Here is a 44,875-nt window from a genome sequence, read left to right as displayed (position 1 = left end):
CTTGTTCCGTATATGCCATATATTTTCCTCCATTGCATCATCTTTGGTCCAAGAAATTGTCCGCACCTCCGACTGGCAAATAAACTAAGACAAAATACTGAAAATAAAAATGAAAGTGAGGAAAACAGACATGAGTAATATGTCAGAATTAAAATGCACTCTTAACGATTTAGTTACTGCACCTCAGAATATGCTTAATGCAGCGAATAAATTAAAAGATTTGATTTTAAAGAAAGAAACATCTGCTTCTAACTCTAATAAAGAAATTAAAGAACCAGCAGTAAAGGAAGTCCCTCTTACTGTTAAACCATATAGCTTCCAAGAAGTTCGTGGCATTATGGCAACACTTGCTGCAAGTGGCAAAAAGATGGAAGCCAAACAATTACTTAGTGACCTTGGAGCCTCTTGTTTAAGCGTGGTCAATGAAGCTGAGGCGCTTATTAATGGTTAAACATGCATTTCTTTCAGCCTCTTCCTCTGATTGTTGGATTAATTGTTCACCTTCAGCAAAACTCTGTGAAGGGATAGTAGATGAACCTTCCTCCTTTGCACAAGAAGGTACAGATTGCCACGAACTCTGTGCTTATTTAGTAGAAAAAGGATTAGGTAGAAATGTGAAAGACCCTACAATTACACTTAGCTATTACAATGGAGAAATGCAAAACTGTGCTGAGGAATATTGCAACTACGTCTTAGAGCAATACGAAAAAGCTAAAGAGTATTATGATGATGCTCTGATATTCATTGAACAGCGCTTAGACTTCACAAAGTGGGTAAAAGATGGATTTGGTGCTGATGACTGTGTCATCGTCGCTGATCAAGTACTTCATATTATTGACTATAAACATGCTCTTGGAGTTCTAGTTAACAGCAAAGAGAACACACAGGTGTTGTGCTACGCTTTAGGTGCATTAGAAGCCTTTGATAATTTATATAATATCGAGCAGATTGAAATGACAATCTTCCAACCATGTCGTGAAAACATCCCTACAAGCTATGTCACTAAAGATGATTTATTTGATTGGGCTAAAAATGTATTAAAACCAAAAACTCAACTAGCCTATGAAGGTAAAGGTGAATTTAAGGCTGGTAATCATTATAAGTTCTGTAAAGCAAAAGCTACTTGTAGAAAACGTGCTGAAATGAATCTGGAATTAGCTAAGTACGATTTCAAAATACCAGATACACTAGATGATTTTGAAATCAGTGCAATCCTTCCACGCATCGATGAACTCATTAAATGGGGTAAAGATATTAAAAACTATGCCCTTTCAAAAGCTTCATTTGGTACACACTTTGATGGATTCAGATTTGTTTTGATTGAACATGATTAATTTGCTATTTCTTATCCATATTCATCCGAATCACATTAAAAAGGTTTGACAGCAATATACACACTACTGCGATTGCCAATGGTGTCGTGGTCTCATTTCCGTCAAAAAAGTTGACGCATAGAAAGATTGCACCCGCTACGATCAAACCTAAACTTGCTATGATGAAAAGTTTATTCAGTATTTTTTTCATTTCATTTTCTCCTCTTTCAAAAAATCTTCTCATGACTGCTTAGGCATGTCCCGGTTCATCAGATCAGCTTGAAGAAGGCCAGGAAGGTACACAGCTTGCAGAAGACGAACTTCTCATAGACCCGGATGGCGCGGAGATTGTCGCTTCGGACCTCCAGATTGATCTGCTCAAAGCCTTTTTCCACAGCAAACGCAAGAACGGCTTCCATGAGCGCGGAGGCACCCCCGCAGCCCCAATAGGCTTTTCGCACGCTGATTACGAACTCGCCCCGATGGCTCATGCGCCTCGGCTTGCGGTTCAGGCTGGCATCTCCGATGATTTGACCGTCCGCCCAGGCAAGATACTGCACATTGTCCTTTGAACGACCTGCGCGGCCAGATACTGCGTTTCCGCCTCTACATCCAGCGGTACGCCCTACGGGTCGAAGCTGAGATTGTCCGTCTCTCCACCGACGCATTTCAAATAGTCCAGCAGGGCGGCGGCGTCCTCCGGCCGCACCTGCGTAATCATAAACGGTGCCTTTTTCTCCATACTCACTTATATACCTCCATGAGGGTATATAAGAAGCCGAGCCAAACATCCACGGCATGGTAAAGTACCCAGCCACAGACCGCAGATGATTCCCAAAAAGAAAATTTCCTCCGCTATACCGATACCAAGCGTCAAAAACAAGTTTGCTAAAATCAATGCCGCACCACCGTTAAAGTTTATTCCCACCGTAAGAGGGGAAAGGTCAATGAGCAAAAGCGGCGAAAAATAGAGCATTCTCTTTGCCGCCCCTTTTTCCGAACTGCGAAATCCCAGCTTTGAGATTCCTTTGTATCGGATGATGGAATTTCGCCAATGTGATAATTACAAGCCTCCAGATCACAGCACCCTTGATCAGCGCGGAGGGAATGCCCTCTATTCCCGTGATCCCCACGATTGCTCCTTATGCGAAAAAGAACGGCAGCACAAGCATTGCCCTAGCGGTTTTCAGTACGATTCTGTCTTTCCTTTTCATTTTGAGCCTCCTGTCCCATTCCCCAGCAATGTGCCAAAAGAAATTCTGTCAATGCGAGCTGTCTTCAACAAAACAGGAAACCGTTTCTTTGATTTCCTCTACGTGTCCCGTCAGCAAATGCCCACCGCTTTCGAAGGAAATGAACGTGCAATTTGGGAATCTTGATACCGCCTTCCCCGTTTCGATGTAGCTTGCCAGCTTATCATCCTTTGCGTGGAAAATCAACGTGGGAACCTGTAAATCCTCAATCGGATACTCCCCAAAGTCCCTCGCCATATCGGGATTGGTAACGGAAGCGTCCAATATCACGCCGACTTTTCTATCGTTTATAGGCAGCATACTGTAAATGGTGGACGGCTCCATCCCCATGATCGGCTCAAACATAGGGCTTAACAGGAACATGATGTAATCGTTGCACAGGAACGGAGGCGGCCCGGCATATTCGGCATATTTCTCCGGCTTCTCCACAGGCGGCATGGCGGAGCAGTATAAAATCAGACCCTTCGCGCGCTGGGGATAATCAAGGGCAAATCGGATCGCGACGCTGCCGCCTGCCGATGTGGCCAGCAGGTAAACCTTGTCAATGCCCAGCTTGTCCAGCAGCTCCACATAGGCCGCCGCCTGCCTGGCGGGCGTTCCGTCGCCGGAAACGTCGCTTCCCAGGTATCCGAACCGTGAGGGAGCGATGATCCGATAGTCGGAGCAAAAGTCCTTACAGGTGTCATAAGCCTGGTCATAGCCGCCGAAAATGCCGTGGACGGATAAAATCACCTCGCCCTCACCCGAATCGACATAGGTTATTTCGCCGTAGCTTAATGCCACCGTCTGGGCATTGTAAGCGGCAAGACGGTTTTTGCTTTCTCTCACCGCCGCGCCGCATCGTATCCCCTGAACAAGGAAGTAAATTGCCAGAGCCAGGAATACTCCCCCCACTATGTAACTCCACATTCGCTTTCACCTTCTCTTTTCAGTCACTGATTTCGTAAAATCAAACCTCCAGACACTTCGCCCGCTGAGCCAGCTGTTCGATCAGCTGGTTTACGATTTTCGGCTGGTCGGTGTTGGAATTGTGCCCGGCATCTTTGATCCATTCCAGGGGGATTCCGGTGTCCTCATGCCACGCCTTGTTGTATCGAACACAAGAACCCGCCTTGTCCTGTTCGCCGCAGATGAGCAGGGCGGGACATTTGATTTCATAAGACAAATCCCGCTCCACCGCCTCGGCAAGGATTCGGAAGCCGTGACCGGCAATCTTTGCGTAGCGCTTCTGGTCGCCATCATACACCATCATCATGTCCCACATTAGGTTCCTTCCGTATTCCGTCAGGGCAACGCCCTTTGTCCCAGACTTTAAGAGGGCCTTCCACGGATAGTGGCGATAGACTGGCTCCATTCGTTTCAGCAGCCAAAGCTCCGGCGTTGTCATATACTTTCGTTGAAGCGGTGCGGAGTCGATAGAAACAAAGCCCTTCAGCTTTTCGGGGTAAATTTGCGCATACGCCTGTCCCACATAGCCTCCCATAGACTGCCCCACGATAACTGGTTTTGTGATTCCCTCCTGCTCCAGAATTCCGTCCAGCCACCTCGCCTTGTCCATCAAATCGAAGTCAAAGTCAAAGGGCCAGGAGGCGGCGTGGCCGGGGGCGTCCCACACAAGGACATTGTATTTCCCCTGAAAATACACGATTTGTTTGTCAAACAACCGATGATCCGCTGTTAGACCGGGCAAAAACACCAACGTTATTGCGTCCGGTGAAATCAGATGCACCCAATAATGGATTTTGCCCAATGATGTCGAATATGTTCTCTCATTCATACTTCCTCACTCTCCCGTTTTGCACCAATCCTTCTCTCCCAAGGAGGGGGCATAGGGCTGCGCCCAATCCTCAGTGTCGTAGAAGGTGGTGGTCAATTCTTGCGCCCTGGCAGGCTCGGAAGCCAAGCAGCTTCCACCCATAGCGGCTCGCCAGAAAGACTGCCGCCAAGATAGACGCGGCGACCGCCAGCACGATCACAATTCTTTTCCATGCTTTTAGCAATCTGCTTCCCAATTTCTGTTCTGAAGCGTCCATTTTTTTGTGGTCTCCTTTTCTCGGTTTTGTTCCCATGCTACCGCAACCGTCGCACGTGGATAGTACGTTTCCTCAGACATTTGTGTCTATTGTATAGATCTGAAGAGTATGCCTGGTGCCATAGCCAGAGTGAGAAGCACACCTCTGTGCCTTCGGTGTCCTACACTTTAAAAACACTACGCGCACCGCAAGCCCCGTGTCTAAGCATCAGGCTCTCTTGTCATAAACGCTCTATTGTACCTTGGTAAAACAATTCTCCAAAACAGCAGGCAATGGATTACCAGCATTACTCCAAAAAAGATTCTTACAGCCCATTCAGGAAACAGCAGTGCAATTCCATTCATATCGCCTCCGCTGAAAAAAACGCACAATATGCTCAGATACAATGGATCAATCAGCAGCATGGCGATCGTGATTTAATACAGGCAGGCTTTGAATATTTTGGAATCGGCTTTACAGATCTGAGACGCTGTTAAAGTCAGTACATAGGCCGTAACCATTGTTTCAGCGGCACCGGACAGACAGAAAATCCCCAACTAGAGATTGCTCATCTGCTCCTCATATATTCCAATCTGCACACCAAGCCCCATAAAATTGATATGGCGGAACACTCCGACAGACGGCGCATAAATCAGATGCGCACCTTCGTGTATGATATAGTACATTAACACCGCGGAAAACAGCCCAATATATTGACGTATGCGTTTATTCATATAATGTATCCTCCTGCGGCTTAATTTTTGCTCATTTTACTATTTTGAAAACTTCCAGCAGCAGCCCAATTCGCCCACTGCTGCCAGCAAGCTCCCAAAGACCAACCGCACTGTCAAATCGGAATAATACCGGCTGATATTCATATGGAACAGTACCGCTAAAAGCTCTGCCGCAAACAAGACACTCCAAATAATAGCTCTTTTTCGCATTGTACTACACCATATGCTTCATGGATTAGGAATTCTATCCTCCGGAATTCCTGCCTGCTTGAGGAAACTATTTCCTGCCTGATGTATCATGCTCATGATTTCTCCTTCCGATAAGTGCATCATACCGGTTGCTAAGAAGGATGCAATCCCATGTGTATATATTACAGTGTTTCGAACATACTGCTCTGCGCTTTTCTCTGGTATCTGAAATTCCGCCGCTATCATTTTGATCAGCTCACGGTTATCTTTATCGTCAAGAATCACATCAGAATCTCCCACAGGATAGCAGTCACTTCCATTCAAAAATACAAATTGAAAAAGATTAGGTTCATACAACGCCATTTTTATATAGGCTTGTCCTACCTGCTCAAAAGCATTGACTGACTCACTGGCTGAGGGGCACATTTTGTTGTTGGCGTATTTCAGCGCGTAATCGGCTAACGCCTTACGGAGTCCCTCCATGTTATCAAAGTGCCATACCAGGGGCTGTGTAGAGCAGCCAATTTCCTTTGATAAGGTCTTGATATTGATTGCGGAATAACCATCACGGATCAGCATTTTTAATGCCGCTTCTAAAATTACTTCTTTGGAAATCTGCGTTTTTCTTGCCATTTTAGTTTCCTCCCCCAGATTACATGAATTATTTTATATAAATCAATTTATATAATAGATTCGATTTAGAGCTTTGTCAAGCACCCTAAATGATTTTTTAAATCAACTCCTACCTGAACCCTACTTCTTGAGTAACCGTCAAACCAACCATCGCCTTGCAACCATCTCTCATCTATGCAACAATAGCGGCAAAGGATTGGATACCCGGCACTGTCATAACAAGGTTGAGTTGAGGAAGATACTTCTCCTCAGTTGTCAGAATCAGCGACTCCAGATGGCCTTGCACATTTCAAGGCTGTCCATGTGAGAGCGGATGATGCGGAGTATTTCAGCTTGTTCGGTACACATCTCTCCGTCTACAGCAGCAAGGACGTCCTCGTCCGTAGCTTTCATTACCTTCGTTCGGAAAACAGAAACATCTGTAATTTTCTCGATTGGATTTTCAAGAAGCCGTTTCGTAATTGTAGAAGCGGCCTTTCCAAACACGTCCGAAAATACATCAACCAGCTTAATATCGGAGACGGTCAGGCAGTTCTGTGCTCGGTTTCTCTCGCCGGTAGTGAAGTTGGTGAGCTTCCAACGATAGCGTACCAAATGCCTAAGTTGGCGAATATCTGCCGGAGGGATAAAGCTTCCGGAAACAAGATTGTGCTTAAAGATGTCATACTACTTTTCGGTAAAATAGTTTAATTATTACCATCCTCGTCTCAAAATAGAAAAAACCACATACGCATGAGTTAAACTTCCAGCAAAACATATAATAACCCGGAACCAACCTTTAAAGTCGGCTCCGGGTATCCCCTCATATCCATATTCTGTTTACGCTTCCACTTCCATTTGAAGCCCGGATTTTAGCTCAACACAATCTTTTCATCGTAAATCATAATCTTCTCCACTAGCCTTCTGGTGATGGCATCGTTGTACTCTGTTAACATTGTCGGCATTTCATCCAGGAATCTGATCATATCGTTCATTAGCTCCTGCAGGTCACTGCGGTCTGCCGCTTCTGTGAGGATGCTCTGGCGTTCTGCCCTTAATCCATCAATCTGCTCCCCAAGGGCATCGACCATCGCATCGTCGCCGGACATCGCAATCATCTGCGCCTGCAGGTCAGCAAGTTCTTTATCTGCCATTGCTAATCTCTCTTCCAGGTCTCCGAACACCGTAGACTCAATGTTCTGCTTCAGCAGTCCCATCTAGCTTATCCTTTAATTCTTCCAGTGTTTCTGGCATACGCGTCAGATCGACAAAATGTAGTCTTACCGTTGTGTCATCACCGGATTCAAATTCTATATCAGCACGATCACGCATCTCATCATTCAATGGATAAAGAAGCCAAATCTCTGATGTTTTATATTTCTTTGAGTACGCATACATCTGATACATATCGTTCTGAGAAATACCATAGTTGGCGCTTTCGCTATTGATGAGGCTTTTCCATTTTGTATCCATGATGACTGTTCTATCTCCACGCTTACAAACGATATCTGGCCTTAGCGCAAACTGGCGTCTTGGCTCCATGAACAAATAGTACCCTTTATCCTGGCTTGACACTTCCCAGCCTGCCGGTCCTAACACCTTCTTCATCTGTTGCGCCACGTAGCTTTCATATACACTCTCCATTGGGAATAACAATGCTCTTGATGTATTCTTTCCAGAGAATGTTGTAAAAGATTTATTCAGAAGAAATACCTTAGACCACTGCATAAGCATTTCATAGTCTTTCGTATTTCTATCAATTTTCACCTGTGAAAAATCCTTCGTATAATTCGTAGATGGATCCACCATTTCAAATGCCGTTAACAACTGTCTGATCTCTTTTGAGTTTTCAGCACTCGTTGTCAACTTCTGTAATTTAAGTAATGTCGCTTTTACCAGTTTGTTCTCTGGTCTATTAGGATGGAATTCATCATAGGCTACATAGAATCTCTCCTTATGAGCTATATTAGTCTTAATATGCTGGCTTGTCAGAAGTTTTCCCTTATAGAATTTAAGGTTGTCTTCCTGCCCAACATATGCAGATGTAATTCCACGCTTAATCAGCTGTCGTACTTCCTGCAGATACATGTTTATAAAAATCTCATAGAGATTCATGCAATCTACTTTCAGGCTCGCATCATTAAACACCTTACTCGGAAAGTCCTTCATGCTTTTTAGCATCTTCAGGAATATTCTCTTTGTTTCTTTGTTTCCGGCGTCTTCACCAGAATCAAAGCTAATCTTAGGAAGCACCTGTACCTGATAACCATTATTCATCTGGATCAGGCCGACGTAATTTTTGATAGTTACGACATCACCAACATTACGTTTATAAGAAATGCGCATGAAGTCCAATGCATCAGCATTTTCTTCATCTCCTGAGAATTCATGGATAAATTCCACAAGGTCATGGAAGGCCGCTGCATCAAGATATTTATATTTTTCATCATTTTCAAAGTCGGCATTTCCGGTGATCGTATCAAACTCTCTCACCTCAAGCAATTTATCCATTATCTCACCACGCTTTAAATAATCTGTTTGTAACTTTCAAGGTTATCAAATGCATCAGCATTGATGGTGTATTTCTTATCTGGAAGATCTACAACATCATCTGCATTTCCCTTGAAGATATTTTTAACCTTTACCTCTTCATCAAGAATGAACTTTATTGAAGGGTCTGTCTTTCCATTGTCGCCAAGAACTAACTGAATCTTCTGGTAATCCTCATAGAAATATTCCTGAAGAAGTGGAATGACAGATTTCTCAAAGATTGCCTTTAAGGTTTCAATGGTTGGCTCTTTTGCAAGCTTTGTAAAGAACGCATGACCAATCGTATGCTCTCTATCATAGAGGAAAGTAATACGTTCATTAATCTTTTCAAGCATTGCTGCAACATCAAGATCGTCTACCTTATCTGCACCAATATCCCTAAGAACGTCTGCATCCGGCATCATTTCTAAGAACTGAAATCTTCTGCGAAGGGCTGTATCCATCAGTGCGATAGAACGGTCTGCCGTATTCATGGTTCCAAGGATATACACATTAGCAGGAACGCTGAATGATTCACCTGAATAAGGAAGCACTACTGCTGCCTGCTCATCCATACCTTCACGTTTTGTATCTTCAATCAATGTAATAAGCTCACCGAAGATCTTAGAAATATTACCTCTGTTGATTTCATCAATAACAAATACGTACGGTTTCGCTTTTTTCTTTTCAGTCTTAATCAACTTGTAGAAATTCTGAACTTTATGTTTTAATTTTGCGATGGCAAAATTTGAGAAACATCCACTAACGATACCAATATCAGAGAAAGTGGCTGACAAGCCTGTTACTAACCAATTGACCTTACGTTTCCAATGGAACGGTTCACAATCGATCTCTGATACTTCTTCATCATCAATTACACCCAGTGCTGCGATCTTGTAATCTCTTCCCAGTACAACCCAATCTCCCTTTTTCATTCTTGAAATCATGTTGCACTGACGTCTGTCATATTCATCATTCGTTTCTACCATGATTACGCCATTCTTATAGAGATACTCTTCATAGTCAAAAGGTACATCTGAATCTCCAGCTCTACTTCTAACTGCCCACAAATCGCCAAAGCATTGAATATCATTATTTTCTGGCATGCGTGCATCGACGCAGAAATTTTTAAACACACCATCTTCAATGGTATATCCAATATCTGAGCCACCATCTAAAACAGGTTTGATGCCCTCAATAAACTCTTCATATCCATAAGACTGATGGAAGGTAGTAAACGCTACTCGACCCGCTGCTAACAACTCACGATAACGAATCATCACTTTGTCATACTCCATAGCCTTTACACTATCCAGATCAAGCTGATCACAGATAGCCACAGCGTAAATTGCAGTGCTGTATGTTTTACCTGTTCCAGGAGGGCCATACAGGATCATATTTTTATCGTATGCAATTACTGATTCTTCCTGTGTTGTAAGATCAATATGAGATAAATCCATTTCCTTTAACGCCTCATCTAATTCACTTCTAAATTTCCAAGAGTATCTACGCTTCCCCTTTTCAACCACGTATCTTCCGACAAACGGAATTGTGTAATAACGCTGACGATCACCATCAACGCACAACGGACAATTTGTCTTTCTATGTACTCTTTCACCAAAGATACGACCCCAGTTGTTATATGAACCAGCTGAACCACCATAGATTTCAGCAAGATTAGCACATGTAGACTCTCCTTCTAATTCAAGCATCATCTTAAACATTCTGAGGTTATTTTCATTTGCAACATCCGGATCGTTTAGCAATTCTACCCATTTTTCCTTTGTGATTCCTGGGTCATATTCTTCTAAGCTTGGGCAGTAAGTAATCTCTTCAGCTTTCTTGCCTATAAGCTCTAACCACATCTTTTTCAACTCTGGCAGAACACTTGATTTAATCTCAATACCAGATTCCATTGGGCTCCACTGCTGGTCAGGAAGCTTAATTTTAAGGTTCTCCTGCATCAACATTGGTTCTATATCATAATCTTGAATCCAGTCATATTCTGCATCTATATGATTGGATTTAACTCCTGCTGCAGCCTTTTCAGGATCATAGTGATCTGCTTCATACGCACCCTTCGCTACATATCCATGAGCAAGAATTCCTCTAGGTTTTGAACCAGTCTTAATTAAGAAAATCTCATCACCAACCGCAGGTTGTTTACTTGCACAAGTCCAAGGTTCAACAAACTTATTTCCGAGCTTTGTTTCTTTACACCATGCCTTATAATTAGCCCAATCCCAGTTTGCAGGATTCCATGTTAATAGCCATGCGCGGCCAGTTGAAGGAACTGAAACTGCCTTTCCAATAACGTGTTCGTAGTAAGGAATGATCTTCTTTACGGCAGCCATTACATCCGCATCATACTGCTCATTTGTCTTGCCATCTGTTGATTCAACATAAACACAGAGCTGGACTTTACGAATCTCACCAGAATCGATCTTCGCTTTGATTACATCGACTGTATCTGTGATGACAGATGGATTTCCCCATTCATTGCTGCCTGACACATAGACCATTCCATCTTCCTTCGGTATAACCAAATGAGAATGGTATGTAGCCATCGTTTTCTTATCAGTACCGTCGTTCTTAATTTCCAAACTGATACGGTATCTGGTAACTCCATTATTCTTTTCAACAAATAATGAAACGCTTGTAGGGTTAGTCGCGTAATCCTTGTATTTCAACTGTGCACAGAGATACTTTCTTGTTTTCGTGTTCGATCCATCAAGCCATGCAACTGGCAGACACTCATCAAGGCCATACAATTCGGAACAACGTGCCGCCACCTTTTTTATTTCAGCAACAGCCGCCTGGCCCTTTTCTTTAACTTTCAGTAATCTTTCCTTCTCATCCTGCGCTAATCCAGGTGCTTCAGGATTGGAATAAGGGATTTCCTGATTATTTGCCAAATAGTCCAATACGCCTATATAATTGATATCTACTGTTTGCATTTTATTGATCACCTCTGGGTACTGCTCCTTAACAAAGAAGAACAATTCTTCCATTGTCATTTGGAGTCCATTTATATCAAATTCATCTGACATACTTAATCCTTTAGGATATGTTTTGTCAGGAAATTCATCCATCATTGAAAGTCTTCTCGCTGTAGTATCTTGCAATGAATCTGCACGTAAATAATTTTGAGTATGCTTTTCATTATCAGCATTAACCCACCATGACACTCTTGCAGAATCAACTTTACTTGTTATCAATGATTGAGCTTTTTTTACTATATCCGACTGCTTGAAGAACATGTCTTCACGAGTTGCATTCGGATTCACTGTATACTGTTCCGCTGCTAATAACGCAGCTGCAATCCAAAGCGCATCATTAACACTGTATTTATCCTCAGTATCATCATTGGATACCTGTTCAACTGTATAGCCATATTTCTTAAAGAAATTGACAGTCTCTGTTCCTCCACTAAATCCGCTGAGAGAGAATTCTTCTCCGGTAGCAATTGAATAAGCCATCCCGCGAATATACTTTGACGGAAGTTTCTCACCTTCATATATCAGATAATATGAACGCGGCTCCGGATGCTCCGGTTTTTCTTCTATGAACTTTTTTATCGCCTGATTGACGTGCTCTTTCTTTACTTTAGACCAATCCATGTTCACATCTCCAATGACCCTTTAATACCAGGCCTGCATACCTTTCTTAGGTACTTCACCCTTTACTAAATACTTGCATATCTCTCTTACTGCATGGTCGCCATAATAAATACTATGTTCTGGTTCAACAGCAAGTTCCACATAATCTGTATCGCCGCTTTCTTTTTTCATTTCATTAATTGTTATTGCAAGCTCATTCAACTCTTCCGGTTGAATATCTCTTTCGATAACATTCTCAGAGACTTCAGTAATGTCTATTTCCTCTTTTTCTTTATCCACAACAATAACACCCGGTTTCTGACTTTCATTTCCTTCGGGATAGTACAAGTAAATGATGTATTTTGCAGTTTCTTCTTTTAAACAAAAGGTCACCATAACTAGATCCTCCTTCCCGATTCTAATTGTACCAAAGTGGGTGTCCTTTATTTAGGACTCATTCGAAATTGTCAGCTTGTCTCCATTTTCGAGAATATATGACTGCTCAAAAATAACACCTAGCTCATTAGCAATTAGCATGAGCTCTTCAGTGCTTACCGTTTCTCTTTTTAATTTCTTATTGAAATTCTGTGGTGTCTGTCCGATCCTGCGTGCTAACTCTGCAACACTTATTCCTTTTTCTTTACACAAGTTTTTAATCAAATTTGAAGTGTTCATAATCTCACCTTTTCCAGTTGAAGCTCAGTCACCTGAGGCTACACTAACGCTAAAATATATTATAAACCAAATGGTTGATATTTTCAATATTTACAGTCGGTTCATAATCTCAGCCTTATAAACGACAAAAACAGCAGAGCCTAAACCCTACTGCCGTAATCCGCTATCTTATCTTGCAATTTCTACATCCACACCGGCTTTAAAGAAAACCTGGAATTTGTCATCAAATATTCTGATCTCTTTGATGTATTTTCGAACCAGAGACTCATCATACTCTGTTAACTCATCCCCTGATTCATTGATGAAGTCTTTTAGTTCTTCAATCTTTTTCTTATACCCTGCAATTTCTGCCTTTGTCACCTAGATCCTCTGCTTCTTTTCTCGAATCCTGTCTATCTCATTTGTCAAGGAAGTGTAATCCTTGTTTGCATGCGCCAGCTTCACCAGTTCCTTCTGCTTAGCTGCAAGAACCGCATTGATCTCTTCCAGCTCTCCCGAATTATCATCTGCCATCGCAAGTGTAATGTTCTCTGTCAGTATTTCCTTCATGGAAGATGAACATCTTACCATAAGGTTAATCGCTTTGACCGTTGCTTCCTGAAGTTCTGGTCCTGAACCGTAGGTGCATCACAGGCTTTCGGTCCGTCTTCCACCCTGGTACAGCATCTCCATACATTCGATCTCTTACCTCGATTATTCCAGGCGATTCGTCTGTAGATGTCTCCACACCTTGAGCAGGTGCAAACATTCGAAAGAGTGTACTTACTGGAATAGACTCGCTTCTTCTTTCCTTCGATGCCACTCACCCTATTGGCGCGTCTAACCATTTCTTCCTGAACCTGTGTAAAAATGTCTCTTGGAATAATCGCTTCCTGGCTATCTTTTACATAGTACTGAGGTGCGGAACCATCATTCTTGATTCTGGTCTTCTCAATGAAGTCTGTCGTGATAGTCTTTTGAAGCAATGCATCCCCCATGTATTTTTCATTCTACAGAAAGCCCTGAATTGTACTAAAGTGCCATTTGTATCTCTTGCCACCGGTCTTAATCTTGTCTCGTTCAAGTCCATTTGCAATGTCTCTGAAGCTAGCTCCTTCAAGGTACTCTCTAAAGATGCGTCGAATAATAACCGCTTCGTCTTCATCAATAATAAGGTTTCCTTCTTTATCCTTCGTGTATCCAAGAAAATGGTTATGGTTGACCTGGACCTTTCCATAAACCATTTAGTTGAAAATTGCAATATTTACCTGAAAATATGAACACATTTTAGGGTTCACTTACCTTGTTATCAATCCCCTAGTGTCAACCCTCCATTCCGGATATGTTTCCATGTGAATGATAACATTGATAAAACTAAAGGCTTCTCCGGGTTCCTTTCTACCGTTTAACGATAGGAACCGAAAAAGCCTTGTGCTATAAGGGTTTTACTTACTTGCTAGTGTTCACTCTTGACAGCAGTGCTATTGTCTCAACATGGCTCGTCTGGATATGCAGAATGTCTTTGCTATTTTCCCGTTTAAGGGAACAAGTCCACAGCCTTTTTAGTGTTTGAGCCGTTTACGGGAATATATCAATAAAACTGAAATTTGAGTCTCTGTAAAACTGGAATTAACCCATACAATTATTTTAATTTAGATATTCACAATTTTACTTGCCACAGTATCTCGAAAAACACTGTCATGTTCTACCAGGAGCATGGTCGGGGCAAACTCCGTTATGAGTTGTTCAATCTGCATACGTGAGTACACATCAATAAAGTTGAGCGGTTCATCCCATACATACAAGTGTGCCTTTTCACAAAGGCTTTTCGCAATTAGGACTTTCTTCTTTTGCCCGCCAGAAAAGTCTTTAATATCCTTTTCAAACTGTACACGCTCAAAGTCCATTTTCCTAAGAATTGCCTTGAACAAACTTTCATCAAGGTTGTTTTCTTCTGCAAACTCGGAAAGGGTTCCACATAAATACGATGTATCCTGTGGCACATAAGAAATTACAAGCCCAGAGCCAAGTGTTACTGTACCCGTATAATCTATGGACTGCCCGACTACCAACTTTAACAGGCTACTTTTGCCACTGCCGTTCTTTCCATCAAGCACAATGCGTTCTCCCTGTCTTATTTCAAACGAAACGGGTTCACAAACTGAAATGCCATCATAATAAACTACTACATTCGATAATGATGCAATCAAATCTGTATGGTAATTAAGCGGTTGTATCTTGAGTGCTTCTGCGGTTTCCACATTTTTCAGCAATGCTGATTTTTGTTCGATTGTCTGTTGTTGTCTCGCTTCTATAGATTTTGAACGCTTCATCATTTTGGCGGCTTTATGACCGACATAACCTTTATCTGCTGCCCCAATTTTGGAAGCTTCTACACGTTCAGACCATACTGCAGAGCGTTTTGCCGACTGCTGTAATCGTCTGATGTCCTTTTGCAAACGTTCGTTCTGAGCCAGTTCAAATTCTTGCTGTTGCTCAAAATTTGACATCCATGATGAAAAGTTTCCTCTTTGCACTTCGATATTCGCTCGGTTAATCGATAGAATATGGTCAACACAATCGTCAAGAAAGCGACGATCGTGAGAAACTAAGATGAATCCCTTTTTCTTTTTCAGATATGTCGCCACACTTTTTCTCGCTTTGGCATCCAAATGGTTGGTAGGTTCATCAATCAGTAGGAAATGCCCTTCATTAAGAAAAAGAGCGGCAAGCAAAACCTTTGTCTGCTCTCCGTTGGAAAGTGTTTCAAAAGGTCGCCAAAGCACATCGACATCAACATCAAGATAAGAAAGTTCTCGCATAAGTTCCCATTCTTCCGCAAGTGGGCAAACCTCCTGCAATATATCCTCTGTAATACGATTCTTATCTGAAACGGGATAAGGAAAATAATCAAACTGTACGGATGATAGGATTTTTCCGCTATACTCATATTTCCCAAGCAGAAGATTCAGAAAGGTTGTTTTACCTCGTCCGTTTCTGCCCACAAAACCAAGCTTCCAATCGGTATCAACCTGGAAACTGACATTTTCAAAAACATTATCATAACTTGTCGGATATGAAAACGTAAGGTTTTCAATTTTAATCATTGACATAAATATTATCCTCCTTTGCGTGTCATACGATATAAAGTCGGTTCGGTGAATGTTTACTCCGTATAGATTTCACCAAAAGGAACCGACACTATACGGAGTGAATCATGTGTAACTATCTGTTCTGCACTATTCATAAAGCACCTCCAAAACAAAATAAGAGCCGCAAGAAAGTTTATCCTTGCAGCTCGTCATAGCATAATAACACCACTAAGCAAAAGTGGCAACAGCACTATATTGAGTAAGATAGACATATAACTTTCTTGCAATAGACACAATAATGCCAAAGTATAGCACTACCGCATATTTTGATTTTATTTGCAAGAAAAGTTAATCATCTTTCCACCTCTTTCTAAATTTTAAAACATTATACCATAAATCGCAGGCAAATACAAGTGGTTACAAGAATTTAACAAATCGCTTATAATACAATCATATAACTTTACTCATTCCTTACTGACCGTAAAATTCAAAGTTTCGCCTATTCAACAGGCGGGTCAAAGTCCTCATCCGTACACTTACGGATGATTCTCTTTGTTTTCTCGATAGGCAGTGGCACATTTTCTTCACTGAAGTATTCGATGTTCACTACCTCTACAACAGCCTCATGATTATCCTTTCCAGCCGGAACAAGCACAAAATCACCGACTTCGATGCTGTCATCGTCCGTCAGATAATAATAACTCTTGTATCCATCATCAAAGGTAACGCTGCAGAAAATGTATTCCGATTTGCGGCGTTTTGCCTTGCCGTAAACCGATGGATCGAGAACCTCCCCCAATCCATAAAATCTTATAAACTCAAATACCGTTTCTGCAAAATCCGCAAAATCCTCCGGCAGACCATTTTTATCATAGCTGCCTTCGATAACACGCTGTGGACTCTTTTTGTAATCGATGGTAATTTTATAATCCTTTGTTTCATTCGGAGTATCTATCACATCGTCGGGATTCCCTTCAATGTGTGAAAACAAATCCTCTGCATTGAAATTTTCAAGCAGACTTTCAATTCCTCCTTCAATTTCATACTTACGGGAAACCTTACAGCCAGACCCTATATTTTGGATGTGTTCAAGGGTTTCTGTTTCTCTGTCAATAATTAGATGCTCTGTGTAATCCCATGTAACAAATTCCCAAGTTGCTCCTTCCGGCACTTCCTTAGGTTTAATTTTTGTGACTCTGTGATAGTCCAATGCGATTCTGTTTATCACATCCGGTTTACAATTTCCATCAAAGACATACAAATCATCCATACCAACAGTATCACGTACAAGGTCAGATAAATCGATGCCCTCATAGTCAAAATCAGCACAAAGCGAACCACGGAATTTATACACTGTTCCCTCGGTATTTGTTAGTTCCATCTCCCAATTGCCAATATCTGTAGCAAAAATTTCATCGTATTCGTTCCCAAAATAAGTTGCAATTGCACAGAGTAATCTGTCAGTAGCAACTTTTTCAATTTTAAAATTCTTACTTCGTGCTTTTTCGTATCTTTCTCCACTGTGACCAAAGTTATATCCAGAAAACCAAACGCGACCTTCGTCATTGATGGTAAGGTGTTGTTCCACTTCGTCATCAGGATCCGGCATAGGACCGTAACAGATATTATTTGATACAATACGAATCTTTTTCAGTGTGCCTTGGAAAATAAATGGATTCTCCCCGGAAAGCAGTGCCAATCGGCTTAATGCCAGAATAAACCACGCTCGGTTTTGGGGTTCCAATATTTCTGCTGCGTCATATGCCCAATGGTTGAAATATCTCCATTGAGAATAAATTGCAGATCCAAGCAGGGGGATGTCTGTGACATCATCAATGATTCTGTTCAGAGCCTCATGGTTATTTGCTGCCTGTCCATATCTCTCAGAAAAAGCGTGGCCACAGTCCATCTCAAAACCAAGAGCAGCACAATCATCAGCCATAAAGTGGTCAACCAAATCTATGTAATTAATGTTCTGATCACGAAATTTATCGCACCATTTGACAGCAAAATCATGTATCTGTTTCATGTCTGGCACTGTGGTACACCTCCAATCCTTAATTATCGTTGTATCCGTTTCTGATGGTATCCAAGCATTTTTTCCAGTATTGCTCACGTTCCAGTATTTTTATCGGATCATACGATAAACCAAAATACTCAAGCAATGTAAAACAACTGTTTGCTCCAATTACTGAAAACTCGTTCAGAATAGATCCATCTAATATCATAGCATTAGCTGCTATCCATACATTGTTTTTTATAATTATAGGGTTCGTTATATATTCAAAAAAATCAGAATCTGTCTTGTGTGTGCATGAATATATTTTGGTAAATGCAGAAATGGAAACATCATTTTTGATTGTAATCCCCCCGCTACCATCAAGTACACAATGATCATTGATAACACTTCTACATCCTATTGTTATACCTTTTGGACTTATTATTACAGTATTTATTCCAATTCTTGCCTTAGGTCCAATTTTCATCCCGCTGCATTTATAAAAAAAATTTCTAATAGTCCATGAAGGAATTGAACTTACTATCTGATTCAAAAAGATATATTGCAAATCCTTTTTAAAAAACGCCCAATCCATTTTCTTGCACCTTTTATTCAATCTCAATACTGTCTCCATGTTTTGCTTTTCTTGCAACTTTAAATAATTTTCCATCCTTTTTCTTAACCTGGACACTTCGATTGTCTTTTCTGCTACAGATTTCCAAGCCTATTTGTCCTTTTTCAATATATGGATGTCGTAATATTCTGGCGGTTGCACGATTGCACTCGTTTTTTACAAATGCCATATAGGAGTATTTTTCATCTTCATATGGAACATCTGCATCTTTCAGCATTTTGTGTGTTTTACTTCTCTGAACTCTACAAGTAAAATGACACCAATCATCTTCTGCTAAACGACATTCATTTTCATGCGGGCAAGGTGCTACTATATGTGCACCTTTTGATAATAGATAGTCGCGAGTATCTTTTAAAACTGAAAAACCAGCTGGCGTGCCAGGCTCAACAATCAAGAGCATCTCATTTGTCGCAGCCCAAAGATTATCAAGAACAAATTGGCGATCCTTTTTCGCCATCTCATTCATAACATATGATGAAATCACAATATCCGCAGATGTTGTTATCTTCGAAGATGTCAAGTCTGAACTAATCCATCTAGCTGAAGAGAGAACAGGCTCGCCTTCTTTCATCAATGCTTCACCAACTCTTCTCATAGCACCTTCTCGTTCAATACAAGTGATTCGTTCCAACGGCAATTGAGCCTGTGCCGCCCATGTGGCAGCTCCACTTCCCGCACCAACATCTAAAAGAGTTTTTATTTCTCCGTTAAAATATTCTAAAGAATAACTCAGTGCATCTGAAACAGCACCATATGTTGCTGGCATACGAACGAGTGCATATACTGCAGCTTCAATATCTTTAGACAACAATACCTTTCCAGCACCGCTTTCATTTCTGTATCTATCACTTAAATCTTGAGCTATTTTTTTTAACTGTGCTTGTTTATATCCAACAACTAATTTTTCTGATGCAGTTTTAAGCGCAATAGGTAAATCCATTATATTCTCCTTTGTTAATGTTTTAATAACTAAAACTTCCCACACCGATACGGTGTGTTGAACCTTGAAAATTCAATATTTCAGCCAATAAAAAAGGCATAAACCTGTTCCGTTTGGTATAATGGAATTGACTAGAAACCATTTTTACAAAGGAGATTTATGCCATGTCCAGTATACCACAAAACCATTTCGATGAGAACGACTTAATTGACTGTGTTCAGAGATTTTTTTCCAAACATCATGTTGGCAATCTTCTTGCCAGATGTAATGGGATGAAAGAAAAAGGTGTTTCACCTGTTTCTCTGCTTCGTTACAAACTCAGCAACATTTTTGTCGGAAGGAGTATGTATATGCAGCAACGGACTGGCTCTTTTAAGGAAGATTTTTCAAAGAACACTTTTTATCGTTTCCTTAATTCGGTAAAAACAAACTGGCTCCGTTTTACTTCTCTTCTTGCTGCTGATATCGTAAATAATGATCTCAAAGATCTAACGGATGATAACAGGAAAAATGTTTTCATCATTGATGACAGCCTTTTTAATCGTACCAGCTGCAAGAAAACAGAACTGGCATCAAAGGTTTTCGACCACACCGATATGCATTTCAAAAAAGGTTTTCGGATGCTTACCTTAAGCTGGAGTGATGGAAATACACTGATTCCGGTAAACAGCTGCCTGTTAGCATCTGCAAAAGATACAAATATCATCGGTCCAGTAAAGGACTTTGATAACAGAACCATTGCAGGGAAAAGACGCAAGCTTGCTCAGACAAAAGCGCCAGAAGCAATGATGACCCTGTTGGATACTGCCATCAGTGCAGGACTGAAAGCTGATTATGTCCTTTTTGATTCCTGGTTTTCCAACCCGGCACAGATCACAGCCATCCATTCAAAAGATATGGATGTGATTGCTATGATTAAGAAAAGCAGCCGTATCAAATATTCATACTGTGGTGAGCAGTTGAATATCAAAGAGATCTATTCCCGGAACAAAAAACGCCGTGGCAGATCAAAGTATCTGCTTTCTGTTGACGTTATGGTAGGAAAGGAGAATCCTATTCCAGCGAAAATCGTTTGCGTAAGGAACAAAGCGAATCGCAAGGACTGGCTTGCTTTTATCTGTACAGATACGACCCTTTCCGAAGAAGAGATTATCCGTATTTATGGAAAGCGCTGGCAGATTGAGGTTTTCTTCAAAACCTGCAAATCTATGCTGAATCTGATTGGAGAATGCCATAGTTTATCCTATGATGCACTGACGGCCCACGTGGCCATTGTATTTACCAGATATATGTTACTTGCAATGGAGCAGCGTCAAAATGAAGATCAGAGAACTCTTGGCGAGTTGTTCTTCTTCCTTGTTGATGAAATGGCAGACATTACTTTTAGCAGATCACTTGGCATCCTGATGGATGCCTTAATGGCAAGCTTTCAGGAAATCTTAAAGCTCAGCGATGAGCAATTGACAGCTTTTACTGCTGATTTCGAAGCAAGACTACCGAAATATCTGCGTAATGCACTCCATCCAGAGGCTGTGGTGGCATAAATCGCTATTTTGTTAGCTGAAGTATTGAATTTTCAAGGTGCGAAGCCCATTTTAGGTATGGGAAGTCTTAGTAAAATACTTTTCAAAATACTCGGAACCCTTTTGTTCATACAAAGCAATCAATTTCTTGTTTCCACCATGTTTGGAATCAAGGTAGTTACCCCATCTTTGAGCAACACCTTCTTCACCTGTGGCAGAACCTATATATAGTTTTCCAGTGTGAGTGTCTGTCAGGCAGTAAACCCCCGTTATTTTCTTCAATGCTTCATAATATGTAGGCAGTATTCTTCCGTTGAAAATATCAGCCAAACGATGATAAGGAAGATGCACCCTGTCATAGCCTTCAAAGTTTTCGCCACTGTATAGGCACGACAATATTTCTTTTACACTCGCCTGTTCAAGATACTTACTGAGGTTGAATACATACCTTGAAAAAGTGTTACCTTTCTTGCATTTAATAATCAGTCTTCCAAACAACGGCACAAATCTCTCCAACACATTTACCGTTGCCCACTCATCAGCGGGAACATCCACAATCTCTGCTGCGGAAATCAACAGCCATTCATCTTCCGGCATTCTTGCGAAACTAAAAACCCATTGTCCAGGATAGAAGTTTCTCTGCTTTCCATACCAACCCCAATAAGAGCAGTCCTTACAAGTACCAGTTGCTTTTTCTTCTTCTGTGTGTTTTAGCCATCTATCAAGAAATGGTTGGCCACCACTACCAGCTTGCATATTAAATTCTATTTTGCTATTGTTTATTTCTTCCTGTGACAAATGAAGAATATCATTTAAAAACAAGTCCATATAGTCACCACCAATCAGCTTTTCTTTGGTAACTTAAAATCAAATTTACCTCCAAGAACACTTGCACTGATTCCTGCTACGGTTAAAACAGCCATACTGATCCCACCCACAAGTTTCCAGTTGAATTCTCTTTTTTCGGTATCTTTTTTATTTACCTTATCCTCGATTTCCTTTTCCTGTTCTCTAATCTCACTATCTTTCTCGTTAGCCATCTTAACTAGCTCAGATTCTCTATTGAGTATTTCCATAATCATCTCTGGTGAAAGATTTGGATTGTCTAACAGTTTGCTACAATCGGCTTGCACCTGCTTAACAAAGTCATAAAACTGTTTTCTGCTATCTGCAGCACTATCCATTTCTTTATTTGCAACGGCATAATATTCCTTGATACTATCGTCATCGCTCTCAACAATCGAATCAAGCATTCCCTTATATTCAGTTAAGGTTGACTTCATCAATCCTACAAACTCTGGGAATTGTGCTAAAACCTCTTTTGCAACTTCCGGGCGTAATTCTCCTAATTTTGATGCAAAACTTATCACATCGTTTTTTGAAAGATTTTTGAAATCTGTTCTTTGCATTAATGAGAGAACATCCTTCTCTACTGGTGTATATTCCATTAAAATCTCCTCCTAAACATTATTTCCGTTACTTGTTTTAATCTGCTCACCGTCAGGCAGAATAAAGGATTGCTCAAATGTAACTTCCATTACATCAGCTATCTGTTTCAACTCCTCAAGAGTAACTGTATCTCGTTTCAGTTTCTTACCAAAGTTCTGTGGAGTCTGACCTATCCGTCTAGCAAGTTCAGCTATGCTTATATTCTTTTTATTACATAATTCTTTAATCATATCGGATGTTTTCATCGTTATCCTCCATGTCTAAAACGCACCTCACTTACCACATTATAAACCATTTGGTTGATAAATTCAATCCAGACATGGTTTCACTCTGTAAATTTTCTATGAACTAAAAAAGCACCCTGCATTTCTGCAAGGTGTTGATGTAATAGTTCCTATTCAATTATCTTTTGAGTTCAATAGTCATGCCGGATTTGAATTCAAAGATAAGCTTGTTATCAAAGACTGTAATCTTTTCAATGAGTCTTCTTACCATTTGTTCATCGTATTCAGTCACTCGGCTTGACTGTGTCTGCAGGAACTGTCGCATCTCTTCGATTCGCTTTTTTAACATTTCCTGCTCGGCATCCTTGGTTACAACTGCTGCCTTCTTTTCCCTTAAAGCATCAATCTCATTTGCAATAACATCGTACTCGGCATTCTTATTTACGCAAAGCACCAGCTTTTCCTGTAGCTCTGCCATTCTTCTGTCGATGTATTCAAGTGTTGCCGCAGAGTCACAGTTCAGTACATCTTCAATGTTATGCTGCAACTGTACCAAGAACTGCTCTCGTCCACCAAGGGTCTTATTGATGGCTCTCACCACTGCGTTCTGAATCTCTGTTTCACTGATGGCATCGGCATCACAGCCTTCTTTCGGACCCTTCTCAATTCGACTGGCACATCTCCATTTGTTGTATGATGCACCTCTGGCCTTCCAAGCCACTCTTCTGAAAAGATCTCCACATTTACCACAGTATATGATGCTCGATAATGCATATTTGCTGCTGTAGACTCTTTTCGTCTTCCCGTTTTCTGTTCTTAAATGAGCCCTTCTTTGCAGTTCTTCCTGGACCTGCATGAACAGCTGTCTTGGAATGATTGCTTCGTGGTTATTCTCAACATAGTACTGTGGAACAATGCCGTTATTGGATACTCGTTTCTTAGTAAGAACATCAACCGTATAGGTCTTCTGCAAAAGGGCATCACCCATGTACTTCTCGTTTGTAAGTATCTTTCTGATGCCGTCCCCACGCCATTTCATGTTCCCGGTTGCTGTAGGTATGCCGTCTGCCATAAGTCCGTCTGCAATCGTCTTAAGGCTTGCTCCCTGCAGATACTCTCGAAATATTCTTCTTACTACCACAGCCTGATCTTCATCAATGATAAGGTGTCCGTTCTCATCTTTGGTGTATCCCAGGAACCAGTTATGATTAACCTGAACCTCGCCATTCTGATATCTGAACTGAATACCCATCTTAACATTCTTTGATAGCGACTCCGATTCCTGCTGTGCAAGGGAGGCCATAATGGTAAGCAGCACCTCGCCCTTGGAATCCATCGTATTGATGTTTTCCTTTTCGAAGAATACTGGCACGTTCTTTTCCTTCAGCTGTCTGATGTACTTAAGGCAGTCCAGAGTATTTCTTGCAAATCGGCTGATTGACTTTGTAATAATCATATCAATCTTGCCTGCCATCGTATCTTCAATCATTCGATTGAACTCTTCTCGCTTTTTGGTGTTTGTTCCGCTGATACCGTCATCAGCATAGATCCCGGCAAATTCCCATTCAGGATTCTTTCTAATGAATTCTGTGTAATGCTCAACCTGTGCATCGTAGCTTGTAGCCTGTTCTTCGCTGTCAGTACTTACTCTACAGTATGCTGCGACTTTTAGCTTTGGCTTATCTTCTGCGGTTACTGTATTACCTACACGTTTTTTTGCCGGAATAACTGTTATGTTCTTTGCTCCTGCCATGCGTTATTCCTCGCTTTCTATCAAACTATAAATATATTCTGCCTGCTCAAATGGATCAGGAAATGTTAAATCGGCTGGCTTGAAATGAAATGCTGTAGGAACTGTCTTATTGTGTTCCTTGCATCTTCTGTTGAGCCTTCCAAGGTTTCCTGCCCTTCGTGTCAGTTCCTCCAGAAATCTTGTCTGTGTTTCTTCGTCAATTATCTGTGGGTAATAGTCTGTTCCCAGATACTTCTTGTTAGAAAGCATTCTCTTTACTGAGGCATGGTTCATCCTAAAACCTGCTTCTTTAGCTGCATTAATAAGTGACTTGCCTTCAAAATAGTATCTGTAGGTTGCCCTTATTTGTTCTGCAGCCGTTTCATCAACTACAGCACAACCGTCAACTATTTTGTACCCTACTGGTATGTGTGCCATTTCAATCAATCCTTTCTTTTAGCTTTAAGCCGCACTTAAATTCAAATTCAACTTTATCCCTTGACAGCACTTTTACCTTTTCTATAAATCTTTCAAATAGGGATTCTTCCCATTCAGTAAAAGGTTTTGCATCGTTAAGGAAATCGACTAATTCTTTTAAAGCCTGCTCCATGGTATATCCGGCATCATCCATTCTGAATAATAAATCTCTTTTGGCTACCAGATGATCATATTCCATAGTCAGTTTATTATGAGCCTCGGCAAATACAGGTCTTTCGAGATACCCATTGGTCATCAGCGTACTCAACTGCTTTCTCTGTTCTTCATTGCTCTTCATTTCCTTTTCGATATCTTCCACACTGTTTGCGTTCTTTTTAGAATAATTTGTTGTAATGGAAATAAGGAGCGGTTTCAAGACCATGTCGTTTCCAAATACCAGCTTGTTCATCATGGTAAGGAAGGCTCTCTTTAAATCATCATCACGAATAAATTTCATTGAACAGGATTTCGAATCTTCCAAGTGACCGCCACAGCACCAGGCATTGTAGCTTTTGCCGTGTGAAGTGTAGTGGTATCTTCTCTTAAATGATCTCCCGCACTCGCCACACTTAATTTTGCCTGACATGGCATATCTGTTCTGATACTTTGATGTATCCTCACTGCAGTTGCCTTTTTCAAGTCCTCTCTGTCTTATGGATTCTTTCGCCTTTTCAAAGGTATCCTTGTCAATGATAGGTTCGTGATGGTTTTCACAATAATACTGTTCTTCTTCGCCATAGTTTCTTTTTCTCTTGAAGGACGCATCTGTGATGGTCTTCTGAAAAAGGGCATCTCCTATGTACTTCTCATTTGTAAGAATGCCGTTAATCGTACCACCTGTCCACTTAGCCCCTTTCTTGGTAGGAACACCTTTTTCATTCAGTTCCTTTGCAATGATGTTGGTACTCTTTCCGACAAGGCATCCTGCAAAAATCTCTTTTACAACTTCTGCCTGTTCAGGAATAATCACCATCTCACCATCAACATTGGCATAGCCATAAGGCGGGTAGGAAATCACATAAGTACCGTTCTGGAACTTTTTCTTGATGCTCCACTTTTCATTCTCTGAAATGGAACGTGACTCGCTTTCTGCCATGCTGGCCAATATAGCAAGCATTAACTCGCTTTCCATAGAGCCTGTGTTTATATTTTCCTTTTCAAAAATAACATAGACTTCATAATTCAGAAGCTTTCTTACAAGTGCCAGGCAATCGGTAGTGTTTCTGCTGAATCTGCTGATGGATTTTGTGATAACAAGATCGATAAGACCTTTTTCACAGTCTTCCATAAGTCTTAACAGCCCATCTCTCTTTGCAGTCTTAGTACCACTGACACCGTCATCATAATAAATACCTGCGTATTCCCATTCACTGTTTGCTTTGATGTAACTCTCATAATGATTTTTCTGTGTATCAAGGCTGAGTTCCTGTTCATCACTATCAGTTGAAACTCTGCAGTATGCAGCCACCCTTGTCTTCTTAAAAATGGAGAAATCAACCTGATTGATTTTCGTTACATTCTTCACTTATATCACCTCGCTTTATCGTATGACATATTCCCGTAGAAACGCATATATATCAAGTCAATTACTGATAAATCTCGCATAGGTACGGAGAGAAAATAAGTCGATTTTTCTCCGATATTTTGTGTAATTCATCATCAGAAATAAGACCCTTTTCTGCCATCTTACGAACTATCCTTTCAGCGAGAATGAAGTCAAATTCCTTCTGCAATTCTTCCTGTGTAAACACCTTTGTGTCAGGCTTTGGTGCTGCTGCACCGTCTTCTAATTTTGTAATCTGCATAAAAAAGCACCTCCTACCATGTAGCCTTGGCAGGAGGCTGAAAAGGACGTTTTCATTAATCTTTTTTATAAAACTGGCATTCATAGCCGTCAGCACGAAGAAGCAGACCCTCCGCCCAGTGTGGAGTTCTTCCCATCTGCTCACACACAGCATCAAGGGACATATCCTTTCTGCACTCGATGATGACTTCATCATGCACATGAGCAACGATATTACAGTTTCTTAAAGTCTGCATTGCATACATGAGAATATCCCTGGCAATTGCCTGTGTGATGTTTTCACAGAACTTGGGACCATAGCTTTCAAGCCTTTCCCATTTCTTTGTACCACCAACACCCTCATAGGTAACAGACTCACCACCGAACTGATTCACACCCATCTTGGGTTTTACATATGCAAGTCTTCTGCCGGAAGGAAGAACGATAAAAAGAAATCCACTCTCATACATAAATCGTATGCCGTGAGTTTCTGTTGTGATTCTTTTCTTCACTGTTTCCTTCACGCAGCTATCAATATCCCACCACAGCATTGTGATGGCAGGATTTGAATTTCTCCACGCATAGACAAGTGGCTGGAGTTCCTCTTCGGCAAGACCCATTTCAATAGCACCCATAGCTTTTAATGCTCCAACAGATCCGCCATAGCCAAGTGCTAATTCAGCAATCTTGCCCTTCTGTCTTAAATGACCGTTAACACCATGCTTTTCAACAGGAACGCCAAACATCTGTGATGCACTGCTGCAATAGATATCCCTGCCTTCTTCAAATACCTTGATTCGCCATTTCTCGCCAGCAAGCCACGCAAGGACTCTCGCTTCAATGGCAGAAAAGTCAGCAACGATGAATTTGTTATCTCCCTGTGGCACAAAGGCTGTACGGATAAGCTGTGACAAGGTATCCGGGATATCATCATATAAAAGTTCAAGTGCATCAAAGTTGCCTGTACGAACTAACCCTCTAGCTTCGGCAAGGTCTGTCATATGGTTCTGAGGGAGGTTTTGTAGCTGCACCAGTCTTCCGGCAAACCTACCCGTTCTGTTGGCACCGTAAAACTGAAACATTCCTCTTACTCTGTTATCTTCGCACACGGCATTTTCCATAGCCGTATATTTCTTAACACTGCTTTTTGCAAGCTGCTGACGAAGAGATAAGACATCAACAAGATGTTTAGGAGCATCTTTCATCATCTCTGCCACCGCCTTCTTGCCAAGGCTATCTGTTTCAAGTCCATTCTCTGAAAGCCAGTTCTTCATCTGCTGTACAGAATTCGGATTTTCAAGACCCGTAAGTTCCTGCATCTGTTTTGTGAGTGCCGTCTTGCTCTTTTCATCAAATTCTATCGCATTCTTAACAAAAGCCATATCAACACCGATTCCTCGGTCATTGATTTCCTGGTCTAAATGATACTCGTCCCAGATGCTTTCGCTTACCGGAAAACGGGATAGTTTCTGCTGGATACCCATTTCTGTTTCAACATCTCGAAGGTTGTATGCCTTAAACTGCGTCCACTTCTCCAGATCGTGATATGGCATATTTCTTGTTCTGCCACCGTTTACCTTGGTTGGGGAACAGGGAACACAGAAGTATTTGATGAGATTTTTACCTTCTGAAAGTTTCTGTTTTTCAAGTCCAAGAACGGCACCTACTCCTTCAAGGGATAATGGAAGTCCAAGAGTTGCCGCCCAAACAAGAGTGCAATGCCATGACACAGGATCAAGACAATATCCCCCTAGAGATACACCTAAATCCCTTAAATACCTGGATAGACAGATTCTTTCAAACTGAGCATTGAAAGCCCATTTGATAACTGAATCATCTGTAAGTGCATCGATGATATCCTGTGGTATCGTTTCTCCCATTGCCAGGTCAACAACCTTGACCTCACTACCATCAACAGAGTATCCGAAAAGCAGAATCTCAAAGTCCTCGCTTTCTGCATAGCGATAGACTCCAGATTTTTGCAGACTCACACTTGAAAAAGTTTCAATATCTATACTGATTGATTTCACATTCTCACTTCCTTCCAATGTAAAACAGACGGCAGAGGATTGTCCTCCACCGCCTGCAAACTTTTATTCTTCAGTTTTCTCTTCAGCAGATTTCTTCTTTTTCTTACGCTTCTTAATGGAATCCTTGATAAGCCATATACCATTCATGATAGTACTTACAATGCCGTAGATACCAGCACCCATTAATAAGTAGAAAATGATAAGTACGTCAACCTGCTTTGCTAATTCATATAATTCGTTCATATCGTTTACCTCGTATATTCTTAATAGTCGCAGACGATGGTGTTTCACACCGCCTGCAGGAAGTTAATAGGTCTAATCAGATTAAGATAAGAAATCGTCATCTTCCTCAATGCTGAAATCATCAGTTGCAGAGCTACGACCACCAAGCGACTCTCCATCTCTGATTTTCTGAATATTACCAAGACCACAGGCAATCCCCTTATTACCATTGGAATTGAATGCATAGAAGTTAAGAGAAACTCTTGCATAGCAACCACTGTACACTTCATCACGGTCAAGGATAGGCTTTACGGCCTTATCAACAATCTGTGGTGCTGTCTTGCTGTTGGCATTGATGAACCAATGTCCGGCATAAGCCTCGTCCTCACGCTCTGTGTCACCGTCACGAAGAGGAAGCTTGATAGCTGCCTTGTTAGGCTTTTTGCCACCGAACTTTGCGATGCCTTCCTCAATAGCTGCATCAACCGCATTATTGATTGCCTTTACTGTTTCCTTATCATCCTTTGGAATAAGAACTGATACACTGTATCTTTCAGGACCGCCATTGATTGATACCGGGTCCCATCCGTGGAAATAAGAAAGTCTTGTGTTCTTGCCTGTGATAACCTTTGTTTTACTTACATTTGCCATAATCGTTAATCCTCCATTTTAAATTCGTTTTTAGCGTCTGATATATTCATTGCCTTTCTCTTATCCGAATTAGGTACAAGAGTCGGCTTTCCGGGTGGTTTGTAGATAAGGTCACCCAGTACCTTTTCAAATGTTGCCTTACCCATCAGTTTCTGCATCTCTGTAAGAGTGATGAGCGACTTTCGGTAAATATCCTTATAGCCTGCCTCCTTGGCTGCTTTGGCAACTTCAATCTCGTCCTTGTACTTACGGACGGAGCGTCCTTCCACAACCTTGAATCCGTTCCACTGCTTGCCGTGGTTTACTGCCGATTCGGTAGCATAAGCCATAATCTCATTTGCCCACTTTGTAAGATCAGGAATAATCGTTAATACCTCTTCGATTTCACTGTCTGTAAGAAGTGGAGGAAGTTTGAACTCTTCCTGTGCTAGTTTCAGTTTTTCTTCTGCTCTTGCTCTACATCTGACTGCTGCCCTGCAGAAGGTACACCATTCACCAGGACAATATTCGCCCTCGCCATTCATAGCCATTTCAGCCTTTGGCTTTAATACTTCTTCTGCCCAGGTCTTCAGTTCATCAACTGGGATTGTCCAGGTACTCACATTCTCTCTGCGAGGCTGGAAGATGGACATCGATACTTCCTTGATGTCATATAAGCTGTCATAGATGGCAAGGGCACCGAGTGCATAGCATTTCATCTGTGGATTGTCTGTTGCATCTACCAGAACTCCCATGCCGTACTTGAAATCAATGATGTGAAGCTTATCGTCTGAAACAATCACGCAGTCTGCTGTACCATAACCATCTGGAACATATTCAGAAAAGTCTACGTGTTGTTCTATCAGCACCAATGGATCCTTGCAATTCTGTTTTGCAATATCAAGCTGTTCCAAGACGAAGTCCACATATGCATCTGTGTGTTCCTGCATTTCATCACTGTCATAGGATGATACAGGTCTTTTACTTCTCATGCGGAGCGCCTTCTTAAGCTTGTGTTCGCACCATGCGTGAGCAGCTGTTCCTTCTTCTGCTGCCTGGCTTGTCTTGTTTTCAAACTCTGACTCAAGACTTGCACTTGGTGTACAGTTGAGCCATCTGTGAGAACTTGAAGGTGAGAGGAATGCGTGTTTACTCATTTCCAAGCACCTCCGCCTCTTTGATGATTGCTTCATAGTTGCTAGGGTCGATGTCGGATAACTTGCTGCCTCCGAACTTTGCAATCAGACCCTTAACTTCTGATGTGAGTCCGTTCTGGCTCTTCTCTGCAAGAACTCCTCTAACATCTTCAAGTTTGTAAACCTTGGCTTTTTCCTTCTTAGGCTTTGAAGTCTTTTCAGGAATCTGTTCTACAGGCTGTGATTCAGTTACTTCTACAGATTTCATATCCGCAAGAACATCTGCTACCACCTGAAGACTATCTGCCAGGTTACGAACACAAGTGATGACACCACCAACAGCGTCAAGTAATTCTGTTACTTTGTTCATGGTCTACCTCCTTCCGTAATTTTTGTGATGGCAAGTTCCTCGATTGCATCACCAGGAACAAGAATCATGATCTTCTGCTTTCTGCCAAAGAGCATACGCAGGAATCGTTCTCTCATGCTGATGCTTTTACAAGAGACCATGCCGTTTCGTTGTGGCTTGTCTGAAACACTAATGTGAAGATTATGTTTCATCGCTGCACCTCCGTTTCCGAGAGATTTGTTTCTCTCTAACTGTTAGCCTTGGGAAGATGTTCTAAAGGACGTTTTTGAAAACTATTTTATTTTTCCTTTTTCCTTGTTTTTCTCTTCCTAACTAGTAGCCTTGGGAATGGCATCAAAAGGACGCATTTTGCAAAAAAAATAGAGCCTGTCCACACTCCGAAGAATGCAGACAGACTCATGTCTATGTTACCTATATTATTTTAGAAGTTCATTGACTCTTTTTTGCACAGCATTGTAATCATATCCTGCGGCAGTGAGACGATTTTTTCTTTCAGCTCCGTCACCCCAATTTCCACGAATAACTTCTCGTGCAAGCTCATCTACCGTTTTGGTACTTGAGGTAGTAGAACCTACGATTCTTCCGTTTTCATCAAAGACAAAGTATCCTGGATTTGATGCAGCACATCTCTTTGCATTATCAAGGGACTTGAATGCACCTTTCTGTGATTTTGCATCATTCCAGGATTTTCTGACTCTATATAGTCCACTTGCAGTTGTTCCGCCAGAAGAAGAACCACCAAGCTGTGCAGTGACCTTTGATGCAAGATCACCAAGTCTTGAGTAAAGCCAATCTCCCGGACAGGATTTATTGGCAAACCATCTGTGAACTGTAAGTACCATCTCATCAGATTTTGGTGAGTAATTCAGAGTCTTATTTTTATCCCCAAGCCAGATAAGTTTCTTCTTTCCGTTACGTTTACAGATATCTACGCAAAGCTTAATAAGAGTTGCGTACACAGTGCTGTTCATAGTATATGGATGTTTAGTATCGGATGCACATTCAATAGTCACTGCTCTCTGATCGTTCGCATTAGATGAAGAACACCAAGAACGATTCTTTTCTTCCACATACATTCCGACTCTTCCATCGGAGCCAATGCCATAATTGCAACTTGCTTGTCTGGAAGTCGGCGCAAAGATATTTCCTAAAGTTTCCACAGAACACTGACCCACTACGCAGTGGGGTGTAATTCTGTCGATGGAATGTGTTCTATGTCCTGAATGATTTGGACTGAGTTTTGTGTAAGATACTAGTTTTGAATTTGTGTAAGCCATGTTAGTTTTCCTCCTTTGTGCTTCGATCGTGAAGCTGTTCTAATACAACTTTGATTTTTTCAGGGATTGGAAGTCCCAGATGTGCGGCATTTTCAAGTAAGCTGACGCCTTCATTGGAAATGTAGAAAAAGATGACTGCTGTTCTAAGTGCACTGCCAGAACCGATAACATGAATATCGAGAATGTTTGCAATGCCCACCAGCAAGAAAATCAGCACTTTTCTACAGATGCCTTTGAAACCCACTTCACTGGAAAGCGTATGATTGCTGATGGCACACATGACACCAGTGATGTAGTCAATGACCACAAAAGCGATGAGTGCATAAAGCAAGCCATCACAGCCTCCTAAGAAGTAACCAAGCCAACCACCAACACCGGCAAAAATAAGTTGAATTGTGTTCCAAAATTCCTTCATAGTAAATTCCTCTCTTTCTTTAAAAATTGATATGAAAAAAGCACCTCCGAAGAGATGCTTGATTCCAATATTAAGTCATTCCAATAACATGGAAATTTACAATATAGCTTTTTCCGGCTATCGCAGAGCCTCTTGCTATTTCAAAGGTCCCGGTTGATGTTGTAGATGCATCTTTACAATCACCTGGCACCATCAGAATCGCACCGGCCCAATTCGCAGTCAGATTTGCAGTAACAACTGGGGCAGATTTGAACGCAAAAGGAAAAGAAATATCTAATGCATCCAATCTTCCGGAGGTATATAAACCGCCCCAGACGTTTGTAACATTGGTGGTTATGGTCTTTCTGCACCAGCATTCTGCAATTCCACTTTTCCATTTACGATAAGTCCAAATACCACTGGTGCCTTGAGAGATGACAAAATCAGATTCTACAGAACCTTTTTTCTTAATACTCCAAGAGGAGGCTATTTCAAAGCAACTGTCTGTTTCAGATACTTTTCCAATTGCCACACCTTTACCGCCACTTTTGAAATCCATCACCACCGCTGCAGTAGAAACAATATCCTGAGCCGAAATTGTACAGAAGGCATCCGTCAATGAATATTTGACATCATAGGTACTTTCTGTAGATATCTTGCCGTTTCCAAATGTGAAAGGTGTATCTGAATGAAAAGATACTCCACCGCTCGTCCAATTTGCATCAGAGTTTTTCTTGTAGAACTGAGAACAGCTCAGTGTATTTTTTTCGCCACATGACGAATAGCCAAAAGATACAACTCCACGGATATATGTTCCATCATCATTTAGCGTTCCATTACTCAATGCCCTTTGAGAAACAACGGAATTTATATATGGTGGAGAATAAGCCACAACAGATATGGATGTTGTTTTGGCATCTGATATTCGCCCTCTGGAGTCTGTAACTGTGGCAGTAAATGTAATCGTTCCAGAAGTATTCAAGAATCCTGTTGTAAGCGTGTCTGCTGTTCCTGAATATCCACCTCCACTAATACTGTAAGATTTAACACTTGATCCATAACTTCCAGCAGCACCTGTTATTTGGATGGCTGCTTTAGATTTTGTCTGAACATATATCCCCCATGATGAAGGCACATCTCCATTTATTCTGGTCACTGACAGATTACCGATAGTGGGTTTTACCGAAGATGGAACTGTAAGTGTATGAGTACAAGTTTTAGAACCAACCTTTGTAGAACCACTATAGGTATCGCATGTAATCGTGCAAGTACCTGAAACAGCTGATGGAATCTGACTTGCCAGTGAAACAGGCGGAGTCCATGACACAGAAGTCGATGAAGTCTTTGAGACTATCGTTCCCGATGCATTTCCAAATTTATAAGTTAAGGTATGCGTAAAGGAAGAAGATGCCCTGCTTAACGTAATGGTTGCAGCACTTCCCATGTTAACATTTGATGCTTTTACTGACGAGGCTCTTGGAATAGTATTTAACGTATGCGTACCACTAGCCGTTACATTTACTGCATAAGTATAAACACCCGCCTGACAGCTCAGACTGAATGATTTTGTACCATCTGCATTATGTGCAATAGTTATCGTTCCAGATGCAACAGTCGTTCCATTGTACAATTGGATACGGCTGTCAGTTGAAGTTGAGTATACCGTTTTGCCATTGATGACTGCCTTAAAGCCACCTGACTTTACCCATCCTCCACCAGAACCGGAACCTTTTAATGCCCATGATATAGTCGATGTATTTTTCTCTACACTTTGACTGGATAAAGACCAAGAAAGTGTAACTGAACGCCCTTGATATTCATTTGTTGTAATACTTCCGCTTGATGCCATTAAAAATCATCCTCCTTTTACGATACAGGACCCCTCCACTTGATTGAAAGGTTACCGTTAGTTCTTGGAATAAAATCAAACCATCCTCTGGCATCATTTCCCAAGGACAGTTTGTTTCGAATTTCTGCATTTGTAATAACCAAGCTCTGATTCGAGATGTATGCAATCTTTTGACCGTTTTCTTTGAATGCCAGTTCTTCATTGGAGAGTTCAGCAGTGAATGCATTTCCGACTTTACCAAGTTCAATCAATGCTCCTTTGAATCGGATATACTCCTCCAAAAGTTCCTGGTTCGTTGCCACATTATTTTTAATCTCATCAGTAATAGCAGTGAAATCCATACGAATCTCACTGCTGTTTTGTGTAATGCTGGTTTGAAAATCCTGTTGAATTTTCTCTATATCTGATTTTTCTATATAGGTATCCTTTACCGAACTCAATATCTCATTAGATGTTTTGGTGATTTCAGAGTAACACTCATGCACCTGAACCTTCAGTGTTTCCACATCATCCAACGCATCTTCATACGCCGCAACACTCTGAAAGGTGTGCTGGCAGGAAGTCAAAAGTGCCACTTTTCACACCTCCCATCATTTTGAAACATCACACTGCAAGGTCATGATGCTGTCGATATCAGCTGCGGATAAATAGATGACCTTACCAGTCTTGTCAAAGGTCTTTTCTTTGCCGTCTTTATCCTGTGCATACCAGGTGTAGGTAAGACTCTGCTTTTCCGTTGCATTTGCCCAGGCAGATCCGTTGTATTTCATCAAAGTTACCGTCTTTGCATTGTGATCGACCTTGTACCAGAAAGCTCCGCTTGCGGGACTGGATGGTGCTGTTTCGCTGATGTTTCCAAGCAGTGCATCTACTTCCTTCTGATTGGTACGAACAATAATATACGGAACCACACCGCCAAGGTTATTTTTGACGGTATAACCACCGATAGAAAGCATCTCCGACACATACGGATCTGACTTATCTTCTACAGTGATCACATCTACATAGGTTTTTCCACCATAGGTCATGGTGCATCGATAAGACTGAATATTGATGATATCCGATCCACTGACAGTCAACGTACTTGTTGTTGCTCCGCTGATATTTGTCCATTTACCATCAGCATATTTTGCCCACTGATAGGTGGCAGCTGTGATCGCCGTTGTTCCACTGTAGGCAGAAGTGGCAAGCTGAATACTGCCGGACTGATTTTGCACAATTGTTCCGTTTGGAGCATAGACGGAAAAGACAATAGCGTTAGCACCATTACTTCCTGCTTTCGACTTTGTCCAAGTAAATATCTTTGTGACTGTCTTTCCTGAAATGGTAAATGTCAGTGTAATATTTCCATTCAATGTCGATTCACTTCCAAGGTCTGAAGATGCAGCTACGGCAAGTTCCAGTTTACCTGTTGCACTGGCTGTTGAAGCAGTATTGGTCTTGACTGTAATTCCTGTAGGCAGTGTTCCCACCGCACAGGTACAAGCAGTCTGCGTAATACCAACATATCCGGTAAACGGAATACTAATCGTGCTTGCAGCAGATGTTTTTCCTTGTGAAGTACAAGCAATCGTCTGTGCCTCATTTCCAAGGACAACCGAAAGACCTCCTGTTCCGGCTGAACCAGGATTACCTTTATCACCTTTTGCCCCATCATAAATCTTGCTGATGGTAAGCGTGTCATATACGTCATTCTCTGAAGTAGTGACTCTGATCTGTGCCACATTATTTACAAAAACACTGTGTGTAGGCTTTACCACCAAAGTTCCGCCAGTGATGGAAGTATTGTCGGAAGTAGTCGGATAATCTGCCCACACTCCACTGCTGTTCTTATACTGCCATTTGCTGACGGTTACACCCTGCACCTGTACCGTAAGAGTTGCCTGCGATGCACCAACTAAAGCCTGTGAAGTGTCATACTTAAATACATAGGTATCACTGCTTACTGTACACAACTTTGCATTTTCTGCATTCTTTACCAGGGTATAGGTAATATCAGCTGTGATGTTAATCGTGTTCTTTGTTTCAGAATCGTAGTAACTGATATAGCAAATATAGGTAATCATCCCAGATGAAGATGCTGACAGCTTATTCTGATTTACTGTCAAAACTCCATTTTTAACAGTTTCACCATTTGTCAGTACCGTCTCAGATGCCACCCCATCTTTTCTCTTCCATGAAATCGTCACTCCACTTGCTGTTGGAGATACATTGGTCTGATCCAAGAAAAGAACAGGAGTTAATACAAGATTTGTGCTTGCCCAGTTTGGTGCATAAGTATGTGGCAGAACATTCGGATCTTCACTCTGAGTCTTTGGAAGATTAGATGTGATATATGCTGACAGCTTTCTTTGGTCTGTGATATCCACGAATGTCTGCTGACTGGATGTTAAAATTGTAGCCATTGAAATTCCTCCTAAAGTTTTATTTCACAATAAAAGGACGCATTGTCTAACACGTCCTCAGTCGTAATCGTTATTTGTTTCATACCTATGTGATTCTTATCCCACTCGGTATCCGCCTCTTCATCAGAGGACTTTCTGTGCCAGATAAAGCACTCAGCATCAATGCTTTCTGTAATATCCTTGTCCCAAGAATAGACCTTACAGAGCATGGTGCTTTTTTCACCTTTGGTCTTGAAGATATTTACCCCCTCCACAATAAGTTCGGTTCGATACATCTTCTGAGCATTGATGTTATCCACCTCTCCCAAAATCACATCTATCTTCCTTGTCTGACCATAAAGGTCATTTTCAAGTGCAGATATGTTCTTATCCTGCTTTACGGTGGATGCAGAAAGACTTACTCCGCTTGCACCTATTGTGATGGTATTTCCTGCAGGATTTAAGTAATCTCTTGTCCTACTGACACAAAGATACGTGCCATTGATACCATGAGGTTTGGAGATGCACTCCACATACATTCTTGCACGGATGTCTCCAATATCTGCACCCGTATCGGATTCATCCACGATTGTAAGCTGAATACTGGTAACTCCATTCACAAGGTCGGACAGCCTTGATTTTGCTTTTCTTAGAAGATTACTGGGAAGTGTCACATCATCCCACACTTCTGATTTCCATATCCAGCCTATTTCCTTAACTGCAGCATCGTCTGAAATATAATTCTTTCCACCATTTACAGATGTGATATCCACTCGTTCCTCAGATTCTGTTTCGTTGCCTTCTGCATCTGTTATTTTCTTCTTTGCGCCAAGTGGAATCAGCACGGTCACTCTTTCCGTATGGTCTCTTGTGATTTTTACATCTGTGATGTTTTTTCCATACTCAACCTTCTGGACGGACTTCGTTTTAAAGTCAGCAAGATAATCGAGATACTTTCCATCGTTCTCATATCGAACCATGAGATATCCACCGTGGGTATTGATGAGTTTATTCTTAATGGCATCCATCGTTATCGAATAATCGGAACTACTGTATGCCACGTAGTCATTGTCATCCGTAACTGTAATATTGCCAACCTTGAACTGTTTTTGCTGTTCCACTGCCTTGTTGTGAATAGAAACAAACTGTTCAAACAGACCTTTAAGTGTCCCCTTATATGAAAACGGTGGCTGCATGGTATCTTTCAGATAGGCAAGTGCTGACTCGCATGTCCAGGTATGTGTGTTATAAAAATCACTGCCGTCATCCAGTGCCCTTCCTTCAAATACCGTTTCCTCTCCCTTTTTACAGACAATCACAGATGCCATCGGCTTGATGGCATCAATGTAAGGATGATTAAATGGAGCAGATAAAGTCAGACTATCAATATTCTCTGCATCTTCACTGACCTTCGCCTCCGTGATAGCAAGCTTGGAGAGATTTGGATGATAGAATATATTTCCATCCACATATACTCGAAACTGTCTCATAGGCATCCCTCCCTATATCGGAAAGTCGTATTCCCGGTGCTTGTCACCTTCACAGAATTATTGCCATAGGAAAGCTGGAGTTGTGGGATTTCCCATTCTCCTGCACTTAATGTTTTATTGAACGAGTCCGTTCCCACCTTCCATGACAGCGTGGTTTCTGCTGTAGTAATGACAGTTGGAACTACTGGCATATAATCATTTTTCAAAATGACTGTTCCACTTCCAGTCTGAACAATTTCTGTCATATCCACATGGTAACGATAACTGTCACCATCGGTGCATTCCAGCACAAGCTGTCCCTTTCCGGAAAGCGGATCATAGGATGGAGTAAGCTGCAGTGTCCCAACAGCGTAAAGATTTGGCTCTTCACTTTTCCTTACCTTGCACAGTCTTCCGGCATACTGATTTGATGCTGTCAACACCTTGGCATCAAACTGACTTCTTGTTCCAAGCATAGACAAAGTAATGGTAAAGGCTCTCGGCTTGAACGAAATCATGCCAAGAGCCTCACTGAATCTGATAGGAGCATTTCTTCCCGGAACAACAACTGTCTCTGTCTGAGATTCCGGAACTGGAAATTCAATATTTTCTCTGATCCATCCCATTTTCAGCATGGACATATCGTTAATATAAATATCCGGTATCATAATGAAAGCCTCCTTGTCAGTTTTGTATTTTTACCAAGTCCGTCATCGATTGCAGGAAGTAAATGTCCTACAAGAGTTCCATCGTCAAGGTAGATTCCCTTCGAACTGTTATCTGCAATGATGGCCAAGTACTTCTCCATAGAAGTCATATTCAGTCTGCTGTCAATCATTGCTTCAAGCTGCTTGTAAAAGCCTGAAAGCGGCAGGATTGCCTCTGCTCCTGCTTCTCCTCCCATCATAAGAGAAGAACCGTTCATACCAAATGCTGTCGGCTTGGTCATGATACCGCCTTCCTTATACCAGGAAATGGATAAGTGAGGTACTGATGGCGGAGCAATCGAGAGTTTACCTGTCACACTGAAATGCGGCAGTTTGATATGAGGAAGAGAGAGCTTCATGCCGGAGAAGAAACCCTTAATGGCATCAACAACTCCCTTAACCTTATTCTTAGCCGCCTCAATCGGTGTAGTGATTGCAGATTTTATTCCATTCCACACGGATGTAGCAGTGGATTTAATTCCATTAAAAATACTTGTGATGGTACTTTTTACGGAATTAAACACGGTCGATACTGTTGTCTTTATCGCATTGATTGGAGTAGTTACCGCCGTCTTGATTGCGTTCCATACCGTAGTCGCTGTATTCTTGATGGCGTTGAATACTGTTGTGACAACTGTTTTAATGGCATTGACCACTGTTGTTACCACGGTTTTTATTCCATTCCACACAGTGGTAAATACAGTCTTGATGGCATTCATTACTGTACTGATAACTGTAGAAACTGCATTGATGACTGTTGTGACTTTGGATTTAATTGCATCCCAAACTGCAATAACAACTTCCTTACAGTTCTCCCAAATAAATCGGAACGGCAGTGTGATGATATCGAATGCCGCCTCAAAGAGTGCTGCTATGAACATAATCGCAGTCTGTACTGTATTCTTAATCCCCTCCCACAGATTCGTAAAGAAGGTTGTGATGCCTGTCCACAGATTTACGAAGAAATCTTTAATTCCAGTCCACACTTCATTCCATGAAGTACCAAACCATCCAAGCACCACATTGGCCACATTCTGAATCACATTCATGTAGTTGGTAAAGGTATTCTTGATAAAATCCCATACCGAACCAAAGATTCCTTTGACACCTTCCCATACCCGTGACCAATTGCCTGTGAATATTCCGATGAACACATCAAGAATTCCTGTGATAACACCAAGCACCGCTTCAAGGATATTAGCAATCTGTGTGAATACTCCTTCAAAAACCGGAGCAAGGAAGTTACAAAGTCCGTTCCAAATAGCAGATACAACGTCCTTGAAATTCTGGAAGTCAAAGCCTAGAGCATTCAGCCTGTCTGTAATGCCCTGCGCAAAGCCGCTGAATACAGATTTGATTCTCTCCCAGATTGCTATAATGCTGTTTCTGAAATCCTCATTCGTTCTCCACAGATGCACAAAAGCTGCAGCGAGTACTGCTAGAATAGCCACAACTGCAACCACAGGGGCAGAGATACCACCAATCGCAGCACCAACCTTTCCCATCACCCCGGATAAGCCACCGGCATTGGAAACAAGACTGGTAATCTTAAGTCCCAGCTTGCTGAATGTCTGCATGGCCACACCGCCTTTGGATATCACCGTACCAAGGATCATAAGGAACGGTCCTAAGGCTGCAATGAAAAGTCCAATCTTAACAATGACCTGTCTTGTACCCTCATCAAGATTATTCAGCCAATCCACGAAGGACTGAATCTTTGCTACGATGTTTTTAATCATTGGCATAAGTGCATCACCAATGGAAATTGCAAAACCTTCTACTGCAGACTTTAAGATCGTAAGCTGACCAGACAAGTTATCAAGCTGAGTGTCTGCCATCTGCTGTGCTGCTCCGCCACTGTTTTCAATGGCAATCTGAAGATCCGTCCAGGTATCTCCAGTATTGGCGAGCAGTGCATTAACCGATGCAAGATCTGTTTTGTTAAAAATAGTTGCTATGATGTTCGCCTTTTCTGCAGAAGTCATGCCGTCCATTGATTTATTCAGGTCACCCAAAATATCATTTAATGAACGCATATTGCCTTCGGAGTCATAGGTTTGAACACCCAATTTTTCCATTGTTTTGGCTGCACCATCTGTTGGATTCTGCAATGACAAGATGACGTTACGAAGGTGCGTACCGCCCTCTGCTCCCTTGATACCATTATTCGCCAAGATACCAAGTGCTGTATTTAATTCTGCAGTTCCACCTTTGACTGTCTTTGCTGTTGCACCAATGGTCAAGATACCTTCTCCAAGCTGTCCTACAGATGTATTTGTGCTTGATGCAGTCTTCGCCATTTGGTCAACCATTTTATTTGCATCAGACGTTTCCATTCCAAGGGCAGACATCGCATCAGTGACCATATCCGATGCTGATGCAAGATCAAGTCCTCCAGCTGCCGCAAGATTAAGTACAGTCGGAAGCGTATCAGCCATCTCCTGTGTATCGTACCCGGCAAGAGCAAGGTAATTTAGAGCCTCAGCACATTCACTTGCTGAAAACGCAGTTTTAGCCCCCATCTCTTTTGCAAGATCAGACAGTGCATCCATTGTATTGACGGACTGTCCGTCAAGCTTTGACATGGAATCTTTTGTAATTCCCATCGTAGCCTGAACCTGGCTCATGGAACTTTCAAAGTCTGCTGCTGTCTTTACAGAAGCAACACCCAGACCTGTTACCGCAGCAGATGCTACAGATACTTTCTTTCCTGCATTTGTAACACCATTACCAAAGGATTCCACCTTTGATCCTGCTTCTCCGATTTTTGTAAGTGTCTGATTGGTCTTGGATGCCTGTGACTCCAGCTTTTTAAGTTCAGCTTCCGTCTCGGCAATCTCACGTTGAAGAGCATCGTACTGCTCCTGTGAAATCTCACCCTTCTGCAGCTGTTCATTTGCCTGCTGTGCTGCTGTCTTAAGGGTTGCCAATTTTTCCTTGGTTTCTCCAATTGCCTGTGTCAGAAGTTTCTGCTTCTGCGCAAGAAGTGTTGTATTAGTCGGATCAAGTTTTAACAGCTTTTCTACATCTTTTAATGCAGACTGTGTATTTTTAATCTGACCGTTGACTCCTTTAAGAGCTGTCTGCAGTTTGGTAGTATCACCGCCAATTTCGACAGTGATACCCTTGATTCTGTTTGCCATTGGCGTCTACCTCCTTAAAAAATTGCATAATAAAAGCTCGGATTCGTCCGAGCCGTCAGAACTTATCGAAGTCCTCCTGCGTTGCAATGCTGTCATATTTTACAGAATCGTTTCCTTTCTCCGTCCAAATATCCATTACCATACCAATGGTCAGATAATCCAAGTCTCGGATGGAAAGGCCGATTTCTAAACAACGCAAGAGGAACAAGGGTGTTGTCATCTCCCTGCTACTGCGTTTAAGTTTTTTTTAGAGTCAATGTCCGTGATAAGGTTCGTTCCCCAAAGAGCAAGGATCTCCGGCAGTACTTCATAAATAGAAAACATCTCAAACTGATCAAGCCAATCATCGATGTTATCTGGGATGGTGTTATCCGCATGATATGCCATGATATATGCCACGTTCTCGAAGATTTCCAAATCATCGATAGCGAATTCCTCTCCCTCTTCCTTACTGCCTTTATAGGAGCTTTCCAGTTTTGCTAAGTCCTTGAAGATGTCTCTCTTGAACTTTGCACGATACAATCTTGGAACAGTGGCCGAGGAACGAAATTCGACCTCTTTGCCGCCAACATTAATTACTTTCTTCAGCATAATTATTTACCTCCTGTCGAAGCAGATGCGGCAGAATCGGTCTTTGCTACTGGAACATAGACTGCCTTGTACCAATCGTTGTAGGTTGCATCCGTAGTTGTATCTCCGGTTCTTGATTTTACAAGACCATCCTCTCTAGGATCTGCTGTCAAAGACAACTTCTCAGTACCAGGTTCAATGGTATCTTCCTTTGTTTCAGATTCAATAGACGGACGAGATGCCGTGCAGTTATACATAACATGACGGATACACTTCGCATCACCATCGAATTCAAATAGAAGTGCAAACTTCTCCATCTCCGCAATCTTAGAGTTTTCTACAAGAACACCATTCTTGTCGAGTTCTTCCTTAAGAATTTCTGTTCTGAACCATTCTGGAATAAGAGCAATCTCTAAGTCACCGCTATAACCGTTGTTAGATACAGAACGGAAATACACGATACCATCCGCATAGAACGGAGAAGTATCACCTTCTGCATCCAAACTGATGCTTACTGCACCGGGAATTGCTCTTGGCGTTTCATAGGAATAGCCACCATCCTCTGTCCTTGTCAGCTTTGCTGCATGAACGTTTTTAAGGTTGTATTTTACTTTATTACCCATAGCTTTTATGCCTCCATTTCAAATGAATATAGGACTTCATACATCTTTTCACTCTCAATCCATGTTTCCAAACGGTCATAAAAAATGCCGTGACTGTCAAGCACGAATTCAACTTTCTGTTCTACCGACAAGTCCTTCAAATCGGTATACAGTTCTATATGAACTTCGTTTACCTTTAGATACACTCTTCCATCAGCAGCAAAGTTATCACTGCTGGGCAAGAGATAGCAGATAAACGGTGGATCTGGACTTTCTCCCTCTGCAAAATGGTCATATGCAAAAGGAATATCCATCTCCTTTATCACGTTTAACAGTTCTTCCATTACATACCTCCAAGTGCTCTGCTGATTTCTGATTCTAAAGTTTCAATTGCTTTTTCTTCTGCCTGTGCGATATGTGGTCTTGCAGCCACTCTTCCACCACCACGTTTTGCGTGACCGTGTTCAAGAAGATGGGCAAGCTGATATCGGTTCTTGGAGTGTACTGTCAGTTCAAGTGAATTTGAAGTTTCCTTCGTTTTCTTGACAGACCAGCTCTTCGCATAGGCTCCCGTATCCTTTGGAGCAGATGCAGCGATATCTTTCCTTACTGTATTTCCTGCCTTTCTTACAGACTTTTTTAAATCATCTGTAGCCAGATCAGCATACTCCTTGAGACCGTTCATGATTTCATCTGCAAGGTTATCAATCTTTACATTTGCCAACACTATCTCCTCACTTTCTCACATTTCAGTTTCAGGCATTTCTTCTTATAGTTCATGTGGTCAATAGAAACGATGTTATAAAGGGAGCCTTCAAATATAACTCTGTGTTTTGTAACATCAAGGTCTACAAGAGCCTTACAGTATCTGACCGTAAAAGAAATATCCGAATCATCTACAATAAGACCTGCCACACTCTTTTCAGAACCACCTTCGCCACTTACCGTTGCAAAGCAGGTATGATAGTCAGTCCAAGTATTCTTATGATTGCCGATGGCATCAACCACAGTTTCATTCTTCTGAACAGTAATCTTTACATTCAGTAATGCTATATCCATCAGAACACACTCCTTCTTACACCTTCAAGCAGTGAGCGAAGGGAAATGGTAAGCTGATGGTGGTCTGCATCTTCTCGATGTTCATACAGATAGGCAACTGCGTACATGACAGCAATCTTTGATGATGGAATCGCACCGAGTTCATCAACTGATAACCTGGCTATGTCTGCACAGAGATTCTGCCCGGTTGTGATGAAGTTCTCGATAAGTGCATCGTCATCATCAAAATCCACACGAAGGTAACCCTTCATCTCATCAAGATTTACAATCATTTCTATCACCACC

Annotated in this window: 52 protein-coding genes; 3 read left to right on the top strand and 49 right to left on the bottom strand. The window is 41.6% G+C overall.

Annotated features, from left to right (window positions below):
• Positions 1-130: 130 nt before the first annotated feature.
• Complete coding sequence (locus tag ACFOZZ_RS10145; protein ID WP_376815185.1) at positions 131-451, top strand: hypothetical protein; 321 nt, start codon at positions 131-133, stop codon at positions 449-451.
• Entirely contained in the window at positions 444-1,334 is an 891-nt protein-coding gene (locus tag ACFOZZ_RS10140) for a DUF2800 domain-containing protein (RefSeq protein ID WP_376815184.1), read from the top strand. Before ACFOZZ_RS10145 ends, ACFOZZ_RS10140 begins: the two co-directional genes overlap by 8 nt.
• Positions 1,335-1,338: 4 nt before the next feature.
• Here the strand turns inward: ACFOZZ_RS10140 and ACFOZZ_RS10135 are convergent, their stop codons facing one another.
• The 22 genes from ACFOZZ_RS10135 to ACFOZZ_RS10030 form a co-directional block, all read right to left on the bottom strand.
• On the bottom strand, positions 1,339-1,524 hold the full coding sequence (locus tag ACFOZZ_RS10135; RefSeq protein ID WP_376815183.1) for a hypothetical protein: 186 nt from the start codon (positions 1,522-1,524) through the stop codon (positions 1,339-1,341).
• Between the two features lie 58 nt (positions 1,525-1,582).
• Positions 1,583-1,873, bottom strand: coding sequence for a GNAT family N-acetyltransferase (locus ACFOZZ_RS10130; protein ID WP_376815182.1), 291 nt, complete (start codon positions 1,871-1,873; stop codon positions 1,583-1,585).
• Between the two features lie 65 nt (positions 1,874-1,938).
• Positions 1,939-2,061, bottom strand: a complete 123-nt coding sequence (locus ACFOZZ_RS10125; RefSeq protein WP_376815181.1) for a hypothetical protein — start codon at positions 2,059-2,061, stop codon at positions 1,939-1,941.
• 514 nt (positions 2,062-2,575) lie between these two features.
• Complete coding sequence (locus tag ACFOZZ_RS10120) at positions 2,576-3,475, bottom strand: alpha/beta fold hydrolase (RefSeq protein ID WP_376815180.1); 900 nt, start codon at positions 3,473-3,475, stop codon at positions 2,576-2,578.
• Positions 3,476-3,515: 40 nt separating this feature from the next.
• A complete protein-coding gene (locus tag ACFOZZ_RS10115) occupies positions 3,516-4,343 on the bottom strand; it encodes an alpha/beta fold hydrolase (protein ID WP_376815179.1) in 828 nt (275 codons plus the stop codon).
• 70 nt (positions 4,344-4,413) lie between these two features.
• Positions 4,414-4,599 (bottom strand): hypothetical protein, encoded by a 186-nt coding sequence (locus tag ACFOZZ_RS10110; RefSeq protein ID WP_376815178.1) that lies wholly within the window; start codon positions 4,597-4,599, stop codon positions 4,414-4,416.
• Positions 4,600-4,799: 200 nt separating this feature from the next.
• Positions 4,800-4,943 (bottom strand): hypothetical protein, encoded by a 144-nt coding sequence (locus ACFOZZ_RS10105; protein WP_376815177.1) that lies wholly within the window; start codon positions 4,941-4,943, stop codon positions 4,800-4,802.
• 192 nt (positions 4,944-5,135) lie between these two features.
• Entirely contained in the window at positions 5,136-5,312 is a 177-nt protein-coding gene (locus ACFOZZ_RS10100) for a hypothetical protein (protein WP_376815176.1), read from the bottom strand.
• 228 nt (positions 5,313-5,540) lie between these two features.
• Entirely contained in the window at positions 5,541-6,134 is a 594-nt protein-coding gene (locus ACFOZZ_RS10095) for a TetR/AcrR family transcriptional regulator (protein WP_376815175.1), read from the bottom strand.
• Between the two features lie 851 nt (positions 6,135-6,985).
• Positions 6,986-7,267: a hypothetical protein gene (locus ACFOZZ_RS10090; protein WP_376815174.1), complete on the bottom strand. Its 282-nt coding sequence runs from the start codon at positions 7,265-7,267 to the stop codon at positions 6,986-6,988.
• Between the two features lie 37 nt (positions 7,268-7,304).
• On the bottom strand, positions 7,305-8,624 hold the full coding sequence (locus ACFOZZ_RS10085; protein ID WP_376815173.1) for an McrC family protein: 1,320 nt from the start codon (positions 8,622-8,624) through the stop codon (positions 7,305-7,307).
• Between the two features lie 14 nt (positions 8,625-8,638).
• Positions 8,639-12,262, bottom strand: coding sequence for an McrB family protein (locus ACFOZZ_RS10080; RefSeq protein WP_376815172.1), 3,624 nt, complete (start codon positions 12,260-12,262; stop codon positions 8,639-8,641).
• A 21-nt stretch (positions 12,263-12,283) separates the two neighbouring features.
• Positions 12,284-12,637 carry a hypothetical protein gene (locus ACFOZZ_RS10075; protein ID WP_376815171.1) on the bottom strand — a complete coding sequence of 118 codons (354 nt, stop codon included), beginning with the start codon at positions 12,635-12,637 and terminating at the stop codon, positions 12,284-12,286.
• Between the two features lie 51 nt (positions 12,638-12,688).
• Complete coding sequence (locus tag ACFOZZ_RS10070) at positions 12,689-12,916, bottom strand: helix-turn-helix domain-containing protein (protein WP_055234164.1); 228 nt, start codon at positions 12,914-12,916, stop codon at positions 12,689-12,691.
• Between the two features lie 168 nt (positions 12,917-13,084).
• Positions 13,085-13,276, bottom strand: coding sequence for a hypothetical protein (locus tag ACFOZZ_RS10065; RefSeq protein ID WP_055234163.1), 192 nt, complete (start codon positions 13,274-13,276; stop codon positions 13,085-13,087).
• Positions 13,277-13,465, bottom strand: a complete 189-nt coding sequence (locus ACFOZZ_RS10060) for a hypothetical protein (protein ID WP_376815170.1) — start codon at positions 13,463-13,465, stop codon at positions 13,277-13,279. It lies immediately after the preceding gene.
• Positions 13,466-13,479: 14 nt separating this feature from the next.
• A complete protein-coding gene (locus ACFOZZ_RS10055; RefSeq protein WP_376815187.1) occupies positions 13,480-13,743 on the bottom strand; it encodes a recombinase zinc beta ribbon domain-containing protein in 264 nt (87 codons plus the stop codon).
• A gap of 162 nt (positions 13,744-13,905) precedes the next feature.
• The gene (locus tag ACFOZZ_RS10050) at positions 13,906-14,139 is read right to left on the bottom strand and encodes a recombinase family protein (protein ID WP_276996423.1); all 234 of its coding nucleotides are present in this window, start codon (positions 14,137-14,139) and stop codon (positions 13,906-13,908) included.
• Positions 14,140-14,547: 408 nt separating this feature from the next.
• Complete coding sequence (locus ACFOZZ_RS10045) at positions 14,548-16,008, bottom strand: Lsa family ABC-F type ribosomal protection protein (RefSeq protein WP_376815169.1); 1,461 nt, start codon at positions 16,006-16,008, stop codon at positions 14,548-14,550.
• Between the two features lie 478 nt (positions 16,009-16,486).
• Complete coding sequence (locus ACFOZZ_RS10040; protein WP_346793693.1) at positions 16,487-18,016, bottom strand: hypothetical protein; 1,530 nt, start codon at positions 18,014-18,016, stop codon at positions 16,487-16,489.
• Between the two features lie 28 nt (positions 18,017-18,044).
• Positions 18,045-18,581, bottom strand: coding sequence for a hypothetical protein (locus tag ACFOZZ_RS10035; protein WP_234756850.1), 537 nt, complete (start codon positions 18,579-18,581; stop codon positions 18,045-18,047).
• A 13-nt stretch (positions 18,582-18,594) separates the two neighbouring features.
• The gene (locus ACFOZZ_RS10030; RefSeq protein WP_234756848.1) at positions 18,595-19,560 is read right to left on the bottom strand and encodes a small ribosomal subunit Rsm22 family protein; all 966 of its coding nucleotides are present in this window, start codon (positions 19,558-19,560) and stop codon (positions 18,595-18,597) included.
• A gap of 272 nt (positions 19,561-19,832) precedes the next feature.
• Between ACFOZZ_RS10030 and ACFOZZ_RS10025 the strand changes: the two genes are divergently transcribed.
• A complete protein-coding gene (locus tag ACFOZZ_RS10025) occupies positions 19,833-21,104 on the top strand; it encodes a transposase (protein ID WP_376815168.1) in 1,272 nt (423 codons plus the stop codon).
• 51 nt (positions 21,105-21,155) lie between these two features.
• Here ACFOZZ_RS10025 and ACFOZZ_RS10020 read toward each other — a convergent pair whose 3' ends face one another.
• The 27 genes from ACFOZZ_RS10020 to ACFOZZ_RS09890 form a co-directional block, all read right to left on the bottom strand.
• Positions 21,156-21,911, bottom strand: a complete 756-nt coding sequence (locus tag ACFOZZ_RS10020) for a hypothetical protein (protein WP_376815167.1) — start codon at positions 21,909-21,911, stop codon at positions 21,156-21,158.
• A gap of 14 nt (positions 21,912-21,925) precedes the next feature.
• The gene (locus ACFOZZ_RS10015) at positions 21,926-22,531 is read right to left on the bottom strand and encodes a hypothetical protein (protein WP_234756833.1); all 606 of its coding nucleotides are present in this window, start codon (positions 22,529-22,531) and stop codon (positions 21,926-21,928) included.
• Between the two features lie 12 nt (positions 22,532-22,543).
• Positions 22,544-22,777 (bottom strand): helix-turn-helix domain-containing protein, encoded by a 234-nt coding sequence (locus ACFOZZ_RS10010; protein WP_234756831.1) that lies wholly within the window; start codon positions 22,775-22,777, stop codon positions 22,544-22,546.
• Positions 22,778-22,934: 157 nt separating this feature from the next.
• Positions 22,935-24,509 (bottom strand): recombinase family protein, encoded by a 1,575-nt coding sequence (locus ACFOZZ_RS10005; RefSeq protein WP_234756829.1) that lies wholly within the window; start codon positions 24,507-24,509, stop codon positions 22,935-22,937.
• Positions 24,510-24,512: 3 nt separating this feature from the next.
• Positions 24,513-24,926, bottom strand: a complete 414-nt coding sequence (locus ACFOZZ_RS10000) for a recombinase family protein (protein ID WP_234756820.1) — start codon at positions 24,924-24,926, stop codon at positions 24,513-24,515.
• Between the two features lies 1 nt (position 24,927).
• Positions 24,928-26,490, bottom strand: coding sequence for a recombinase family protein (locus tag ACFOZZ_RS09995; protein WP_376815166.1), 1,563 nt, complete (start codon positions 26,488-26,490; stop codon positions 24,928-24,930).
• Positions 26,491-26,551: 61 nt separating this feature from the next.
• A complete protein-coding gene (locus ACFOZZ_RS09990; protein ID WP_022059219.1) occupies positions 26,552-26,770 on the bottom strand; it encodes an SHOCT domain-containing protein in 219 nt (72 codons plus the stop codon).
• Positions 26,771-26,825: 55 nt separating this feature from the next.
• Positions 26,826-28,778, bottom strand: a complete 1,953-nt coding sequence (locus ACFOZZ_RS09985) for a DNA polymerase (RefSeq protein ID WP_369067346.1) — start codon at positions 28,776-28,778, stop codon at positions 26,826-26,828.
• Between the two features lie 63 nt (positions 28,779-28,841).
• Positions 28,842-29,021 carry a hypothetical protein gene (locus tag ACFOZZ_RS09980; RefSeq protein ID WP_117445744.1) on the bottom strand — a complete coding sequence of 60 codons (180 nt, stop codon included), beginning with the start codon at positions 29,019-29,021 and terminating at the stop codon, positions 28,842-28,844.
• An 81-nt stretch (positions 29,022-29,102) separates the two neighbouring features.
• A complete protein-coding gene (locus ACFOZZ_RS09975) occupies positions 29,103-29,651 on the bottom strand; it encodes a DUF2815 family protein (RefSeq protein WP_234756814.1) in 549 nt (182 codons plus the stop codon).
• A 5-nt stretch (positions 29,652-29,656) separates the two neighbouring features.
• Complete coding sequence (locus ACFOZZ_RS09970) at positions 29,657-30,787, bottom strand: DUF2800 domain-containing protein (protein ID WP_376815164.1); 1,131 nt, start codon at positions 30,785-30,787, stop codon at positions 29,657-29,659.
• Positions 30,780-31,136 carry an rRNA biogenesis protein rrp5 gene (locus ACFOZZ_RS09965; protein ID WP_234756810.1) on the bottom strand — a complete coding sequence of 119 codons (357 nt, stop codon included), beginning with the start codon at positions 31,134-31,136 and terminating at the stop codon, positions 30,780-30,782. The genes ACFOZZ_RS09970 and ACFOZZ_RS09965 overlap by 8 nt, the downstream gene beginning before the upstream one ends.
• The gene (locus tag ACFOZZ_RS09960) at positions 31,133-31,327 is read right to left on the bottom strand and encodes a hypothetical protein (RefSeq protein ID WP_234756808.1); all 195 of its coding nucleotides are present in this window, start codon (positions 31,325-31,327) and stop codon (positions 31,133-31,135) included. The genes ACFOZZ_RS09965 and ACFOZZ_RS09960 overlap by 4 nt, the downstream gene beginning before the upstream one ends.
• A 225-nt stretch (positions 31,328-31,552) precedes the next feature.
• Positions 31,553-32,413: an N-acetylmuramoyl-L-alanine amidase gene (locus ACFOZZ_RS09955; RefSeq protein WP_234756805.1), complete on the bottom strand. Its 861-nt coding sequence runs from the start codon at positions 32,411-32,413 to the stop codon at positions 31,553-31,555.
• 1 nt (position 32,414) lies between these two features.
• Complete coding sequence (locus ACFOZZ_RS09950) at positions 32,415-32,828, bottom strand: phage holin family protein (RefSeq protein ID WP_234756803.1); 414 nt, start codon at positions 32,826-32,828, stop codon at positions 32,415-32,417.
• Positions 32,829-32,898: 70 nt separating this feature from the next.
• Positions 32,899-34,656 (bottom strand): DUF859 family phage minor structural protein, encoded by a 1,758-nt coding sequence (locus ACFOZZ_RS09945; protein WP_234756801.1) that lies wholly within the window; start codon positions 34,654-34,656, stop codon positions 32,899-32,901.
• Positions 34,657-34,673: 17 nt separating this feature from the next.
• Complete coding sequence (locus ACFOZZ_RS09940) at positions 34,674-35,231, bottom strand: hypothetical protein (RefSeq protein WP_234756799.1); 558 nt, start codon at positions 35,229-35,231, stop codon at positions 34,674-34,676.
• Positions 35,232-35,246: 15 nt separating this feature from the next.
• Complete coding sequence (locus ACFOZZ_RS09935; protein ID WP_234756795.1) at positions 35,247-37,061, bottom strand: hypothetical protein; 1,815 nt, start codon at positions 37,059-37,061, stop codon at positions 35,247-35,249.
• 11 nt (positions 37,062-37,072) lie between these two features.
• Positions 37,073-38,530 (bottom strand): phage tail spike protein, encoded by a 1,458-nt coding sequence (locus ACFOZZ_RS09930; protein ID WP_234756793.1) that lies wholly within the window; start codon positions 38,528-38,530, stop codon positions 37,073-37,075.
• Positions 38,527-39,177 (bottom strand): hypothetical protein, encoded by a 651-nt coding sequence (locus tag ACFOZZ_RS09925; RefSeq protein WP_234756791.1) that lies wholly within the window; start codon positions 39,175-39,177, stop codon positions 38,527-38,529. Before ACFOZZ_RS09925 ends, ACFOZZ_RS09930 begins: the two co-directional genes overlap by 4 nt.
• Entirely contained in the window at positions 39,174-42,359 is a 3,186-nt protein-coding gene (locus ACFOZZ_RS09920) for a phage tail tape measure protein (RefSeq protein WP_234756789.1), read from the bottom strand. The genes ACFOZZ_RS09925 and ACFOZZ_RS09920 overlap by 4 nt, the downstream gene beginning before the upstream one ends.
• A gap of 216 nt (positions 42,360-42,575) precedes the next feature.
• Positions 42,576-42,950, bottom strand: a complete 375-nt coding sequence (locus ACFOZZ_RS09915) for a hypothetical protein (protein ID WP_234756786.1) — start codon at positions 42,948-42,950, stop codon at positions 42,576-42,578.
• 2 nt (positions 42,951-42,952) lie between these two features.
• Positions 42,953-43,552, bottom strand: coding sequence for a major tail protein (locus ACFOZZ_RS09910; protein WP_234756784.1), 600 nt, complete (start codon positions 43,550-43,552; stop codon positions 42,953-42,955).
• 5 nt (positions 43,553-43,557) lie between these two features.
• The gene (locus ACFOZZ_RS09905) at positions 43,558-43,875 is read right to left on the bottom strand and encodes a hypothetical protein (RefSeq protein ID WP_376815163.1); all 318 of its coding nucleotides are present in this window, start codon (positions 43,873-43,875) and stop codon (positions 43,558-43,560) included.
• Positions 43,875-44,258 (bottom strand): HK97 gp10 family phage protein, encoded by a 384-nt coding sequence (locus tag ACFOZZ_RS09900; RefSeq protein WP_369067332.1) that lies wholly within the window; start codon positions 44,256-44,258, stop codon positions 43,875-43,877. The genes ACFOZZ_RS09905 and ACFOZZ_RS09900 overlap by 1 nt, the downstream gene beginning before the upstream one ends.
• Entirely contained in the window at positions 44,258-44,590 is a 333-nt protein-coding gene (locus ACFOZZ_RS09895; protein WP_346793662.1) for a phage head closure protein, read from the bottom strand. Before ACFOZZ_RS09895 ends, ACFOZZ_RS09900 begins: the two co-directional genes overlap by 1 nt.
• Positions 44,590-44,862 carry a head-tail connector protein gene (locus ACFOZZ_RS09890; RefSeq protein WP_117445760.1) on the bottom strand — a complete coding sequence of 91 codons (273 nt, stop codon included), beginning with the start codon at positions 44,860-44,862 and terminating at the stop codon, positions 44,590-44,592. The genes ACFOZZ_RS09895 and ACFOZZ_RS09890 overlap by 1 nt, the downstream gene beginning before the upstream one ends.
• Between the last annotated feature and the right edge of the window lie 13 nt (positions 44,863-44,875).

The organism is Catenibacterium sp. GCM10023432 (assembly GCF_042651925.1).
Classification (GTDB): domain Bacteria; phylum Bacillota_I; class Bacilli_A; order Erysipelotrichales; family Coprobacillaceae; genus Catenibacterium; species Catenibacterium mitsuoka.
This window is presented reverse-complemented; position numbering and strand designations above follow the sequence as displayed.

Bases quoted from the DNA above. Each gene is read 5' to 3' on its own strand.
- ACFOZZ_RS10145 (WP_376815185.1), top strand. From the start codon at position 131: ATGAGTAATATGTCAGAATTAAAATGCACTCTTAACGATTTAGTTACT.
- ACFOZZ_RS10140 (WP_376815184.1), top strand. From the start codon at position 444: ATGGTTAAACATGCATTTCTTTCAGCCTCTTCCTCTGATTGTTGGATT.
- ACFOZZ_RS10135 (WP_376815183.1), bottom strand. From the start codon at position 1,524: ATGAAAAAAATACTGAATAAACTTTTCATCATAGCAAGTTTAGGTTTG.
- ACFOZZ_RS10120 (WP_376815180.1), bottom strand. From the start codon at position 3,475: ATGTGGAGTTACATAGTGGGGGGAGTATTCCTGGCTCTGGCAATTTAC.
- ACFOZZ_RS10115 (WP_376815179.1), bottom strand. From the start codon at position 4,343: ATGAATGAGAGAACATATTCGACATCATTGGGCAAAATCCATTATTGG.
- ACFOZZ_RS10110 (WP_376815178.1), bottom strand. From the start codon at position 4,599: ATGGACGCTTCAGAACAGAAATTGGGAAGCAGATTGCTAAAAGCATGG.
- ACFOZZ_RS10105 (WP_376815177.1), bottom strand. From the start codon at position 4,943: ATGAATGGAATTGCACTGCTGTTTCCTGAATGGGCTGTAAGAATCTTT.
- ACFOZZ_RS10100 (WP_376815176.1), bottom strand. From the start codon at position 5,312: ATGAATAAACGCATACGTCAATATATTGGGCTGTTTTCCGCGGTGTTA.
- ACFOZZ_RS10095 (WP_376815175.1), bottom strand. From the start codon at position 6,134: ATGGCAAGAAAAACGCAGATTTCCAAAGAAGTAATTTTAGAAGCGGCA.
- ACFOZZ_RS10090 (WP_376815174.1), bottom strand. From the start codon at position 7,267: ATGGCAGATAAAGAACTTGCTGACCTGCAGGCGCAGATGATTGCGATG.
- ACFOZZ_RS10085 (WP_376815173.1), bottom strand. From the start codon at position 8,624: ATGGATAAATTGCTTGAGGTGAGAGAGTTTGATACGATCACCGGAAAT.
- ACFOZZ_RS10080 (WP_376815172.1), bottom strand. From the start codon at position 12,262: ATGGATTGGTCTAAAGTAAAGAAAGAGCACGTCAATCAGGCGATAAAA.
- ACFOZZ_RS10075 (WP_376815171.1), bottom strand. From the start codon at position 12,637: ATGGTGACCTTTTGTTTAAAAGAAGAAACTGCAAAATACATCATTTAC.
- ACFOZZ_RS10070 (WP_055234164.1), bottom strand. From the start codon at position 12,916: ATGAACACTTCAAATTTGATTAAAAACTTGTGTAAAGAAAAAGGAATA.
- ACFOZZ_RS10060 (WP_376815170.1), bottom strand. From the start codon at position 13,465: ATGAAGGAAATACTGACAGAGAACATTACACTTGCGATGGCAGATGAT.
- ACFOZZ_RS10055 (WP_376815187.1), bottom strand. From the start codon at position 13,743: ATGGTTAGACGCGCCAATAGGGTGAGTGGCATCGAAGGAAAGAAGAAG.
- ACFOZZ_RS10050 (WP_276996423.1), bottom strand. From the start codon at position 14,139: ATGGTTTATGGAAAGGTCCAGGTCAACCATAACCATTTTCTTGGATAC.
- ACFOZZ_RS10045 (WP_376815169.1), bottom strand. From the start codon at position 16,008: ATGTCAATGATTAAAATTGAAAACCTTACGTTTTCATATCCGACAAGT.
- ACFOZZ_RS10040 (WP_346793693.1), bottom strand. From the start codon at position 18,016: ATGAAACAGATACATGATTTTGCTGTCAAATGGTGCGATAAATTTCGT.
- ACFOZZ_RS10035 (WP_234756850.1), bottom strand. From the start codon at position 18,581: ATGGATTGGGCGTTTTTTAAAAAGGATTTGCAATATATCTTTTTGAAT.
- ACFOZZ_RS10030 (WP_234756848.1), bottom strand. From the start codon at position 19,560: ATGGATTTACCTATTGCGCTTAAAACTGCATCAGAAAAATTAGTTGTT.
- ACFOZZ_RS10025 (WP_376815168.1), top strand. From the start codon at position 19,833: ATGAAAGAAAAAGGTGTTTCACCTGTTTCTCTGCTTCGTTACAAACTC.
- ACFOZZ_RS10020 (WP_376815167.1), bottom strand. From the start codon at position 21,911: ATGGACTTGTTTTTAAATGATATTCTTCATTTGTCACAGGAAGAAATA.
- ACFOZZ_RS10015 (WP_234756833.1), bottom strand. From the start codon at position 22,531: ATGGAATATACACCAGTAGAGAAGGATGTTCTCTCATTAATGCAAAGA.
- ACFOZZ_RS10010 (WP_234756831.1), bottom strand. From the start codon at position 22,777: ATGAAAACATCCGATATGATTAAAGAATTATGTAATAAAAAGAATATA.
- ACFOZZ_RS10005 (WP_234756829.1), bottom strand. From the start codon at position 24,509: ATGGCAGGAGCAAAGAACATAACAGTTATTCCGGCAAAAAAACGTGTA.
- ACFOZZ_RS10000 (WP_234756820.1), bottom strand. From the start codon at position 24,926: ATGGCACACATACCAGTAGGGTACAAAATAGTTGACGGTTGTGCTGTA.
- ACFOZZ_RS09990 (WP_022059219.1), bottom strand. From the start codon at position 26,770: ATGCAGATTACAAAATTAGAAGACGGTGCAGCAGCACCAAAGCCTGAC.
- ACFOZZ_RS09980 (WP_117445744.1), bottom strand. From the start codon at position 29,021: ATGAACGAATTATATGAATTAGCAAAGCAGGTTGACGTACTTATCATT.
- ACFOZZ_RS09975 (WP_234756814.1), bottom strand. From the start codon at position 29,651: ATGGCAAATGTAAGTAAAACAAAGGTTATCACAGGCAAGAACACAAGA.
- ACFOZZ_RS09970 (WP_376815164.1), bottom strand. From the start codon at position 30,787: ATGAGTAAACACGCATTCCTCTCACCTTCAAGTTCTCACAGATGGCTC.
- ACFOZZ_RS09965 (WP_234756810.1), bottom strand. From the start codon at position 31,136: ATGAACAAAGTAACAGAATTACTTGACGCTGTTGGTGGTGTCATCACT.
- ACFOZZ_RS09960 (WP_234756808.1), bottom strand. From the start codon at position 31,327: ATGAAACATAATCTTCACATTAGTGTTTCAGACAAGCCACAACGAAAC.
- ACFOZZ_RS09955 (WP_234756805.1), bottom strand. From the start codon at position 32,413: ATGGCTTACACAAATTCAAAACTAGTATCTTACACAAAACTCAGTCCA.
- ACFOZZ_RS09950 (WP_234756803.1), bottom strand. From the start codon at position 32,828: ATGAAGGAATTTTGGAACACAATTCAACTTATTTTTGCCGGTGTTGGT.
- ACFOZZ_RS09945 (WP_234756801.1), bottom strand. From the start codon at position 34,656: ATGGCATCAAGCGGAAGTATTACAACAAATGAATATCAAGGGCGTTCA.
- ACFOZZ_RS09935 (WP_234756795.1), bottom strand. From the start codon at position 37,061: ATGGCTACAATTTTAACATCCAGTCAGCAGACATTCGTGGATATCACA.
- ACFOZZ_RS09930 (WP_234756793.1), bottom strand. From the start codon at position 38,530: ATGAGACAGTTTCGAGTATATGTGGATGGAAATATATTCTATCATCCA.
- ACFOZZ_RS09925 (WP_234756791.1), bottom strand. From the start codon at position 39,177: ATGATACCGGATATTTATATTAACGATATGTCCATGCTGAAAATGGGA.
- ACFOZZ_RS09920 (WP_234756789.1), bottom strand. From the start codon at position 42,359: ATGGCAAACAGAATCAAGGGTATCACTGTCGAAATTGGCGGTGATACT.
- ACFOZZ_RS09915 (WP_234756786.1), bottom strand. From the start codon at position 42,950: ATGCTGAAGAAAGTAATTAATGTTGGCGGCAAAGAGGTCGAATTTCGT.
- ACFOZZ_RS09910 (WP_234756784.1), bottom strand. From the start codon at position 43,552: ATGGGTAATAAAGTAAAATACAACCTTAAAAACGTTCATGCAGCAAAG.
- ACFOZZ_RS09905 (WP_376815163.1), bottom strand. From the start codon at position 43,875: ATGGAAGAACTGTTAAACGTGATAAAGGAGATGGATATTCCTTTTGCA.
- ACFOZZ_RS09895 (WP_346793662.1), bottom strand. From the start codon at position 44,590: ATGGATATAGCATTACTGAATGTAAAGATTACTGTTCAGAAGAATGAA.
- ACFOZZ_RS09890 (WP_117445760.1), bottom strand. From the start codon at position 44,862: ATGATTGTAAATCTTGATGAGATGAAGGGTTACCTTCGTGTGGATTTT.